At 59.6% G+C, this 54,608-nt stretch carries 64 protein-coding genes (1 of these 64 running past the window's edge); 23 read left to right on the top strand and 41 right to left on the bottom strand.

Features of this window, described 5'->3' with window-relative positions:
- The 4 genes from MA04_RS11040 to MA04_RS11025 all read right to left on the bottom strand — a co-directional run.
- A protein-coding gene (locus tag MA04_RS11040; protein ID WP_262460454.1) for an SCO family protein crosses the window boundary here: on the bottom strand, window positions 1-91 show its start. The gene continues 572 nt to the left of window position 1, outside the view; only the first 91 of its 663 coding nucleotides appear in the window; its start codon is at window positions 89-91; its stop codon lies off the left edge, out of view.
- The gene (locus tag MA04_RS11035) at window positions 88-846 is read right to left on the bottom strand and encodes a formylglycine-generating enzyme family protein (protein ID WP_262460453.1); all 759 of its coding nucleotides are present in this window, start codon (window positions 844-846) and stop codon (window positions 88-90) included. The genes MA04_RS11040 and MA04_RS11035 overlap by 4 nt, the downstream gene beginning before the upstream one ends.
- 3 nt (window positions 847-849) lie before the next feature.
- On the bottom strand, window positions 850-1,845 hold the full coding sequence (gene nirK, locus MA04_RS11030; RefSeq protein WP_262460452.1) for a copper-containing nitrite reductase: 996 nt from the start codon (window positions 1,843-1,845) through the stop codon (window positions 850-852).
- Between the two features lie 216 nt (window positions 1,846-2,061).
- A complete protein-coding gene (locus MA04_RS11025) occupies window positions 2,062-3,099 on the bottom strand; it encodes a GlxA family transcriptional regulator (RefSeq protein WP_262460451.1) in 1,038 nt (345 codons plus the stop codon).
- On the opposite strand from MA04_RS11025, the gene MA04_RS11020 reads away from it, so the two are divergent.
- Window positions 3,098-3,790 (top strand): DJ-1/PfpI family protein, encoded by a 693-nt coding sequence (locus tag MA04_RS11020; protein WP_262460450.1) that lies wholly within the window; start codon window positions 3,098-3,100, stop codon window positions 3,788-3,790. The genes MA04_RS11025 and MA04_RS11020 overlap by 2 nt on opposite strands.
- A gap of 9 nt (window positions 3,791-3,799) precedes the next feature.
- Here MA04_RS11020 and MA04_RS11015 read toward each other — a convergent pair whose 3' ends face one another.
- On the bottom strand, window positions 3,800-4,585 hold the full coding sequence (locus tag MA04_RS11015) for an AraC family transcriptional regulator (RefSeq protein WP_262460449.1): 786 nt from the start codon (window positions 4,583-4,585) through the stop codon (window positions 3,800-3,802).
- Window positions 4,586-4,733: 148 nt separating this feature from the next.
- On the opposite strand from MA04_RS11015, the gene MA04_RS11010 reads away from it, so the two are divergent.
- On the top strand, window positions 4,734-5,525 hold the full coding sequence (locus tag MA04_RS11010; RefSeq protein WP_163126503.1) for a sulfite exporter TauE/SafE family protein: 792 nt from the start codon (window positions 4,734-4,736) through the stop codon (window positions 5,523-5,525).
- 10 nt (window positions 5,526-5,535) lie between these two features.
- On the opposite strand, the gene MA04_RS11005 is transcribed toward MA04_RS11010, so the two are convergent.
- The 3 genes from MA04_RS11005 to MA04_RS10995 form a co-directional block, all read right to left on the bottom strand.
- Window positions 5,536-6,072, bottom strand: a complete 537-nt coding sequence (locus tag MA04_RS11005) for a tellurite resistance TerB family protein (protein ID WP_163126502.1) — start codon at window positions 6,070-6,072, stop codon at window positions 5,536-5,538.
- 67 nt (window positions 6,073-6,139) lie between these two features.
- The gene (locus MA04_RS11000) at window positions 6,140-7,120 is read right to left on the bottom strand and encodes an aldo/keto reductase (protein ID WP_262460446.1); all 981 of its coding nucleotides are present in this window, start codon (window positions 7,118-7,120) and stop codon (window positions 6,140-6,142) included.
- A 118-nt stretch (window positions 7,121-7,238) separates the two neighbouring features.
- Window positions 7,239-7,634: a hypothetical protein gene (locus MA04_RS10995; protein WP_063141808.1), complete on the bottom strand. Its 396-nt coding sequence runs from the start codon at window positions 7,632-7,634 to the stop codon at window positions 7,239-7,241.
- A gap of 236 nt (window positions 7,635-7,870) precedes the next feature.
- On the opposite strand from MA04_RS10995, the gene MA04_RS10990 reads away from it, so the two are divergent.
- From MA04_RS10990 to MA04_RS10975, 4 genes are all read left to right on the top strand, one after another.
- Complete coding sequence (locus MA04_RS10990) at window positions 7,871-9,013, top strand: aromatic ring-hydroxylating oxygenase subunit alpha (protein ID WP_262460444.1); 1,143 nt, start codon at window positions 7,871-7,873, stop codon at window positions 9,011-9,013.
- Window positions 9,014-9,120: 107 nt separating this feature from the next.
- On the top strand, window positions 9,121-9,690 hold the full coding sequence (locus tag MA04_RS10985; RefSeq protein ID WP_262460442.1) for a DJ-1/PfpI family protein: 570 nt from the start codon (window positions 9,121-9,123) through the stop codon (window positions 9,688-9,690).
- Between the two features lie 62 nt (window positions 9,691-9,752).
- A complete protein-coding gene (locus MA04_RS10980) occupies window positions 9,753-10,133 on the top strand; it encodes a ribbon-helix-helix domain-containing protein (protein ID WP_262460441.1) in 381 nt (126 codons plus the stop codon).
- A 27-nt stretch (window positions 10,134-10,160) separates the two neighbouring features.
- A complete protein-coding gene (locus MA04_RS10975) occupies window positions 10,161-10,538 on the top strand; it encodes a DUF427 domain-containing protein (protein ID WP_233916996.1) in 378 nt (125 codons plus the stop codon).
- 16 nt (window positions 10,539-10,554) lie between these two features.
- Here MA04_RS10975 and MA04_RS10970 read toward each other — a convergent pair whose 3' ends face one another.
- The 10 genes from MA04_RS10970 to MA04_RS10925 form a co-directional block, all read right to left on the bottom strand.
- Window positions 10,555-11,031: an anthrone oxygenase family protein gene (locus tag MA04_RS10970; protein WP_262460439.1), complete on the bottom strand. Its 477-nt coding sequence runs from the start codon at window positions 11,029-11,031 to the stop codon at window positions 10,555-10,557.
- Window positions 11,032-11,126: 95 nt separating this feature from the next.
- Window positions 11,127-11,744 (bottom strand): glutathione S-transferase family protein, encoded by a 618-nt coding sequence (locus MA04_RS10965; RefSeq protein ID WP_262460438.1) that lies wholly within the window; start codon window positions 11,742-11,744, stop codon window positions 11,127-11,129.
- A 22-nt stretch (window positions 11,745-11,766) separates the two neighbouring features.
- A complete protein-coding gene (locus MA04_RS10960; protein WP_014993667.1) occupies window positions 11,767-12,399 on the bottom strand; it encodes a LysE family translocator in 633 nt (210 codons plus the stop codon).
- A 22-nt stretch (window positions 12,400-12,421) separates the two neighbouring features.
- Window positions 12,422-13,051: an SDR family oxidoreductase gene (locus tag MA04_RS10955; RefSeq protein ID WP_262460435.1), complete on the bottom strand. Its 630-nt coding sequence runs from the start codon at window positions 13,049-13,051 to the stop codon at window positions 12,422-12,424.
- Window positions 13,052-13,481: 430 nt separating this feature from the next.
- The gene (locus tag MA04_RS10950; RefSeq protein ID WP_262460434.1) at window positions 13,482-14,114 is read right to left on the bottom strand and encodes an immunity protein Imm33 domain-containing protein; all 633 of its coding nucleotides are present in this window, start codon (window positions 14,112-14,114) and stop codon (window positions 13,482-13,484) included.
- A gap of 46 nt (window positions 14,115-14,160) precedes the next feature.
- Complete coding sequence (locus MA04_RS10945) at window positions 14,161-14,937, bottom strand: nucleotidyltransferase domain-containing protein (protein WP_394356147.1); 777 nt, start codon at window positions 14,935-14,937, stop codon at window positions 14,161-14,163.
- A 197-nt stretch (window positions 14,938-15,134) separates the two neighbouring features.
- A complete protein-coding gene (locus tag MA04_RS10940) occupies window positions 15,135-15,794 on the bottom strand; it encodes an alpha/beta hydrolase (RefSeq protein ID WP_262460431.1) in 660 nt (219 codons plus the stop codon).
- Window positions 15,795-15,870: 76 nt separating this feature from the next.
- The gene (locus MA04_RS10935; protein ID WP_262460429.1) at window positions 15,871-16,182 is read right to left on the bottom strand and encodes a DUF2695 domain-containing protein; all 312 of its coding nucleotides are present in this window, start codon (window positions 16,180-16,182) and stop codon (window positions 15,871-15,873) included.
- A gap of 225 nt (window positions 16,183-16,407) precedes the next feature.
- Window positions 16,408-16,707 carry a hypothetical protein gene (locus tag MA04_RS10930; protein ID WP_262460427.1) on the bottom strand — a complete coding sequence of 100 codons (300 nt, stop codon included), beginning with the start codon at window positions 16,705-16,707 and terminating at the stop codon, window positions 16,408-16,410.
- 98 nt (window positions 16,708-16,805) lie between these two features.
- Entirely contained in the window at window positions 16,806-18,008 is a 1,203-nt protein-coding gene (locus tag MA04_RS10925) for an MFS transporter (protein WP_163126489.1), read from the bottom strand.
- Between the two features lie 85 nt (window positions 18,009-18,093).
- Here MA04_RS10925 and MA04_RS10920 point away from each other — a divergent pair, with 85 nt between their 5' ends.
- The gene (locus MA04_RS10920) at window positions 18,094-19,098 is read left to right on the top strand and encodes an AraC family transcriptional regulator (protein ID WP_163126488.1); all 1,005 of its coding nucleotides are present in this window, start codon (window positions 18,094-18,096) and stop codon (window positions 19,096-19,098) included.
- A 35-nt stretch (window positions 19,099-19,133) separates the two neighbouring features.
- On the opposite strand, the gene MA04_RS10915 is transcribed toward MA04_RS10920, so the two are convergent.
- Both MA04_RS10915 and MA04_RS10910 read right to left on the bottom strand, forming a co-directional pair.
- Window positions 19,134-19,613 carry a hypothetical protein gene (locus tag MA04_RS10915; RefSeq protein WP_262460424.1) on the bottom strand — a complete coding sequence of 160 codons (480 nt, stop codon included), beginning with the start codon at window positions 19,611-19,613 and terminating at the stop codon, window positions 19,134-19,136.
- Window positions 19,614-19,711: 98 nt separating this feature from the next.
- Window positions 19,712-19,882: a hypothetical protein gene (locus tag MA04_RS10910; RefSeq protein WP_163126486.1), complete on the bottom strand. Its 171-nt coding sequence runs from the start codon at window positions 19,880-19,882 to the stop codon at window positions 19,712-19,714.
- A gap of 329 nt (window positions 19,883-20,211) precedes the next feature.
- On the opposite strand from MA04_RS10910, the gene MA04_RS10905 reads away from it, so the two are divergent.
- A complete protein-coding gene (locus MA04_RS10905; RefSeq protein ID WP_163126485.1) occupies window positions 20,212-20,550 on the top strand; it encodes a helix-turn-helix domain-containing protein in 339 nt (112 codons plus the stop codon).
- 99 nt (window positions 20,551-20,649) lie between these two features.
- Window positions 20,650-21,537 carry an AraC family transcriptional regulator gene (locus MA04_RS10900; protein WP_262460422.1) on the top strand — a complete coding sequence of 296 codons (888 nt, stop codon included), beginning with the start codon at window positions 20,650-20,652 and terminating at the stop codon, window positions 21,535-21,537.
- A gap of 228 nt (window positions 21,538-21,765) precedes the next feature.
- Here the strand turns inward: MA04_RS10900 and MA04_RS10895 are convergent, their stop codons facing one another.
- The 6 genes from MA04_RS10895 to MA04_RS10870 form a co-directional block, all read right to left on the bottom strand.
- Window positions 21,766-22,521 (bottom strand): SDR family NAD(P)-dependent oxidoreductase, encoded by a 756-nt coding sequence (locus MA04_RS10895; RefSeq protein ID WP_262460421.1) that lies wholly within the window; start codon window positions 22,519-22,521, stop codon window positions 21,766-21,768.
- A 156-nt stretch (window positions 22,522-22,677) separates the two neighbouring features.
- Complete coding sequence (locus MA04_RS10890) at window positions 22,678-23,787, bottom strand: alanine/ornithine racemase family PLP-dependent enzyme (RefSeq protein ID WP_163122574.1); 1,110 nt, start codon at window positions 23,785-23,787, stop codon at window positions 22,678-22,680.
- Entirely contained in the window at window positions 23,784-25,022 is a 1,239-nt protein-coding gene (locus tag MA04_RS10885) for a DUF1611 domain-containing protein (RefSeq protein WP_262460420.1), read from the bottom strand. Before MA04_RS10885 ends, MA04_RS10890 begins: the two co-directional genes overlap by 4 nt.
- 185 nt (window positions 25,023-25,207) lie before the next feature.
- Window positions 25,208-25,612 carry a VOC family protein gene (locus MA04_RS10880; protein WP_262460419.1) on the bottom strand — a complete coding sequence of 135 codons (405 nt, stop codon included), beginning with the start codon at window positions 25,610-25,612 and terminating at the stop codon, window positions 25,208-25,210.
- Entirely contained in the window at window positions 25,590-26,579 is a 990-nt protein-coding gene (locus MA04_RS10875) for an acyl-CoA desaturase (protein WP_262460418.1), read from the bottom strand. Before MA04_RS10875 ends, MA04_RS10880 begins: the two co-directional genes overlap by 23 nt.
- A gap of 12 nt (window positions 26,580-26,591) precedes the next feature.
- Window positions 26,592-27,461: an AraC family transcriptional regulator gene (locus MA04_RS10870; protein ID WP_262460417.1), complete on the bottom strand. Its 870-nt coding sequence runs from the start codon at window positions 27,459-27,461 to the stop codon at window positions 26,592-26,594.
- Window positions 27,462-27,587: 126 nt separating this feature from the next.
- Between MA04_RS10870 and MA04_RS10865 the strand changes: the two genes are divergently transcribed.
- Both MA04_RS10865 and MA04_RS10860 read left to right on the top strand, forming a co-directional pair.
- Window positions 27,588-28,034 carry a putative quinol monooxygenase gene (locus MA04_RS10865; protein ID WP_262460416.1) on the top strand — a complete coding sequence of 149 codons (447 nt, stop codon included), beginning with the start codon at window positions 27,588-27,590 and terminating at the stop codon, window positions 28,032-28,034.
- 262 nt (window positions 28,035-28,296) lie between these two features.
- Window positions 28,297-30,114, top strand: coding sequence for a hypothetical protein (locus MA04_RS10860; protein ID WP_262460415.1), 1,818 nt, complete (start codon window positions 28,297-28,299; stop codon window positions 30,112-30,114).
- Window positions 30,115-30,126: 12 nt separating this feature from the next.
- On the opposite strand, the gene MA04_RS10855 is transcribed toward MA04_RS10860, so the two are convergent.
- Complete coding sequence (locus tag MA04_RS10855; RefSeq protein ID WP_163122558.1) at window positions 30,127-30,477, bottom strand: VOC family protein; 351 nt, start codon at window positions 30,475-30,477, stop codon at window positions 30,127-30,129.
- A gap of 82 nt (window positions 30,478-30,559) precedes the next feature.
- On the bottom strand, window positions 30,560-30,958 hold the full coding sequence (locus tag MA04_RS10850) for a RidA family protein (protein ID WP_163122555.1): 399 nt from the start codon (window positions 30,956-30,958) through the stop codon (window positions 30,560-30,562).
- A 135-nt stretch (window positions 30,959-31,093) separates the two neighbouring features.
- Between MA04_RS10850 and MA04_RS10845 the strand changes: the two genes are divergently transcribed.
- On the top strand, window positions 31,094-31,681 hold the full coding sequence (locus MA04_RS10845) for a TetR/AcrR family transcriptional regulator (protein WP_240342664.1): 588 nt from the start codon (window positions 31,094-31,096) through the stop codon (window positions 31,679-31,681).
- 47 nt (window positions 31,682-31,728) lie between these two features.
- Here the strand turns inward: MA04_RS10845 and MA04_RS10840 are convergent, their stop codons facing one another.
- A complete protein-coding gene (locus MA04_RS10840; protein ID WP_163122549.1) occupies window positions 31,729-32,304 on the bottom strand; it encodes a hypothetical protein in 576 nt (191 codons plus the stop codon).
- 176 nt (window positions 32,305-32,480) lie between these two features.
- On the opposite strand from MA04_RS10840, the gene MA04_RS10835 reads away from it, so the two are divergent.
- Complete coding sequence (locus MA04_RS10835; RefSeq protein WP_262460412.1) at window positions 32,481-33,722, top strand: NAD(P)/FAD-dependent oxidoreductase; 1,242 nt, start codon at window positions 32,481-32,483, stop codon at window positions 33,720-33,722.
- A gap of 17 nt (window positions 33,723-33,739) precedes the next feature.
- Here the strand turns inward: MA04_RS10835 and MA04_RS10830 are convergent, their stop codons facing one another.
- Complete coding sequence (locus MA04_RS10830; RefSeq protein WP_163122543.1) at window positions 33,740-34,021, bottom strand: hypothetical protein; 282 nt, start codon at window positions 34,019-34,021, stop codon at window positions 33,740-33,742.
- 30 nt (window positions 34,022-34,051) lie between these two features.
- Window positions 34,052-34,870 (bottom strand): helix-turn-helix domain-containing protein, encoded by an 819-nt coding sequence (locus MA04_RS10825; RefSeq protein WP_163122540.1) that lies wholly within the window; start codon window positions 34,868-34,870, stop codon window positions 34,052-34,054.
- Between the two features lie 286 nt (window positions 34,871-35,156).
- Here MA04_RS10825 and MA04_RS10820 point away from each other — a divergent pair, with 286 nt between their 5' ends.
- On the top strand, window positions 35,157-37,157 hold the full coding sequence (locus tag MA04_RS10820) for a carboxylesterase/lipase family protein (RefSeq protein ID WP_262460409.1): 2,001 nt from the start codon (window positions 35,157-35,159) through the stop codon (window positions 37,155-37,157).
- Between the two features lie 36 nt (window positions 37,158-37,193).
- Window positions 37,194-39,224, top strand: coding sequence for a carboxylesterase/lipase family protein (locus MA04_RS10815; protein WP_262460408.1), 2,031 nt, complete (start codon window positions 37,194-37,196; stop codon window positions 39,222-39,224).
- Window positions 39,225-39,344: 120 nt separating this feature from the next.
- On the opposite strand, the gene MA04_RS10810 is transcribed toward MA04_RS10815, so the two are convergent.
- Complete coding sequence (locus MA04_RS10810) at window positions 39,345-40,568, bottom strand: MFS transporter (RefSeq protein WP_262460406.1); 1,224 nt, start codon at window positions 40,566-40,568, stop codon at window positions 39,345-39,347.
- A 99-nt stretch (window positions 40,569-40,667) separates the two neighbouring features.
- On the opposite strand from MA04_RS10810, the gene MA04_RS10805 reads away from it, so the two are divergent.
- Window positions 40,668-41,111: a winged helix-turn-helix transcriptional regulator gene (locus MA04_RS10805; protein WP_163122528.1), complete on the top strand. Its 444-nt coding sequence runs from the start codon at window positions 40,668-40,670 to the stop codon at window positions 41,109-41,111.
- A gap of 51 nt (window positions 41,112-41,162) precedes the next feature.
- Here the strand turns inward: MA04_RS10805 and MA04_RS10800 are convergent, their stop codons facing one another.
- From MA04_RS10800 to MA04_RS10780, 5 genes are all read right to left on the bottom strand, one after another.
- Complete coding sequence (locus MA04_RS10800) at window positions 41,163-42,989, bottom strand: hypothetical protein (protein ID WP_262460404.1); 1,827 nt, start codon at window positions 42,987-42,989, stop codon at window positions 41,163-41,165.
- An 88-nt stretch (window positions 42,990-43,077) separates the two neighbouring features.
- Window positions 43,078-43,629: a YdeI/OmpD-associated family protein gene (locus MA04_RS10795; protein ID WP_163122522.1), complete on the bottom strand. Its 552-nt coding sequence runs from the start codon at window positions 43,627-43,629 to the stop codon at window positions 43,078-43,080.
- Window positions 43,630-43,726: 97 nt separating this feature from the next.
- Window positions 43,727-44,461, bottom strand: coding sequence for a DUF7003 family protein (locus tag MA04_RS10790; RefSeq protein ID WP_163122519.1), 735 nt, complete (start codon window positions 44,459-44,461; stop codon window positions 43,727-43,729).
- A gap of 55 nt (window positions 44,462-44,516) precedes the next feature.
- Complete coding sequence (map, locus tag MA04_RS10785) at window positions 44,517-45,275, bottom strand: type I methionyl aminopeptidase (protein WP_163122516.1); 759 nt, start codon at window positions 45,273-45,275, stop codon at window positions 44,517-44,519.
- Window positions 45,276-45,303: 28 nt separating this feature from the next.
- Window positions 45,304-46,131: a hypothetical protein gene (locus MA04_RS10780; RefSeq protein WP_262460401.1), complete on the bottom strand. Its 828-nt coding sequence runs from the start codon at window positions 46,129-46,131 to the stop codon at window positions 45,304-45,306.
- A gap of 296 nt (window positions 46,132-46,427) precedes the next feature.
- Between MA04_RS10780 and MA04_RS10775 the strand changes: the two genes are divergently transcribed.
- On the top strand, window positions 46,428-47,078 hold the full coding sequence (locus MA04_RS10775) for an NAD(P)H-binding protein (protein WP_163122510.1): 651 nt from the start codon (window positions 46,428-46,430) through the stop codon (window positions 47,076-47,078).
- A 46-nt stretch (window positions 47,079-47,124) separates the two neighbouring features.
- Here the strand turns inward: MA04_RS10775 and MA04_RS10770 are convergent, their stop codons facing one another.
- Window positions 47,125-47,958 (bottom strand): oxidoreductase, encoded by an 834-nt coding sequence (locus MA04_RS10770; RefSeq protein WP_163122506.1) that lies wholly within the window; start codon window positions 47,956-47,958, stop codon window positions 47,125-47,127.
- A gap of 93 nt (window positions 47,959-48,051) precedes the next feature.
- Between MA04_RS10770 and MA04_RS10765 the strand changes: the two genes are divergently transcribed.
- Window positions 48,052-48,981 (top strand): AraC family transcriptional regulator, encoded by a 930-nt coding sequence (locus MA04_RS10765; protein ID WP_205475344.1) that lies wholly within the window; start codon window positions 48,052-48,054, stop codon window positions 48,979-48,981.
- Here MA04_RS10765 and MA04_RS10760 read toward each other — a convergent pair.
- A complete protein-coding gene (locus MA04_RS10760; RefSeq protein WP_163122503.1) occupies window positions 48,978-49,508 on the bottom strand; it encodes a hypothetical protein in 531 nt (176 codons plus the stop codon). The genes MA04_RS10765 and MA04_RS10760 overlap by 4 nt on opposite strands.
- 186 nt (window positions 49,509-49,694) lie before the next feature.
- Complete coding sequence (locus tag MA04_RS10755) at window positions 49,695-50,087, bottom strand: VOC family protein (RefSeq protein WP_163122500.1); 393 nt, start codon at window positions 50,085-50,087, stop codon at window positions 49,695-49,697.
- A 345-nt stretch (window positions 50,088-50,432) separates the two neighbouring features.
- On the opposite strand from MA04_RS10755, the gene MA04_RS10750 reads away from it, so the two are divergent.
- The 5 genes from MA04_RS10750 (at window position 50,433) to MA04_RS10730 (ending at window position 53,950) form a co-directional block, all read left to right on the top strand.
- Window positions 50,433-50,798 carry a helix-turn-helix transcriptional regulator gene (locus tag MA04_RS10750; protein ID WP_163122497.1) on the top strand — a complete coding sequence of 122 codons (366 nt, stop codon included), beginning with the start codon at window positions 50,433-50,435 and terminating at the stop codon, window positions 50,796-50,798.
- Entirely contained in the window at window positions 50,788-52,041 is a 1,254-nt protein-coding gene (locus MA04_RS10745) for a type II toxin-antitoxin system HipA family toxin (protein ID WP_163122492.1), read from the top strand. Before MA04_RS10750 ends, MA04_RS10745 begins: the two co-directional genes overlap by 11 nt.
- A gap of 165 nt (window positions 52,042-52,206) precedes the next feature.
- Window positions 52,207-52,794: a TetR/AcrR family transcriptional regulator gene (locus MA04_RS10740; RefSeq protein ID WP_163122489.1), complete on the top strand. Its 588-nt coding sequence runs from the start codon at window positions 52,207-52,209 to the stop codon at window positions 52,792-52,794.
- 132 nt (window positions 52,795-52,926) lie between these two features.
- Window positions 52,927-53,430: a hypothetical protein gene (locus MA04_RS10735; protein ID WP_163122486.1), complete on the top strand. Its 504-nt coding sequence runs from the start codon at window positions 52,927-52,929 to the stop codon at window positions 53,428-53,430.
- A gap of 262 nt (window positions 53,431-53,692) precedes the next feature.
- Window positions 53,693-53,950, top strand: coding sequence for a hypothetical protein (locus MA04_RS10730; protein ID WP_163122483.1), 258 nt, complete (start codon window positions 53,693-53,695; stop codon window positions 53,948-53,950).
- A gap of 113 nt (window positions 53,951-54,063) precedes the next feature.
- On the opposite strand, the gene MA04_RS10725 is transcribed toward MA04_RS10730, so the two are convergent.
- Window positions 54,064-54,608, bottom strand: a 545-nt coding sequence (locus tag MA04_RS10725) for a hydrolase (RefSeq protein ID WP_262460396.1), incomplete at its 5' end; no start/stop codon positions are given.

Below are 54,608 nucleotides of genomic sequence, written 5' to 3'. Positions count from 1 at the left end.
ACACCAGCAAGGGCAACAGCACACTCAGGCAATCCCAGGGCCTGCTCACAGCAGGACGGGATTGAGTATTTTCTTCACGATTCGCTTTCATGGTAGCTCCTTGGCACAACGAAAGCCGAGATTGGATAAGGTGGTACGAGCAGACAACGCCGACAGCAAGGCCACTCGCTTGATCACCGCATAATCACGGCGATCGCTGAAGGCCAGCGCACTGCCACCGCAGTACCGCAGCGGGTTCTCGGTATCGACGTTGCGGCTATCAGCGGCGGCCATCATGCTGGCGTGGTCCCAGGGCCATTCCCAGACCAGCCCATGAAGGTCATGCACTCCATACACATTTGGCATGCTCTCTCCAGCGTCGCGGTAAGCGCCGGGGGTACCCAAGGTCAGGATCCGGCGGCGACGATCGGCATCATCACGAGCATCCGTCTGGCGGGCATCGGCGGCGGCGGCGAATTCCCACTCCAGCCAGGCCGGCAACCGCGCGCCCCGGGCACGGCAGTAGGCATCCGCCGCGAACCAGCTCACCCGTGTCACCGGGAAATTCAGAGTGCCGGGGCGCGGAGCCAGCGGCCTGTCCCAGTGAGACAGGTAGCCGGCGTCAGCGAACAGTCTGGGAATCCGGTCCCGACGCCATTGTGGATACGCTTGGACAAAAGCCAGAAACTCCGCTTCGCGCACTGGCCGTGACATCAGTTGATAGCCTTCGACGACGACCTCCCCGCCGTTGTCACCAAACCGTAAGCTGGAGTGGAAGGGGCCGCCGGGCAACGGAACGTACTCATTCGCCAGCACCACCGTGCTCAGTAAACACAGCAACGGAATCCAGCTCCCCTTCCCTTTCATCCTCTATCTCCCACCCTCGGCTTCGGGGTATTCCCCACTGAACTGCTGGCCGGTGTAGATCTCCGGTTTCATTTCTCCGTCCACACTGAGAATGCCCAATGCACCTTTGTTGAAAGTACGGAAGATACTGTGATCAACCAGGATGAAGTTACCCGGGACATCGGTGGTGAACTCGACCATGGTCGCCCCCCCGGCCGGAATCAGCGTGGTTTGTACATTTTCCTGATACTTGCTGCCCCCTTCGTAGAAGACGCGATCGAAGATCTCACCAATTACGTGGAAACTGGATACCAGATTGGGGCCACCGTTGCCGACAAACAGACGGACCTTGTCACCGGCATTGGCAGTGAGCGCTCCGTCTCCGGTCAAGGCCCCTTCACTGCCATTGAAGACCACGTAGGTGGGGTGCTCGTCCACCGCCTTTTCCAGGCTGAATGGCTGCAGCCCCGGTTCGCCATGGTCGCCCTCGGTGTAGAAGTCGCCTTGCATGACGTAGTACTCACGATCCACCGGCGGCAATCCCTCTTCCGGCTCCACCAGAATCAGGCCGTACATGCCGTTGGCGATATGCATTCCCACCGGCGCCATGGCGCAGTGATAGACGTACAGACCGGGGTTCAGGGCTTTGAAGGTGAACTGCGTTTTATGGCCCGGCAGGGTGAAGGTGGCTTCCGCGCCACCGCCGGTTCCGGTGACCGCGTGCAGATCAATGTTGTGCGCCACATGGGAGTCATGGCGATTCTTGAGGTTGAACTCCACGGTGTCACCTTCACGGATCCGGATGAAGCTGCCGGGCACCGTGCCACCGAAAGTCCAGAACTCGTAAGTGACGCCATCGGAGAGGCGCATTTCCTGTTCCACCATTTCCAGGTCCACCACCACCTTGGCGGGCCCTTTTCGGGAAATCGGCGGTGGCACCACAGGCGGCGCCGTTAGTTGCGCCTGCTCCACCGGAAGCGGCGCTTCGGACGCCGTCTTGCCGGTTGTGCATCCACTCAAGAGAAGTGCCAGAGCGATCCCCCCGGCGAGCTGCTTCAGTACGGTATGTGATGTTACTCCAGACTTCATGGCCGACCCTCTCTTTGACTATCGGGCTCTCCGTCGCGGTCTGGATTAAATATGCATTTAAAATGAATCTTTATGTTTTGATCGGTATCAATGGGCGAACCGCCCCAACACCTGGCGATGACAAACCGGATTGATCAGTGATCTGGATCAATAACGCCGGGTGTCCCCACGTGCCTGGCGCCGCAACGCTTGCGGGGGATGCCCGAAACGACGAACGAAGGCGCGGCGCATGCGTTCCGGATCATTGAACCCGAACATAATGGCAATCCGCTCAATGGGCTCGTGGCCGGCTTCCACTCGATGCCGGGCCGCTTCCACCCGCAGCCGTTCCACCGCCCGCGCCGGGGTCTCCCCGGTTTCGGCACGGAACAAACGGCTGAACTGGCGCGTTCCCAAACAAGCCGCCTCGGCCAGACGTTCCACCGGCAAAGGTTCATGCAGATGGGCACGGGCAAAGTCCAGCGCCATGCGAACGCGATCGGATTCAGGCTCCAGCGCCAGTGCCTCGGAAAACTGCGACTGATCGCCGGAGCGCCGTTGCTGTACCACCAGCTCCCGGGCGGCGGCTCGCGACAATTCCAGCCCCAGATCCTGCTCGATCATGGCCAGCGCCAGATCGATACCGGCGGTGATGCCGGCGGAAGTCCAGATATGACCATCACGGATATAGATGCGATCACCCTCCACCTTCAACGCCGGATAGCGCCGTTGCAGTTGAGCGGCATAACGCCAATGCGTGGTCACGCGGCGCCCGTCCAAAAGTCCCACCGCCGCCAGGATCACCGCACCGGTACAGACGCTGGCGATCCGGTTGGCCCGCCGTGCCAGACGCCGGACAGTGTCCCGTTCTTCACGCTGTTCGGCCAACCGGTGAGCCCCCCGGCCACCAACCACGATCAGAGTATCCACCATCGCACGACCGGGTTTGAGGGTGTCTATGGAGATACCGGCGGTGCTGCGCACGTTGCCGCCCTGGCGGGAAAGCACGCGCAAATCGTAGGCCTGCTCCGGCGCCAGTTGGTCCAGCCTCTGAAAGGCCGCCAACGGACCGCTGAGATCCAGCAACTGGAAGTCGGGAAACACATAGAAGGCAATTCGATGCATGGCGCAAATCGAGGGAAACTGGTCATTGGCGCCATCACCTTGCTCCCCTAATCTGAGAGCGTCAAGCAGGAGACCCACCATGACGCAAACTCTGAATATCGTGTTCGCCGTTTACGATGATGTCACCCATCTGGATTTCACCGGTCCGCATATGTTTTTCGCACGGCTGCCAGGTGCCCGGCTCCAGGTGGCTTCTCTGCACGGTGATCCGGTGCACGCCGACGGTCTGGTATTCGCCGAGCTGGCGGCACTCACCGATATCCCCCACTGTGATGTGCTGTGTGTACCCGGCGGCCTGGGCTGCGTGGCGGTGATGGAGGACCCGGCCTATCTGTTGGAACTCAAACGGTTGGCCGCCAGTGCCCGTTATCTGACCTCGGTGTGCACCGGCTCCCTGATTCTCGGCGCCGCCGGCCTGCTGGAAGGCAAGCGGGCCGCCTGCCATTGGGCCTGGCGGGATATGCTCGGTGAACTCGGCGCCATCGCGGATCCGGAACGGGTGGTGCGCGACGGCAATCTGATCACCGGCGGCGGGGTGACCGCGGGTATTGATTTCGCGCTTACCGTGATCGAGGAACTGGCCGGCGCCGACGTCGCCCAGTCCATTCAACTCGGATTGGAATACGCGCCACAGCCCCCCTTCAACGCGGGCCGTCCGGAAACCGCGCCAGCGCCGATACTGGATAAAGTGAATGACGCCATGGCCGCCGCCATGCCGGCGCGCTGGGAAGCCACCCGCCGGGCGGCGCGGCGTCTGTCGCAAGACAAGTGAGGCGACCGCTCAGTCCGGGCGATGCCGTGGGCGGTCCGGACGGTAATGGGATGGCGGCTGGCCGAGCCGCCGCCGGAACATGGTGGAGAACGACGCCGGGCTGTCGTAGCCATATTCAAGGGCAATACGGGTGATCGATTCTCCGGCCGTCAAACGCTCCAGCGCCAGCACCACGCAGGCCTGTTGTTTCCAACGCAGAAACGACAGGCCTGTTTGCTGTTTGAATAAGCGGCTGAAGGTGCGTTCGCTCATGGCCAGACGCGGCAGCCAGTGTTCGATGCGGGCGTGAATGTCCGGCTCATCCAGGAACGCGCGGCAGACTGTCTGCAAGCGCTCATCCTCGGGCAATGGAATATGGAACGGCAAAGACGACAGCCCCGCCAGCTCATGGAAAACCAGCCCCACCAAGATGCCATCCCTGCCATCGAGGTCATACAACAAAGGTAACTGTACCGCTTCCGCCAGCAGCTGACGCAACAACGGCGACACTTTCACCACCTGGCACACCGGCGGAGGCCTGATCACCGCACTCGGCTCCAGATAAAGGCTGTGCGTGCTCACCCCCAGCATGCGCACCTGATGTGCTTCTTGGGCCGGAATCCAGACCGCCTGTCCGGGCGGCACAACCCAGTTCCCCGCCCGTGTGGCAACGTGCATCACCCCCGTAGCGCCGTAGAGCAATTGCACTCGGCGATGACAGTGCCAGGGCAACACCTGCCCATCGGCATAATCGGTGCGGATCGCCACCAAGGGACGCGGCGTATCGTCAATGTCGTCGATAGGGATATTTCGCATCGCCCTCTTCCAAGTCCCTGTGTGCCCATCCTGCCTCACCCTGGCCGAAACACGATCAGGGTTGGCCGGATCGATGATACCGGCTCGGCGGCAGCGACGTATGCTTTCGACTCCGAAAACAATCCAGGCACAATGGGACCCGACTATCATGGACTACATTATCGTCATTGCCGTGGCCGGCTTCGCCACCGGCATCACCACTTTGCTGTTCGGCTTCGGCGGCGGCTTCGTGGTGGTCCCCTTCGTCTATCATTTCGTCAACGCCACCAGCGTTGGCGGCGGCAATGGCATGCGCGTGGCCGTCGCCACGTCCACGGCGGTGATGATCCTGAACGCCGGCTATGCCACTTACACCAATTGGCGCCGGGGATATCTGCTTAGAGAGGCCCTGACCCCACTCCTTCTTCCCATCGGCATGGGCGCCGTGCTGGGTGCCGGCCTGGCCGATCTTCTCGACGATTCGATATTACGCATACTGTTCAGTGTTTATCTGGCGGGGACGCTGCTGGATGGCCTGCTGCGCAAGGGGTTCCTGGGTAAATCCAAGCCCCGCCGGATAGGCCTCACGACCCGCTGGGTCGGCGGCCCGCTGATCGGCGCCATCTCCACGCTGCTTGGCGTTGGCGGTAGTGTCATGACGGTTCCGCTGTTACGCCGGCATGGCCATGACATGAAGTACTGCGTCAGCACCGCCAACCCGTTATCAATGCCGGTGGCCATGGTCGGCACGGTGATGTACGCGTGGCTGGGACAAGACCAGTCGCTTGGTGCGGAATATCTGGGATACGTCAACACCAGGATTCTCGGTGTCCTGGTAATCGCGGGCGTCGCCGGAATGCTGTTCGCGAGACACTGCATCCCGGCGATTAATGACCAACTGCACGCCCGGGCCTACCTGCTGCTTCTACTGCTGATGCTGATCGTCAGTCTGTGGCCGTAACCCGTGAACACTACTGCCATTGTCCTTTTTCCGGAGGCGCGGGCCGGAGCAGTTTCTGCAGCTGTTCGAGCAGATCCCGTTGCCGCTGCGAAGGATTTCCTTCCAACTGGATGATCCGCTCCACCAGATCCAGTGCCGACTCGGCCTGCTCCGGTGAAAACCGGTCAAGACAGGGCCGCACCACCGCCGCCAGGTTATCCCGGATTTCTTCGCCCTTACCAAACAAATGCACGCAAGCGGTCAACAGATCCGAGGCCTCGGCCTCGGACAGGTGGAAGGTCTCCCGGAACAGCGTCAACAGGGTTCGCTTTTCCTCGCCGCTCATGTCGCCATCCAGTTTGGCGGCGGCGGTCATTAACAGCGCCGTCACTTCCAGGGGGCTTTCCAGAGCATAAATCGGGTTGCCCTGGCTGCGGCTGCGCCACTGGCGACGACGGCGCCAGGCCCAGGGATTCAGTCCACCCAGATCGATCCCCATCTCCGCCAGTCGATAAAGCAGCCACAGAATCGTGACCAGTGTCCCCAGTAAACCCAGTACGATATGCATGCCCGTACCTCCCTGTCTCCATGATGTCATCGGCGTCACGATTATAGCGGCGTTTTGCTCATCAGGCTCAGCTGAATCCCACCACATCATGGGGAATGTACGCCTGCTCCAAGGCGGCGATCTCTTCCCCGGACAGCTCCAGGGACAAGGCATTGACCGCATCGTCCAGTTGCGCCGGTTTACTGGCACCGACAATCGGCGCGGTCACCGGAGACTGATGCAGCAGCCAGGCCAGCGCCACCTGCGCACGCGGTACGCCGCGGGCGATGGCCACCTCGCCCACTGCCTCGATCACGCGGCGGTCCGCTTCCGCCATTTGCACGTAGAGCCCCTTGCCAAACTCATCGGTACGCTGCCGATCGCTGTCCTGATCCGGCTCGCGCGCCAGACGCCCTCGTGCCAGCGGGCTCCACGGCAGCACGCCGATGCCCTGGTCGGCGCAGAACGGCAGCATCTCCCGCTCTTCCTCCCGGTACAGAAGGTTTAAATGGTTCTGCATGCTGACGAACTCAGTCCAGCCGTTCTGACGCGAGGTAAACACCGCCTTGGCGAACTGCCAGACGTACATGGACGACGCGCCGATGTAGCGGGCTTTGCCGGCTTTCACCACATCGTGCAGCGCTTCCAGGGTTTCCTCGATGGGGGTGCGATAATCCCAGCGATGAATCTGATACAGGTCCACATAATCGGTGCCCAAGCGTCTCAGGCTGTTATCGATTTCCCGCATGATCGCCTTGCGGGACAAGCCGCCACCATTGGCATCGCCGGACATCGGCATGAACACTTTCGTGGCCAGCACGATCTCATCCCGGCGGGCGAAATCACGAATGGCGCGCCCGACGATTTCCTCCGAGGTACCGTCGGAATAGGCGTTGGCGGTATCGAGAAAATTGATCCCGGCCTCCAGCGCCTGGCGAATCAGCGGCCGACTGCGCTCCTCATCCAGGGTCCAGGCATGCTTGCCGCGATCGGGAATGCCGTAGGTCATGCATCCCAGACAAAGCCGGGATACCTTCAGGCCGGTACGGCCCAGTCGAGTGTATTTCATATCCGCTCTCCCCGTTTTGCCACGGCCATTCGCTGTCCTCCGGAAGAGACGAATGGCCGTGGCCAATGCGATTTTCGCACTGTATACCCAAACGCGGAAACAGACACCTCCGCTGGCGCTAGCGGGACTCCATCTCCGCTTGCCGCTGATCCGGTTCAATCAGCCCCTGGCGAAGCAATTCGGACAAGATCGCTCCTCGGGTGCGCTCGAAGCGGCCGGTCAGATCCGCGATGCTCGCGCCATCACCAAACTGACTCGCCAGCTCTTGCCGCAACGTCTCTGTCCACGGCAGCCCGGCATTTCTGGGGCGGCCGAGTTTAATGTTCTCCTTTTGCCGATCCTCCAGACTCAGCGGCGCCCGCTTGGGCATCCGCACAGCTTTCAGCAGCGTAAACAGGGAACGAATAACGGCAGGTTCATTGTACAAATGCTCTTCCGGCAGAACTTCACCGGTTACCGGATGCACACCATTGGCCAGGGCTGAGACAACCCGCCGGGCTTCTTCAATATCCATATCGAAGCACTCCTTTTTGTGTATAGATAGTTATGTATAGATAGTTGTGTATGGACTTCCTTGGAGTCTATTCGTAGACAACGGGCCGGCTCCCCATCAATTTGCCAGCCCGCTTCAAGTATCCCCGGGTACTCATGGCCTGGCTGTGACGGGGTTCATGGGAATGATTGACTCCGCGGGAGGGCTACGGCATTCTCAGTCAAATTGTTACCGAAAAATTCATCAAAAGAACAATCATGAAACAAAGTGCCCGGTGCGACCTGTATGACCGCGCGCTCGCCGCCCTGACCGGAGAGCGTCCCGAAGGCAATGAGCAGGCCAGTTCGGTCCCGGTTTCCCGCTATCTGTCCGAGCCCCATTTCGAACAGGAGAGGGACCTGTTTCTTCGCCGCCCGATTCCGGTGGCGGCCGCATCCGAGCTGACGACGGCCGGTGACTGGTTGTCCCTGGATTGCTATGACACCCCGTTGTTGCTGGTACGCCAATCCGACGGTACGGTGCGAGCCTTCCTCAACGTTTGCCGTCACCGTGGCGCGCGCGTGGTGCCCGCCGGGCGCGGTCATGGTGCTCGGGCTTTCGTTTGCCCTTATCACGCCTGGACCTACAAGCCGGACGGCGACCTCAAAGGACTGCCGCAGGAATTTGGTTTTCCCTGCCTGGACCGGTCTCGTTCGGGGCTGCGCCGGCTGGCGGTGAGCGAACGCGCCGGCATGATCTGGCTGATTCTGGATCCGGATCAGGCCGATCAGGATATCGAGCCGCACCTCGATCCCTTAATGGCGGAACTGGAAACTCTGGACCTGGCGCATCCCCAGGGCTTCGCCTCCCGTTCCTACCTGGTGAAGGCAAACTGGAAATTGCTGGTGGACGGCTCCTTCGAGGCATATCACTTCAAGATCGCCCACCGCGACACCATCGCCCACATGTTCACCGACAACCTCCAGATCATCGACGAGTTCGACCTGAACCGGCGCCTGTTCCTGCTCAAGGCCAACTTCGATCCCACATCGCCGCCACCTCGCGACCGGTTCCAGCCACGGGATTATGGCAACATCATCTACTATTTCTTTCCCAACACCACCTTCCTGGTGCAACCGGACCACACCCAGTTCAGTACCCTCGAACCGCTGGCTCCCGGTCTGACCCGGGTTCACGAGACCACGCTTGTGCCGCATGCCCCGGACAGCGACAAAGCTCGGAGCTACTGGCAGGCCAACGTGGATCTGTACCGCCGCACCCTGGCGGAAGACTACGACCTGGCCGAGTCGATCCAGAGCGGGCTCGCCAGCGGCGCCAATGAAGCGCTGACGTTCGGTACCTTCGAATACAGCGCTCCGCGCTTTCACCACCAGCTGCAACAGCTTCTCGAACAGCGTTAACCACACGTAGTAGCGGTGTAATACCCCTCCGGCACCGGCCCCTGCTAACTTTTCCTGACCTTGCCGGACTTTTCCTGAGTCCATACCAACAACAGCGGGAGGCCGATATGGGCGCCAAAACGATTCTGATGATTACCGGTGATTTTACCGAGGACTATGAAACCATGGTGCCGTTCCAGGCGCTACAGGCCGTCGGACATACCGTCCATGCGGTATGCCCGGACAAGAAGGCGGGCGACACCGTGGCCACCGCCATCCACGATTTCGAAGGGGATCAGACTTACACCGAGAAGCCGGGGCATCGATTTGCCCTGAACGCCGACTTCGACGGTATCGATCCCGCCCGCTACGACGCCCTGGTGGTGCCCGGTGGCCGGGCGCCGGAATATCTGCGCCTGAACACTGAGGTGCAAAACCTGGTACGGCACTTTTTTGACACCAACAAGCCGGTGGCCGCCATCTGCCATGGCGCGCAACTGCTCGCCGCCGCCGGGGTGCTGGAAGGCCGCACCTGCTCCGCCTACCCGGCTTGCCAGCCGGAGGTGGAATTGGCCGGAGGCACCTATGCCGGCATCGACGTTGACGATGCGGTAACCGATGGTAATCTGGTGACAGCACCGGCTTGGCCGGCCCACCCGGCCTGGCTGGCCCAGTTCTTCAAGCTGCTCAATCAATAACCGGGCCAGTGCGGGTGCCCCTGCCCTAATAGCGGGTTCGGGGGCGCCCGAAGGACCTCATCATGTGCAAGCTGTTCATCAACGCCGACCCGCAACTCTGGGTCAGCCGTACCCATTCCCTCCGCATCGACGGTATGGTCACCAGTGTGCGCATTGAAGACGCGTTCTGGCGTGTGCTTGAGGAGGTGGCGGAGCGGGACGGCATGAATCTGCCGCAGATGATCACCCGGCTCTATCATGAGTCCATCGACGCCGGCCATGATCTCGGGAATTTCACGTCCTTCCTGCGTGTCTGCGCCATGCGCTACCTGGCCCTGCAGTTGAGCGGCGACATCCCCGCCGACACCCGGGTGGCAATCGCATCCCTGGACGCGGAAGGCATTCTGGCGCGCGAGCCCGCCAGCGGCAAACCTCACGGCAGGGCTGGCAAAACCACCCACTAACCCTTTCGTCCTGCGGGAGTCATCCTCATGAGCGACCGCCCGATCAAGCAGCCCGGCCCCGATCATCCGATTGATATCCATCCCACACCAGGGCGCGTGGTGGTGATCGCCGATGGTGCCATCGTCGCCGACAGCCGCGCGACGCTGACGGTGAGCGAGGCCGATCTGCCGGATGTGTATTACATTCCCCGCGCCGATACCGACCTGTCGTTGCTGACACCGACACCACTGAAAACCTACTGTCCGTACAAAGGCGAGGCGAGTTACTTCAGTCTGCCCGGAGAGCAGGGTGAGAACGCCGTATGGAGTTACCCGAAGCCTTTCCCCGCGGTGGCGCAAATCAAGGAGTACCTGGCGTTCTATCCGGATCGGGTGGAGGACATCCGGGTTCTACCCGAAGCCTGAGGCTCACGCCCAAGGGTCAGGGCATCAACCACAGCGCCATCGCCGCGGCGGCGGCCGACAAAGCCGCCGCCAGAGTCCGAACGTGGTTCCAGAACGTCCACTCACGCAAGTACAGAGCCCAGTAACGGTGAGCCTCCTGCGAACCATCCGTCATTCGTGCCAGGCGCTCATTGCGGGGGACGTTGAACAACATGGTGACCAGAAAAGTACCCAGCAGATAACAGACCCCGGCGGCGATCATCCCCAGCGACGGCCCGGCGTGCCAGGGCACGAAGGCCGCCACGATGGCGGCAACGGAGAGGATTGCCGAGCCCATGAAGATCCCCAGAAACCCGGGATTGAGCACGGTGACATTGATACGCCGCATGGCGTCGGCACCGTGCTCCGGCGGTTGCCCCGCCAGCGCTTTCATGATGAAGGAGGAGAAGGCGAAGAAGACGCCGGCAACAATGCCCGCGCCGATGCACAGCAGGAAGAGAATCAATACACTCATGGCAGACCCTCGGTGGTGACCCCGTTTTATCGTTGTCGAGTTAACCATCACCGTTTCGACATTAAAGCCACATCATCGAATCGGCATACCCTGCCCTAGGCCTTTGGAATCTGCTCGGTGGTTACATGCCCCGGGTGCGCGCTCACCCGGTCCAGCCAGGCTCGCACATGAGGATACCGGGATAGATCAAAACCACCCTCGTGGGCTTCATGCGTATAGGCGTAAAGGGCAATGTCGGCAATGGTGTAGTGCTCCCCGACAAAAAACGCGCGCGTCCTCAAATGCGCATCCATCACCGTCAGGGCCTCATTGCCGCCCTTATGTTTCTGTTCCAGCAGCTTGCGATTGAACGGCGTCTCTTCAAGCCCCTTGATCGCCAGCCAGAAGCGGGCGGTGGCGATGTTCGGTTCATGGCTGTACTGCTCGAAGAACAGCCACTGCATTACCCGCGCCTGCTGAACCTTATCTCCGGGCCAGTAATCCGTGCCCTGCGAAAGATAAAACAGTGCCGCATTGGACTCTGGCAGGAAGGTGCCGTCATCCAATTGCAATACCGGAATGCGTCCGTTGGGGTTCTTCGCCAGGAACTCCGGAGTACGGGATTCGCCGCGCAGGATGTCCACGGGTACGTACTGGTAGGAAATTCCCAGCAACGCCAGCAGCAAACGGATCTTGTAACCATTGCCGGATATCGGATCATCGTACAGAATCACGGAGCCCTCCTTGTCTTCCCTGTTATTTACGTTCTTCCAGCGATAAGCGGATCGCCAGACCCGCCAGCACGCCGCCCATTACATAGCGTTGCAGCGCCAGCCATAACGGGTTACGGGCAAACCAGCCGGAAATACCAGCGGCGGACAAAGCGATGGCAAGATTGACGGAGAAACTGACCAGAATCTGCGTCAGCCCCAGCGTGATACTTTGCAGGAACACCGAGCCGTTCGCCACGGCTATGAATTGAGGGAAAATGGACAAATAGAAGACCGCTATCTTCGGGTTCAACACATTGGTCAGAAACCCCATGAGGAACAGCCTGCCATCGGAATCCGCGGGCAGATCACGGGGCTCGAACGGCGAACGGGCACCCGGCCTCACCGCCTGCCAGGCCAGCCACAGCAAATACGCGGCACCGGCCCACTTCAACAGTTCATAAGCCAACGGCACCGCCAGGAACAGGGCGGTCAGCCCCAGCGCCGCCGCCAGCATGTGCACCAGAAAACCGGCGATCACGCCAAGCAGGGAAATCACACCAGCCCGTCGACCCTGACAAATCGAGCGGGAGATCAGATAGATCATGTTGGGGCCCGGTGTCAGCACCATCAGCAACGCCGCACCGGCGAAAATAATCAGATCCTGCAGTGGCACCATATTTCAGTCCCCCGGTCGCGCCTTACACCAGCGCTTCCTCCGGCGTCTTTGTCCCGTCCAGCAGACCAAATTCCCGGTTCACCAGAGACCGGGTCCGTACCAGATACAGCAAGGCCACCGCCACATTGGCGCGGGACACCACGTTGTCGCCGGCCTCCTCCACGCTGGTCGCCACCCTGCCGGTGGCCGCGTCGTCGGTGAGACGTCCCGGCTTGAGAATAACGTAGGGCACGCCCCGGTTCTTCAGGTAGTCGTCCGCCGCCTTTTTCGCCGCCATGTAGGGCCGCAGCTTCTCCGGCGCCCGCAGCGGATCGTCGGCGCGCAGGGCGCTCACCAGGATATAGCGGGACAGCCCTTTGTTTTTGGCCAGATCGGCCACCCGCATGGCGCCGTGCAGATCGATCAGCAGTGTCTTGTCCGCCCCGGTATGCGGCCCGGAGCCGGCGGTGAACAACACCTGATCACAGCCGTCGAAGGCATGGTCAAGATCCCCTTCCAGATCCGCCAGCACGGTATCCATGCCCCGTTCCCGGAACCAGGCTTGCTGTTCCGTACTTCGCACCATGGCCCTGAACGGGACCGCCGCGTCTTGCGCCAGTTGGCAGAATTGCCGTCCGATCTGCCCGTTGGCACCCACCACCAGAATCGTCATTGCTCTACTCCTCGCGGGAACTTCGGCCCTCCGCGTTCTCAATTCAACGGGAGTTTCACATTAACCCAGTCTGCGGAATCCGCAACCTTGCGCCAGACCTCAGCGCCTTCGATGTGCTCTCGGAGAATCCATTGGCCCGGCCCTGACCAGGCGAGCTCCACATAAGGACCTTCCAAGCAGCCCACGGCGATCAAGGCCGCAACCTCATCCACTGGTCCCGGCATCATACCGCCGGCGGCCACAGGCAGGCGGCTCGCCAACAGTTGCCGTAGCTGGCGGTACAATGCGGATTGATCAGAGAACTTCAGAGTATGACGCGGCTCATCGCCGCCAGCGAAAACCAGTTCCCCCGACGACGCCTCCGTGTGCATGGCGGCGAGATAGCGGGGAGGCTCCCCTTCTCCCAAATAATAACGAGCCTCCGGTGAGCTCACGCCGTCGACACCGGAGGCTCGGATTGCTCAATAAAGGCGCCATTGCCGTCCCGCACGAATCTCGCGCCCACTTCCCGGTCGAGCAGCCCGATAAAGCTGTCGTCCTCGGTCAACACCGCGCCGAGGGACACGTAGGCGGCATTGTCCGGATCGTCCAGATAGGTCTGATCCTCGTTGCCGACAAGAATGCGCCAACCGCTGTCATCGTCGTATTCCGGTGTCTCCCGGTAGAGCAAGCCCACCGGTTCACCATCGCGCAACACTTTTCCGGTGACGAAACAGCGCGGCAAATACTTGTCGGCAAGGCTGGGAACAGGATCAGGAATCTGCACCCCCATGATGTGACGAGCCTCGAACCGCACCGGGTCATGGGCGCGCAGGTCCTTTATATAGAGAGGGATATTCTCCAGGCTCCCGCTGAAACGCTGATCATCATGGATGTCGGTGATCAATACCCACATCCGTTCCGCCCCCGGCGCCTGCGGGTCGTCACTGTCAAACTCGAACATCAGTTTGACCAGATCACCGACCCGAAGCCTGGCGATGGCTTCCGGTGATGGCTTGTAGAAGGTGTACGGGTATTGATCCGCCAACACCTGGGTATCCGCCAGTCTCCAACTGCAGTCCATCAGATTCCGCCCCTTGATATCAATCCATGGTTCACTATTGGCTCTATTACTTCAGGAAGGAGCGGAAAAACTGACTCAAGGCGGTCAGGTCCTCGGTTCGTTCGGCGGGGTCTTCCTGATAACTGGCCAGGCGTGAAAGTTCCTTCTCGATAAACCGGTTCAAGGTCGGGATCGCCGGCACGAATTCCTTTTCCTGACTGCGCTTCTTGCGTTCCAACAGCTTGCTGATCTCATCGTTTACCCCCGGCGCATCCGTGAGGGTTTCACGCAGGCGCTCGAACTCGATGGGTGCGGGCTCGCCATGGGTCTCAAGCCAGCGGATCGCCAGCAGCGGCCTGAGCACGTAAAAATACTTTTTCAACGGCACCAACTGGGCTTTCAGGTATCCCTTATAGTTGGTCTTGGCCATGCTGTGGTAGTGGTGCACGCCCTTCGCCACCGAGTATATACCCGGCATCAGCGAGCGGACGCCTTCGGAGAAGGTACGGTCGTCCACATAAACAATGGGGGACTGCATCCACTCGACAAAGGACGGGTTGGACTTCCAGAACAGCTTCAATGCTTTACGCAGATCCCAGCCATTGATGTCGATGTCGTCGACGATTTCGTACTCGATGACATCGCGCTTGTCTTCCAGATCCACACTGAGATACCAGTCGTGGGGGTGCACATAGACAAAGCGCACATCATAGTCACTGTTCGGGGAGGCAAACCCCCAGGCCCGGCTGCCGGATTCCACGGCATAAAGCACACGGACCCCGTGCTCCTGCTCCGCGTCACGAATGCGGCGCATGATTTCTTCTCTTACTGACTCATCAATCATAGTCCGGTTTTACCTCTTCCTCCGGTTGGTCATCGCCGGTTCGCCCTTATCACCACCATCACAACGATGGAGCATGACATGCAACCCTGCCAGCCCCGGGCAAGCGGGCTCGCCAGTATGCTCGTGACAGCGGCCATACTGAGTGTACCCGCATGCCGTTTCGGCCACTTTTTACGTTCCTTGATGGATCGGCGGGATCAGCGGACGGCAATCGCGGCAAGGTGTCCGACCACCATGGCGGCGGCGCGGGGCAGACAACCCTTGAAGAAATGGTCGGTACCGGCGAACACCACTACCGGCCGTTGCCGCGGGCGGACCCATTGCAGCAGGTCCGTCAACGGCGCCCGTTCGTCGTTTTCGCCATGCAACAACAGCGCATTATCGGGAATGGGCTGCGGCTGGTAATAGCGGCCGTCCGGGACCTGCCCCACCGGCAGTCCCATCAACACCAACCCGTCCACCGGCTGTCGGGCCTCCAGTCTGGTGGCGGCACGGGCAAACACATAGGCGCCGAAGGAAAAGCCCACCAGCGCCAAGGGGAGCCGCGGATACTCCTCACGCAAGGCCGTGATCATCAACAGGGTATCCTGCTCTTCCCCTTCACCGGCACCGTGCTCCCCTTCCGAGTCATCAACACCGCGAAAACTCGGTCTTACCACCAGCCAGCCGGCATCGCGCAAGACCCGCGCCAGAGAATGCGGCACCGGATGCCGGGGGGAACCGCCCAGCAACGGCTGAGGATGGCCCACCAGCACCACGCCACAGGGCGCATCATCAGGATGATCAAGCGTCAGGCGAAGGCGCCCCGCCGGGCCTTGCAGATAACGGGTTTCACGTTGAGAAGCTGATGCGCTCATTAGAACAGGGAATTCCGGCTGACAGACTGACGATGGCGGGAGTCTAACACGATCCTCCGTGCGCTCCGCCTTCCCCTCAATACTCCTCGTCCAAGTGCCAGCCGATCAAGTCACCCACCTCATCGTGGACATTGGCCAGCACTTCACAATCACAATAGCCGCCGTGTTCGTTCAGCCAGGGCACCACAAGCTCCGACGCCAGGCCCTGTTGATTCAGGAATACCCGTGTCCGGGTCAGGGAATGGTCGCAAGGCGGGGCATCGGTACGATCAAGAAAGGAGAACAGTGCTTTCAATTGTGCCAATGGCATCGGCAAGGAAGCACATAATGCCGCGCGCCGTTTTGCTTTGAATTCAGCCTTGAGCGCCTTCTTGGCCGCTTGATCCATCCGTCTTTCTCCGGCGCGGCGCCCGGTGTCCGCGCCATGGTATGAATTGAGGGGGGGGGGGAGGAACCGGCCTTGCCGATGCTTGCCTACACGATAGCGGCCGGAGTCCCCTTTCCACTGGAGTGCTTTGCCGGTCAAATGGTTCCGGATGGACAGCATCACCAGCGTGATCTGTGACTGCGTTCTCTGCAATTATCACATCTGGTGGTCCAGCCAGGATCCCGTTCAGGACATACCCCGTGGTTGGTCCACTTTCGCTTCCGGGAAATACTGTCCAGCCCAACCCATAAAATCCGTCTCGGTATGACATTCCAAACAAGCTCCCGAGCAGGGCTGGTAAAGCCATAGTGCCTGCCCCGAACTCAGGCGCTTGTGCAAAAGACGCAGTTTGCCTTCCAGCCATTGCATCGGCGTGGCGGTACCGTATTGATGCGCCTGCAGCAGACGTTCAAAGGTATCGCGATCCACCCTGCCGGAGCGGGCCAGGTGGGCATCGAGTTCATGATTGAAGGCGGCGGCATCCATGGTCGGCGTTGTCACCCGGGGCGATTTACGACAGGGACTTACCCTAACGCAGGCGGGCCGCCCGGTCATCCCGGACGGCCCACGGCGGACACCGGGAATCAGGCTTTCGCCGGCAACGGTTCGGTACGCAACCCCACGGACACCAGCAGCCCGGCGAAGATCAACACCAGACCACTTATGGCGAATACACCCGGGGCGCCACTGACGTTGAACACCGCGCCGCCGGCGGCGGCCCCCAACGCGATGGCGAACTGAATCGCCACCACCATCAGCCCGCCACCGCTTTCCGCCTCATCAGGCACGGTACGGGTGATCCAGGTGGACCAGGCCACCGGGACGGCACCGAAAGCCATGCCCCACAACGCCACCAGAATGGCGTCACTGACCGGCGTACCAGTGAGCATGGCCAGACTCAGCCCGGCCACGCCCATCACCAGCGGCATCACCGCCAACGTCAGGCGCATGTTACGTTCCACCAGCGCGCCGCCCAGGAAAGTCCCGATGAAATTGGCCACGCCGAAACCGAGCAGAATGGCTGAAATGCCGGACACCGCCACCCCGGTGACGTTTTCCAGGAAAGGGCGGACGTAGGTAAACAAGGCAAAGTGGCCGGTGAAGACCAACAAGGAGGCCAACATGCCGAAGCCCATGCGCGGTCTCATCATCACCTCGAACATGGTACGCAGACGGGTGTGACCATTGGGCGCCATGCGCGGCAAGGTGGCGAACTGCACCACCAGCGCCAGGACCCCGAGCAAAGAGGCCAGCAGGAACACATTCCGCCAGCCGATCAGATCACCCAGGTAACTGCCCAGTGGCGCCGCGAACACCGTAGCCGCCGACACGCCGCTGAACAGTAGCGACAACGCCCGTGGCACCAGGGCTTCCGGCACCAGCCGCATTACCGTGGCCGCGGACATGGCCCAAAAGCCACCGATACCGATACCAAGAAACACCCGGCCCAACAGCAGCAAGACCAGATTGGGCGCATAGGCCACCAGCAGATTCGACACCACCAACAGCCCGGAAAAGCCAATCAACACATGGCGCCGATCAATCCGCCGAGTCACCGACGCGATAAACAGGCCGGTCACCATCGCCAGCACCGCGGTGATGGATACTGCCTGGCCGGCCAGGCCCTCGCTGACCTCCAGGTCCGCGGCCATCGGCGTCAGCAAACTGGCGGGCAGGAATTCGGCGGTGACCAGCCCGAACACGCCCAGGGTCAGGGAAATCACCGCGCCCCAGGCGGCGGTCACCGGGGCGCTTGTGTTCTCCCGCGCAGTATCAGACTTGTTCATGGGTCTCCCTTCTTTCTCAGATGGCATCACGAAGGGGGCCAGAATAGAGTGGACAATCCAGACGATCCATGCCATATAGTCGCTCATGATTGATCAATCGTCCGAACCTCAATCTGATCTGTCCCATTCCTCCAACGCCGATCTGATCAGCGAGTTGCTAGCGGGAATGCGGCTGAGAGGCTTGCGCTACCACCGTCTGAGGCTGACGCCCCCTTTCGGCGTGCGCTTTGGCGAGGGTGGCAGGCCACGGGCCCATTTCCACTTCGTGGCCCAGGGGCGAGCCTATTTGCGTGGCGAAGATGGCGATCTGAATGAATTGAGCCATGGCACCGCGGTGTTGATGCCCCGCGACGGCCCTCATGCCCTGCTCTCCGAACCGGCACTGCCGTGCCGCCATATCACCGGTTTTGACGCCGCCGCCCTCTGCGATGCCGTCGATGACGTGCAGTCCTGCGACCCGGACACCTGCCGTAGCCAGGACACTTTGATTTTCAGTGGCTGCATGGAGCTGGACCTGGGCTCCCTGCACCCCCTGGTGTCACTGATGCCGGCGGTGATGCGGGTTGACCCTCAAGCGGACCGGCAATCGGAGTTGCTCCCCATCCTGGAAGCCATGGAACAGGAGGTATGCGGGCAGCGGGCGGGCTTCGCCGGCATCCTCACGCGGCTGGCGGAAGTGGTCGCCGCCGCCATCATACGAAGCTGGGTGGAATGCGGCTGCGGAGACGCCAGCGGCTGGGTGGAAGCGTTGCGCGACCCGCGTCTGGGCAGGGTTATCGCCGCGCTGCATCGCGAGCCCGGCCGGCATTGGACGGTGGAATCCATGGCGAAGGAGATGGGCGTATCCCGCTCGGTGTTCGCCGAACGCTTCCTGACGGTGACCGGCATCACGCCACTGCGCTACGTTACCGAACTGCGTATGCGCCTTGCCAGTCAGTGGCTGACCCGTGAACGCCTGCCCGTGGAAGACGTGGCGGAGCGGCTCGGTTACGGCTCCCAGGCCGCCTTCAGTCGCGCCTTCAAACGAACCACAGGCCACTCACCCGGTGCTTATCGCGCCACCACCGCCCATCCATCCGAAGAGCATTGACGAGGCACAGCAATGCCGAAGCGGCCGATTCCCGGTCAATCACCGATCCGGCTGAAGGTTTCGAACGGTACCGCGCTGGCGCATAAAAACGCGTACAGCCGAACCGACTCATCTCCGGCAAAACGTTGCTTCAACGCCGCCAGCACCGGTTTGCGGGTTTGTAACGCCTCCCTCAACTTGGGCAAATCGGCGGCTTTTATCGTCCACTGCCATTCATATTCGGAACAACCAAAGCTTTCGGAGACACCCGCGCCCAGATCCTGCCCCACGAACACCAGATCACCGTTGCTCTGTAATTCGGCGGCAAGATACCGGAAGCCACGATGATCCCGGTTTTGCCTCAGTATCACTTTGCTTGGACGCCACCAGCGGCCCATAACATCATCCATCCGATTGCCAGCACCGCATCGCCCCTCCAGCCAATCATCAAGTCTCTGATCGTGGCTTCCTTGGGGGCGAAGCCCCTGCTGCCTAAGATAACGGGAAAACGGTTCGGTTAGAAAAATGAAACCCATCTCTCGGATCCGGGAAAAGGAAGCGGCTAGATTACACGGGAACCGCCCATAAAGGCTTCCGGCTCATGTTCTCCACTCCCTCCCATTTTCCGGACGACTCACTCCTCCTCTCCAGGCATCCGTTTTTGGGAGCGTTTTTCCCGGCGTATCAGGTAAAAGTCCTCCATCCACTCCATACCCCAGAGCAGAATATAACCCGATACCACCAATACGACGCCGATCAAGAGCGCCGCCATTGCCACCCCGCCACCGTTCAAGGCTACTTCCATTCGAATACGCCCTATGACCCCACGTCAGGATTATTTCCAAGCCCAACCGTTGATAACAGGCCAACAGAGGATCACTCCAAAGGCCTGCTCCATTCTTTTTTGACGCTTGTCTCGATTCGGCAACGCCGCTGAGACGCGGCATCCATTGACACAAAGTAGATCACAAAATGAACAGAAATAGGCGTTATATGCCTCTTTTTGTCCATTTATCTACATTCTACACACATCAATTAACCATTCAACATCATATTTAATATAAAAGTCATCGTGAAACGTCGTTCTTGAAGGCTCCACTATCTGCTGAACTGCCCGGCAGGAGAGGAGCAGCCATGAAGAACCCCAAACAACTCATCGGCCAGCGCATCAGCTTGTTGCGGCGGGCCCGGCATCTGACCCAGAACGATCTGGCGGAAGGTGTTGGTGTGGACAGCCGCCATATCTCACGGCTGGAAACCGGCAAATACTTTCCGTCGCTGGATACGCTGGTGACGATGTCCAAGGTGCTGGAAGTGGAGTTACAGGAGTTTTTTCTGTTTCCATCGGTGGAAACGGAAAGCGAAATGCGGGAAGCCCTGGTCGCCATCGCCGAAGAAGCCCCGGAGCCGGTGCTCCGGGAAATATTGTCCTTCGCTCGCAACCAGCTGGCCCAGCGCCGGGGCGCCGGTTAGCAACGCAGAAACGGCATGCCTTGCCGAATTCTCCATACCCTTTGCTCGTTCCTTCCAACCCGGTAGCCGTACTCTTCCCGGATCGATTAGGATCGAACCATGATCAAGGGCTTGCTTGAGGTTGTTCGCCGTTACCTGGCACATCACGCCGACGCCACCGGCCTGGCGCAAACGCCAATTCCGGGGCTGACAACCATTCGTTCGACCACGCCGAGCAGCCTGGAGTACAGCATTTCGCGGCCCCTGGCCTGCCTTGTGCTGCAAGGCAAAAAGCAGGTCACCATGGGCACTCAGACACTCACCTTCGAGGCCGGGGATTCACTACTGATCACCGCGGACGTGCCGATTGTCAGCCAGGTACTCCAAGCCAGTGTCGAAACGCCCTATATGTCCCTGGTCATGGACCTGGATCCAGCGGTGATCACCGAATTAACCCTGGAAATGCACGCCGACGCCGCCGCCGAGGGTGCGGCCGTGCGATTCCAACCCACCGACACGGAAGTGGCCGACGCCGCGCTGCGACTGATGCAGTTATTGGATCGTCCGGAATCAGTATCCGTACTCCACAAACAACGGGTAAGAGAGCTGCACTACTGGCTCTTGGCCGGGCGGCACGGCGCCGCGATTCGGCGGCTCGGCTACCCCGACGGTCATGAGCAGAGGATAGCTCGTGCCGTGACCTTGCTCCGAGCGGAGTTTACCCGCCCCCTGCCGGTGGAACGTCTGGCCGCCGTAGCTGGCATGAGCCCCTCCTCCTTCTATCAGCACTTTCGCAACGTCACCTCTCTGTCACCTCTGCAGTTCCAGAAGCAACTGCGGCTGATCGAAGCGCGCCGGTTAATGATGGCGGAAGGCGTATCGGCAAGCAGCGCCGCTTTTGCCGTAGGCTATGAGAGCGTGTCGCAATTTTCCCGGGAGTATCGCCGAATGTTCAGCCAACCGCCGGCCAGGGATGCCGAGGCCATGAAGCATCGTTTACAGAACTGACCGGCTTGCGGAGCAGACCAATAACCCAGGCAATCGATACCCGAAAAAAAGGTTCATCGCGGTTTACAGGGAAACGGCCTTACCCTCCATCAGGGACCGCAGAGCCGTGTTACGCCTTTGCGGGAACGTCGTGAAGCAGGTTCCGCAAAGGCGTAACACGGCTCCACTTCGAGGTGCCAGACGGCCGTTTCTGGAAATGCGGCAGGCCTGAACAAAACAGAGAGACGATCAGATACCCTGCCCCCCTGATACCTCGATCCGCTGAGCATTTATCCAGCGATTATCCTCACTCAGCAGGCTGGCGATCATCGGTCCGATATCATCCGGTACCCCCACCCGTCCCAGTGGTGTCATCTGCGCGAAGATTTGATTCAGATCCGGTGTATCACGAACAGCACCACCGAGAAAATCGGTCTCGATGGCCCCCGGTGCCACTGTATTCACCGCAATGCCACGGTGGCCAAATTCCTTGGCCATGTAGAGGCTGAGTACTTCAACGGCTCCCTTCATCGCCGAGTAGGCGGAAAAGCCCGGAGAGATCACCCGGGTCAGCCCGGAAGACAGATTGACGATACGACCACCATCGGCGATCAGTGGCAGTAACGCCTGAGTGAGAAAGAACACCCCCTTGAAATGCACATTCATCAGCGTATCGAATTGTGCCTCGGTGGTCTCCGCCATTGACACCATCTCGCCATGGCCCGCGTTATTGACCAAGTGATCGAAAGTCTCACGCTGCCAGGTCGCCATTAGCGCCTTGCGCAACGTTTCGGCGAAAATCGGAAAGCTGGCAGCCTCACCGGTATTAAGTTGTAAGGCCACGGCCCTGCGGCCGATCGCCTCAATTTCCGCCACCACCGCCTCGGCGTTTTCTCGCCCGTGAAGATAGGTGAGTACAACATCGCCGCCTTTACCGGCGATGCTCAAGGCCGTGTTGCGGCCAAGCCCACGGCTGGCACCGGTAATCAAAGAGATTCTGGTCATGCTTCATGCCCTCAACGTTGGGATAACGTGCTGACAGTATGGCAAGCCACCCGAAGTCCGGTCGCTGCCGGATCGTCGATAAGCTTTGCCCGAATCTCCAACCCTTTCTCTTCGGACCTGGCGGCATTGGCAGGCCAATCCGCTCTGACCGCAGACTCAACGCCTGTTATGCAGAGAGTGCACCGCGCCCGGTTTGTTTTTTACTCCCCGGACCATCGCTTTATGCACGAACGGCGAGGTCATTGCCCGCATCAAGGCACTGTAGTTGACATCGAAGCGAACCTCGCCGCCCACCTGCAGCCGGTGTGTGCCGCTATTGAGAATCAGGTGATCACTGCTGGCGCCAAGGATGGATAAGCCCTCGGGAGGCTGTAGCCCATCCGGATCCAGATCCTGTTCTCCGATGGCCAGAATCGCCCGAGCCATGTCACCACGGTCCATGGACGTAACGCCTTCACCAAAGGCGGTTTCCCCCAAGGTGCCCCAAGGGAGGGAGGGTTTGATTTTGGACTCGATGACCTCCGCCACCAGGGCAATGGCGTCGGTATAAAGGCCGTCGACCGGCTGGCGATGTAGCGATTCCCGACCCAGCAAAATCGCTTCTCCCAGGCGCAAGTGGTTGACTCGCCCCTTGCGGCCCGCCCCCAATGCCCAATCCAGGTTGGCCGAATTACCACCGGATACCAGTTCCAGCTTCACTTCCAGTGTTTCCTCCAGCTCATCGGCCAGCGCCGACAGATCCGCCATATTGGCCGCATCCGGCGCCACGCCACTGTGGCAGGCCAGATTGGTGCCAATACCGGTAAGAACCAGATTGGGAAGACGCAACACCTCCCGGGCGGCATTGACCAGATCACCGGGGAGAATACCTTCGCGCAGGTCCCCCAGTTCCACCATCAACACCACACCGTGAGTTCGCTCCGCAAGCTGGGCCGCGGCGGAAAGCCGGCGTACCACCGCCAGTTCGGTGTTGAAGCTGATGTCCGCATGCCGGACCACCCTTTCCACCTGACTGAGCATGGGTGAGCGAATCAACATGATCGGCGCCGCGATGCGCTGTTGACGCATCGCTTCGATATTTTCAATGCGGGCGTCTCCCAGCCCGTTGACCCCGGCGCGCAACATCGCCTTGGCGACCTCCACCGATCCCAGGCAGGCCTTGGTGACACCGGTCACCGTGATGCCGTTTTCCCCCAACTCCTCCACCATAAGACGGGCATTTTCCGTGATCTTGTCCAAATCCACTTCCAGGCGCGGAGCATTCATTGCGTTTCTCCTTGAGATCGGACGGCGAGTTCCGGAAAAGCCGCGAACACCATGTCCACCAAGTACTGGGCAGGTCTGGTCAGCGCATCGGTGACGGGAACGCCAAGATCGCGGGTGTAGGCATCGATGGCTGAAGCTACCTGACTCTCATCCATGTGTTCGTGGTTGAGCGTCAAGCCAATCACCCGCGTAGGTGAAAAGGTCTCAATCAAACGGATTTCGTCCGCCGGGTCCGGCATCGCCATGGTGGCGAAGTCACATCGGAATTCACGTGCCGGGGCGTGCTGCAAAACCACGCCCTGAGGGCAGGCTCCGCGCAGAACGAAGGAGGTCGTGGAAAAAGCCGGGTGGCTCAGCGCACCCTGCCCTTCGATGATGATCACATCGGGTTGCTCGGCGTGAAAGGCCTCCACGATGGTGGCTTCCAACTCACCGGCACAGAACTGCGAAGGCACGGAGTCCAGAGCCACACCGTAGCGGGCCCCCTGGATCATCCCCGTCTGCCCGGTACCAACCATCACCGCCTTGAGCCCCATGGCGTTGAGCGCCGCGGTGAGAACGGTGGCAGTGGTGCGCTTGCCAATGGCGCAGTCCGTGCCCAGTACCGCGATACGAGGGCAGGTCACTTCATTGATACGGCCGCTGAACAAGCGCAGAAACTTCTTCGGCCGGGGACAGCGGACATCGACGATATCCACCTTATGGGCAATCCGGGCGGCGGCGAATTCCGGATCATCGTTGAGGAACTCATGCAGCCCGTTAATGATGCTCATGCCCTCGGCCATGGCCGCCAACACCACTCCCCGTTGCTCGGTGGACAGCAGCCCGCTGGCCGGTGCCATGCCGAAGATAAGAAAATCCGGCACCGTATCCACCTGGCTCAGAGCGTCGCTCAGATCACGGCAAACCGGAATGCCGTTGGCGCTACCATCCAGGATGGTGCCGGTATCCTGACCGGCCTGGCGGCTGTCGATCACCGACAGAACCGTGTATTTCTCGGAGTGGCGGATCAGCCCGTTAGCGGTTTTGCCATCAATATCACCGAACTGTCCTTCGCAGTAGACAATCGCGGTAGCGATGTTCGCACGCGCGCGGGTAACAAAAGTGTGAGCGTTATGAAGAGGAGGTTCAGGAGGAACAAGCGGCGGGCGGGATCGGGAGGACGGGACGGCGGCGGGCGGAGCCTGTGCGGAGTAAGGACGGGCTCGCAACGAAATGGGGGAAACGATGGTCATGGTGAGCTCCTCAAGCGGCGCGACGCTTAGAGGGGCAATAGCGATTAGGCCGGCCAGGGTGGCCGAAAAAACAACGAGAGATCCCCACTAAGCGGTGGGGTGATCGGCACCCACAGTAGCACGGATCGGCCCGGATGGGGTGAATATAAAAGGTTCATCGCCGAATAACGGGAATGAGACGCATCCTATGCGCCGCTGTCGCCATAGGTCTCCCCGGCAAACTCCAGCAAGCAAAATCCATGACCAAATGGATCCGAGAACGTAATGCACTTGGAGGCATTCCACTCAATACATTCACTTTCGCGAACGGCGCCGGCACGAAGGGCCCGGGCAGCGGCCACCTCGATATCATCAACAACGAAATCAATATGGACCGGTGTCCAGTGTCGGATGTAACAGCAGGCCGGTGGCGACGTGCTTGCCGCCTTTGAGCCGAAATCCTTTTGCAAAAGATAGATTACCGCAGACGCGCCCGTCAGCTCCGCCACGTCGTTATCCATCGTACGACTGTGCCTGAGCCCCAGAGCGTCGGTGTAAAACTCGATGGCCCGGGCAAGCTCAGGGACATCAATATTGACGATCATTTTCATGGTGGGAACTCCCGTTCGGAGAGCCTGACAAGGACCGGTGCCGCCTTCTTTCCCTGCAATCCGTCGCTGTCAAAGCGCTTAGTTCCGGCCTACTGGGCAAATCTTCCGGTAAGCGGATCGACCATACCAAACCGAGATCCCGCAGGCGATTCAACACCCACCAGCCCGGGTCCGGTTGATTATCATACAATCCCAGTAACGCCGACCCTGGGTAAGCGTGATGATTGTTATGCCAGCTTTCCCCCATGGTCAGATAAGCCGCGGCGGGAATGTTGAAGCCCTGTACCGCCGCGCCTTCAACATGCCAGTCGCGCTGTCCACGATTATGGGCGAAATAGCCAACCAGCCAATGTCCCGTTACCGAGACGGCAATTCGTGCGGAAATCCCCCAGACCACCCAGGGCAATCCCCCTACCCAGAACAGCAGCACGGCCCAAGGCAGTTGCTGCCACATCCAGGTTCGCTCCATGAAAGTGTAGACACGATCATTGGCGACTCGCGGTTCCGGATCAAATTCCGGCGGCTCGCTTAACTCCAGATCGCAATGGAGCTGCCACCAGCCATCCGTCCAAAACCTCTCTCCGTGCCGCAGGTAGGGATGGCAATCCAGTTGTCTTTGCGCCCAGTCACGCAAATCATGTTGGTGCATCATCCCCAGCGGGCCGGCCATTCCGACCAGCACGCCGAAATGCACGAAGAGGTATTCCAGCCAAAGCGGACATTCATAGGCATTGTGGATCAGCCGGCGGTGCATTCCCAAGGAATGCCCAAGGCACAAGGTGATCCCCGTGGTGCCTATAAAGACAAGGAAAGAAGACAGCGAAAACGTTAGATAACCGGCGACAATTGCTATCGACACATGCGCCAGATACCACAGCGACTTGGCAGGCGCCCAATGCACCCGGCCCGAGACTGGACTCGTGCCCGGAGACGCCAGGATCCTCGGCGTATGAGTGTTGGTATCCATACTGCACTCCCTCTAAGTTACCGTGGTGTTACGATCCCGGACCGGCGGCAGTCCGTACATGCGGGCATACTCCCGGGTAAATTGAGACACACTGGCGTAACCGACCTCGAAAGCGACCCGGCTCGAGGTCTTTCCCTGGGATAGCATCAATCTGCGGGCTTCGATCAGGCGTAACTGCTTCTGGAACTGCAATGGCGACAGCGTGGTAACCGCGCGGAAATGTTTGTGAAAGGCGGAGCGGCTCATACCCGCCGCTTCCGCCAGGCGCTCAATCGGTAGCTGACGCGTATAGTCTTTACGCAGCATGGCCACCGCACGGGCAATGCGTCGAACCTGACTGTCCGGCAAGCCCAGACGGCGAATCGCCGGCCCCTGAGCGCCAAGCAGCAACCAATAATGTATCTCCCTGACCAGTTGCTTGCGCAGCACGGACAGCGATTGCGGTTGCCCCAATAAACGGACCAGCCTGAACATCGCATTACGAAGCTCTTCGTCGACGTTGATGCCCACAGGCTCCTGAGGCGAACCCACCATACTCATGGCCACATCCAGATCGGTAATCACCGCGGGATCCAGATCCAGGGCCATCGCCAGATAGGGCCTGGTGATCGTCGCCTCACTGATCCGGCTGGCCGTCGGCACATTGGCGGTGACGATCATCGAGTCGCCCGCGGTAAAGGTGAAATCCCTATCGCCAATGGTGACTCGCTTACTGCCTTGCAGCACCAGACACACCAGAGGGCTGGCAATGGCGTGTTCCAGTTCGCCGGGCGAGAAGCCACGCACCAGAAACAGACCGGGCACCGGGGTACCAGCGATACCGTCCGCGTTGGCGTGTTCTTGGGTATAGCGCTGGACCGCGTCACGCAGAGCATCAGACATGATTTATTCTTGCCCATCGACTCCCACCACGTAAAGAAAAATGGACAATCAGGCAAAAAGCGGCGAGCTTCGAGCATCACCGGAGCACCATACCGTCCTACCGTAAAACCTCTGCAATGGAGGTGAATGATGACAAACGAAACGAAATCAAGAGCCACGGCTACCACCGCCTCTCCAGGCCCAAGCCCTGAACCGAATCCGTCTCCCGGGGATCGTCCTCATCGTGGTGTACGCGTATCCGGGCTGGATGGCGAAGAAGGGCCGAAGGCCTTCTATATTCACATCGAGGCGCTGCCCGGCAAGGAAAACCAGGTCGTCCGCATGCTTGAAGACATTCTCGGCTGTGTGCACGAGGAGCCGGCCACCGGACCGTGGTATGCGGTACGGTATTCGCAAACCACCTTTGGCATCTTTGAGGTTTTCCCGGATCTGGCCGGGCGGCAGGCGCACGTGGAAGGCGGTGGCGGCGATATCTTCCGGGATGTTGAACGGATGAACGCGCTACTGGCCTACCCCGCCCACGTTCATAGATTGGATGTACTAATGAGCAAAGAAGTATTTGCCCGGCGCTGAACGCTCCTTCCAACACCACTCCACCATCAACCCACCACCAACCCGCCGCCGGCCCCTTGGTTCCGGCGGCGTGCGCACTCCGGCTTAGCCCGGTGTCACGCCACCTGACATGCCTTCAGCCTCCCATCTATGCGACAATCCCGCCCGATGCGCATCTCGCCCTTCCACGGCCCATCCAGGTGAATTGTCACCCTCCGACCTACCGGCCAGGCATGCGGGAAAAGCACACTGGAGCCAGCCTGACAGGAGTCCCGATCCCATCATGAAGAAAATCCTCATTGCGCTTCCTGGTATAGCAATAGCCGCCGCCCTCTTTTTCCTGATCATTCCCAATGATGAGTCTCCGGATATTCAGGCGCTGACGGACGCGATGCTGGAAAAGAAAGACGCCAGGCTCACCCGATTGGAGTCCGTGGAAGACGAGGCACTCCGGAAGCCACTCCTTAATCTGGTGTACGACGCCATGTTCACCGATGGGATGGAACTGGACTTCCAGGCACCACCACGAAATACCGCCTATACCACCGCCAGGCTGACCCGCCTGAACGATTACTCGAGCATTGATGAGTTGACAGAAGTGTTCCTGGCCAACCAGATCGCCGCCACCACCTATCGGGACAGAAGCTGCGTTTGGCCGCGCGAACCTTTCACCTACCCTTTCCATCACCGATTGACCTGGACTGCTATTCGGCTGGATAACGGCGAGGCCACGGAATTGCCGAATCACTTTTCGGGAAGCTCCTACAATGCCGAAATAGAATACAGCGGCGCCCGGAATACGTTTTGCTATCGTGATCCCCTCGGCCCAGACCAGCCGGTCCCCGTGGCGCTGGTCGGTGAGTTCTCCGTTCAGCTTCCGCAAAAGCTGATCCAGTTTGACTTCAGCCGCTCGGATATCGACCAGTCCCAATCGAAAGACGGGTACACGGTGACACTGGTGGAGGCCAACGATTTCTCTTACGCCATTGAGGTGTCCTCCTCCAACGGCGAACTGCCATCATTAGGCAGCAAGGACATCATTGGCGAAGCTCTTGATGAAACCGGAAAATACCTTGCTCACACAGGTACCCGCACCGGCCGCTCTGAACTTTATGAAGCCTCCGACGTTATCGTCGATGACCTGATTGATCGGGCCGTTGAAGGAACACTGACAGAGGCTCAGATAGACCAGCGATTCGATGAAATGCAGAACGAGCTGAATGAAAAGTATGGAAACAGACTCCATAAGCACTTCTTTTTCAGCGGCTCCGTTAAAACCGCCCGGATAACCCTGCTTGACAAGGAAGCGAAGCAAACGCCTTTTAAACAGCGTCTCGATTTACCCATCCGCAACCTGGCCAGGCGGCAGCCCGCGCCGAGCGTCGATCTGGATACGCTGGAGCGCATCCCCACCCTCCTCCCTGTCTATGACCACTCGATCCAGAACAAGGTGGAGCTCAACGCAGACGAAATGAAGACAGCCATCGACATTCGTCAGAATGAGATATCGACGGATTTGCAGTACAGCGCCCTGGTAACGCTTTACTACCCGCGGGTACAAAGCGACCGTTTTCTCGGTATATTCGACCGCTATCAGAAGCCCGGGGCTGACGACATTGTCTTTCTCAATGCTGAAGGCACTGCCATCGATCTGCCCAGTGACGACCCGGACTATTATCGATTCATGGTGAGCCGGATCGAGTACAACCCCGGGCGCTTTCCTGAAAAGCCGGTGCGACTCTCCGCCACCGTGCCCGTGGTGACCACACCGAATCTGACCAAGAAAAGCCACAGGCGAAACAACCTGCCCGATGGTGTACGTATAGTGGACAACATGATCATTATCGACCGCGCCGTGTTTAAGCCCGCGAGCAATAATGAACCTTCCGAGAAGACCCACCTGTTCTTCGCCAAGAGCGCTGACCAGCGCTATCTGAGCAAGGTCACGGATCTTCATTTCCCGAGAACCGAAGGCCCCGGCGTTGATGTTACTTACTACAACGGCTTGCCGGAGATTTTTGAAGTCTGGCATAGAGGCGACACGAAGACCGTGGAATATCAGGTGGATCTGAACCTGGAGGAGCCGGCCCCACGGGAATAACCGGCCCCGCCGTCATTCGTGTTGCAGAATGTTGATCAGCTTCCCAAAGGGATCACGGACATAGAATCGCCGCACGCCCCAGGGTTCACTGACGGGGCCATACTCCACCGGGATCTCCGCCGCCTTGAAACGCGCCAGCGCCACCTCGACATCATCAACCTCGATGGACAGATCGGGCACCGGAGTCCCCGAACCGCCTTCCGAAGCAAAACTGACCTGAACCCGCATCGTCTCGGCCGAGCCGTAAGTCCGCAACCAGCCGTGATCCATCAACAGGTCAAGGCCCAGTATTTCGCCATAAAAGAGCGCGGCCTTCTCAGAGTCCGATGTCTCGATGTTGGCCATGATGCGTTTGACTTTCATAGTTCACCTCAACTGTGGCACAACTGCGCGCCTCCACTGTGTTTTTACCAGCCGGATGATAGCTTAGCGCCCAACGAATCGCTCAATAACTCCGGGGAAGGCGCGCGATGACCTTGATTTCAAAATCGAAACCGGCAAGCCAATTGACGCCCACCGCGGTCCAGTTCGGATAAGGCGGCTCGCCGACCACTGCCAGCCGAACCTCATTGATTGCCTGCCACTGCGCTTCCGGATCAGTATGGAAAGTGGTCACATCAACGATGTCGTCGAAACCGCAGCCGGCGGCATCCAGCACCGCGGCCAGATTATCGAAGGCGAGCTGAACCTGCTGCTTGAAATCCGGCTCCGCAGAGCCGTCCTCGCGGCTGCCCACCTGCCCGGAGACAAACAGAAAGTCGCCCGAGCGGATCGCCGCCGAATAACGATTGATGTCATACAGTGCCTGCCGGCCGGCAGGGAAAACCGCATCGCGTTTGGCCATGGTTCTACTCCTCTTTGAAAACACCCAGTGTTAAGATACGCTTCGTATGCGAACGGCATTCTAAACATACGTTTCGTATGCAATCAAGCATACGAAACGTATGTCATTTGATTCATGAAGGAACAGGAGAGCACAGTGGCAGCAAAGCGACGCGCACAGATGGTGGAAGAAACCCGGGCCAAGCTGATACAAGCCGCTCGGCGGGCCTTCGCCCGTCAAGGCTATTCCGCCGCCTCCATGGATGATCTGACCGCCGCCGCCGGCCTCACGAGGGGCGCGCTTTACCATAACTTCGGCGACAAGAAGGGATTGCTGCAAGCCGTGGTCGATCAGATCGACGGCGAAATGCTTGAGCGCATGCGGGCCGCCCAAGAGCATGCGGCTAATCAATGGCAAGGGTTACTGCAGGAAAGCGTTGCCTATATCGAGATGGCACTGGAGCCGGAAATCCAGCGCATCATGCTGCTGGACGGGCCGGCGGTACTGGGCGATCCCTCACAATGGCCCAACCAGACCGCCTGCCTGCGCCGGACCGAATCGATTCTGCAGGGGCTGATTGATGACGGTACCCTGAAACCGGTGGACGCCGAGGCTGCGGCGCGCCTTATCAACGGCGCCGCGCTGAACGCGGCACTATGGATCGCCGCCGCCGACGATCCGCAGGCGGTACTGAAAAAAGCGGTCGCGGCGTTTCTGGAGTTGGCGACCGGATTGCGGCGATAACACCGGATATTTACAAGACAAACTACGTAGCCGCCCTTCCACAAAATCTAGATACGAACTTCCACCACCAGAATATCGGTTCCGTAGAGCGCCCTCATCTCGTCCAGGAACCAGGGAGCAAACGCCTCGCCAAAGGCGTTCCAAAGGGTGATGGCCACATTACTGAATGCCCAGGGCGGTTCCGTGCCGCCGTGATCGGTCCGATATTCGGTAATATGAAATGCTTTCGCGCAATTCCGGCATTGCGGGTAATCATCTTCTCTTTCGTACCAGGCGCTGATGCCATCCGCCGCGTCCCAGCCCATGTCGTGGCCACACTCCGGGCAGGCAAAGTGGAGGTCGGCGCCCTCCATGGGATGGAAAACCCGGCGGCTGCCATGATGCAGCTCCAGACCATGGGTCAGCAGGGTATGTTCCGAACTGTCCGGCCGTGGTTCTTCATCGAAGATCCGTGATATCTCCGGCAAAAACCGGTAGCCCGGTTCACCCAGAGTGCAGTCGGACAGCGCATTTTCCACCATGCCTCTTTTCTGGAACCAGTAAAGGATCTCCTTCACCTTGGCATGATCGTCGGGGTAATCCCCCTTATGGACCGGCACAATGTGGGTGCAGTTGTCGCTCATTACAGTGTCCTCTATTTCGATCCGACGCTCCGGGATCCGGTGATGAACCAATAATCTTGCCTTTTGCGCCGATCAAACGCACGCTCCCGGTATCCCTTTCCACACCGATACAATGGGGAAAAGGCGGGGCAGGACAACCTCGGCGGACAGACGCCAACAGAGAGGGAGAAGTAACGATGTCGCGCGACATTCTGGTCCTGGGAGCCGGCATGGTCGGCGTATCCGCTGCCTGGCATCTGCTTGAACGCGGTCACCGGGTGACCCTGGTCGACCGCAATGAGCCGGGCCGGGAAACCTCCTTCGGCAACGCCGGCATCATCCAGCGCGAAGCCGTGCGCCCTTATCGTTTCCCCCGGGACCTGGCCACGCTGATGCGGGTGCTGCCCAACCGGCAAATCGACATCCGCTACCAACCTTCCGGTATGGTTCAAGCCGCCGGCCCGCTGCTTCAGTATTGGCGCAACTCGGAGCCGGAGCGCTACGCTCGCATCGTGCCCGAGTACGCTGCTCTCATCCGCCATGCTTTGGACGCTCATGCGCCGATGATCGATGTGGCCGGCGCCGAGGCTCTGATTCGCCGGGACGGATATCTCGAAGTGCTCCGCACCGCCGAGGCTCTGGACAAGGAATCCCGACTGGCACAAACCGATGCGCAACGCTATGGCGTTACCCATCGCGTTCTGGACAGCGCGGCTCTCGCCGACTTGGAACCCGACCTCTCTTCCGGCCTCGCCGGCGCCATTCACTGGACCCAGCCCTGGACCGTCATGGATCCCGGCGCCCTGGTCGCCGCCTACGCCAAAGCGTTTCAGCAGAGAGGCGGGCAGTTCATTCAGGGGGCTCTGCGGAAGCTGTCCCCTGACGGCAGCGTCTGGCGGGCGGAGGTCGGCGACGAGACCCTGTCCGCCGAGCAGGTGATACTGGCGTTGGGCCCCTGGTCCAGGCACTGGCTATCACAACAAGGCCTTTCCGTACCCCTGTTCGTCAAACGCGGCTATCACATGCATTACGGCGCCCGTGACGGTGCCCGCCTGCGGCACTGGGTGATGGACGCCGAGGTCGGCTACCTGCTCGCCCCCATGCGCGCCGGCATACGTCTCACCACCGGCGCCGAACTGGCCCGCCACGACGCCACACCCCACTACCAACAGTTGGCCGCCGCCGAAGCCACCGCCCGCCAGCTGTTTCCGCTGGGCGAGCGCCTCGATCCTCAACCCTGGATGGGCGCCCGCCCCTGCACCCCGGACATGAAGCCGATTATCGGCCCGGCGCCCGGTTTGCCCGGACTATGGCTGGCCTTCGGCCACGGTCATCAGGGTTTCACTCTGGGACCGATCACCGGGAAATTGCTTGGACAAATGATGGACGGCGAACCCACCGATGTGGATATGAGGCCTTATCGGGTGGATCGGTTTTGACATCCGGATACCGGCTTTTATAGCAATTCATTCCCGAAGGCAGATGCGATATATACATCAGCCCCTGTTACCAGAGGATGCTGTAACGCAATCCCAGCTACCTCCCCTCTGGCCTCCGGGCTCTCTGACACGCCAGAGACCGAAACAACGCCTTTCGAATACGCAACAGATAAGTCCTCAATGTCCGGCAACGCGGTGCGGATCGCATCCGCGATCTCGCTGGCAATACGAAAGGCCTCCCTGGACTGAAGCACCTTCTCCCTAACGTCAGGGCGCAGCTTTGCTATATCGTCATTCATACTGTGATCTCCGGTGCCATCGGAACCAGGCTACCAGCAGCGCAAGATGCGTACATAGCGCCGGTTACGGCTGTATGAGGGCGGCTGGCCGAACCAGCGTTGGTAGGTACGTGACAAATGCGCCGAATCAGTGAAACCGGCGGCATGGGCGATCTCGGTGATGCTTCGGTCCGAATGGAGCAAATCAAACACCCGCTGCAACTTTCGCCACGCCTTGTAGTCACGCAGAGACATGCCGAATACGTCACTGATCACCCGGGACGCCCAGAAATAGGATACACCCAGCTGCTCGGCCAGTTGCGCCAGTGAAACTTCCGGCTCGGCTTCAAGGAGTGCACGAAGACGTCTTGCTCTCGGATCCACCTGAGGCGGTACCGGCATGTGCCGAAAGGGCACCCGCAACACCGTTTGATAAACCTCGCCAGCCCTGCGGGCCGACAATCTGCCTTGAAAAAGCGCTTCCAGCTCCTGTTGCAGATTGCCGAACTGCCCCCGATCCAGCAGCAATATCCGCCCCTTGGCCAACCCATTGAGGGCATCATAATGGGGAGAAGTCGGCATCACATGGCAACAGACCAAGGGCACATTGGCCGCCAGCAAACTGCGAGGGACGAATGGAGGCACCAGGATGGCCCGGCCACGCCATTCCTGTCCGCCGGCGGACACGGTAAACCGGCCCTCACCAACGGAAAGAAGAACCGCCGCCGACGGCGGCCGGGTGTCACGAGTATCGATCCACGGCGCGGTATAGATAAAGCCGGACCGACCGATCATGTAGACGTTATCCTTCACCTCGTGGGACAGGGTACCGAATCCCGAACTGTCCCGTTCCGAGTGTTTCACCGCCATGGAATCTCTCCTCCGCGTGGCACAGCCGCCGGGTCTCCCACGGCCAGCCCCTGCCCCGCTCGCTCCCATCATAGCCGAAAGCTCGATCCTGGAGACTTGTACGTTTTTGCGGTAACAGGGCAAAACCGTTCAATTCTTGACGACCTGCTTTAATCCATCCTGATGTTTGTCAGTTGAATAAAGACAAAACGCGGCGAGCACGCCAGGAAGATCAAATAATTGCATTTCCACTCAAACCACGACGGCTCGCCCGAATCACAACAACAAGGGTCAGGAGAACTGTACCATGCTCAAGCAGGTCCCCCGCCGGCGTCAGCGGCGCTGCGCCGCCGTTATCGCCTCTCTATCCTCGTTACTGCTCTTGATGTCCGGATGCGGTGGCTCGTCGTCATCGAACTCCGACGGTGAACAACTTGCCGGTCTCTTCGGCGCCATCCCAATATCCGGTGTCAGCTACCGACAAGGTGATGCGCCATGGCAAACCACCGACGAGTTGGGTCAATTCCACTACAACGGGGATGAGACACTCACCTTCACCCTTGGCGATCTGACCCTGGGAAGCACCACCGGAGCGAAAACACTCACCATTGCCAATCTGTCGACCGAGGCCACATCGGCAGAGACCCCGATGATGATCAATACCCTGGTGCTGCTGCAAACCCTGGACGCCGACGGCAGCCTCCATAACGGTATTCGGATCACACCACAAATCCGGGATCAGGTTTCCACGCACGCCGCCAGCCTGGACCTGGATCAACCCACCACTGATTTCAACGCCGCCCTGCAAAACGTGGTGGATAATCTGGAAAGTGCCGGCGCCTTCTCCGACACCGATTCCAGAACCCGCCGCCTGACCACGCCCGGTGATGCCGAGGAGAACTTCCAACGTGCCGTCTCCCCCCGCCAGGTGGTTGAAACCAACAGCGGTCAGCTCAGTGGCTTCGAAGCCGATGAACATACCTGGCAGTTTCTCGGTATTCCCTACGCCAAGCCACCACTGGGCGAACTGCGCTGGCGCCCGCCGGTGGAACCCGAGCCGTGGTCCGGCATTCGTCACGCCGTGGCCTGGAGTGATCAGGCCGCGCAGAACGCCGCCCTGGAACGGTTTGGTGAAGGCGGCATGAGTGAAGACTCGCTTTATCTCAATGTGACGGCACCGAAGAACGCCGATGGCCTGCCGGTGATGGTCTGGTTTCATGGCGGAGGGTTCACCGCGCTGACCAGTAACACCAAACCATTCAACAATCCCGGAGCGGTGGCGAGCAAAGGCGTGGTACAGGTCTCGGTCAACCACCGGCTGGGGCCGTTCGGCTATATCGCGCACTCCGAATTGAGTGCGGAGAGCGGTTACAACGGCTCAGGCAACTATGGACAAATGGACCTGATCGCGGCCCTGGAGTGGGTACGGGACAACATCGAAGCGTTCGGCGGAGATCCCGGTAACGTCACTATATTCGGTGAATCCGGTGGTGGCCGCAAAGTCCTCTCGTTGATGGCCTCACCTCGCGCCGCCGGCCTGTTCCATCGGGCGATCAGCCAGAGCGGCACACTCTATCCGGATACTCGCAGCCTGGCGGCCGCCGAGGCCGTCGGTGGTCAGCTGCAAACCGAGCTGGGCGCTTCGTCCCTGGCTGAAATGCGCGAGAAGAGCTGGCAGGAAGTGGCGGCGGCCGCGGCAACGCTGACGCCCTACACCAACATTGACAACCACTATCTACCCTACGCCGAGCGCGTCGCCTTCGAATCCGGCAACCAGAATGACGTGCCGTTTATGTTCAGCATCAATGCCAACGACACCCCGGACCCCACCAATACTGCCATTGAAGTCTTTCCCTGGATGACGCCGCTGTGTTCGGCCAATCATTACGCCACCTACTTCACTCACCAGCCTTCCGGTTGGAAAGCCCGGGGCGTGGAGGCGTACCACGCCGCCGAACTGGCCTATGTGTTCAACATGCCGGAGAGCGTCATCACCCACTACCTGCTGGGCCTGGTGATCGATCCGGCGACCGGCGATTCGTTGGTGATCGGCGATCTCAACGGCAACGGTGTGTCCGGATCACAAGGCGACCCCGCCGATATCCTTGTCTCCGCCGGCTTCGACCAGACCGACCAGGCAGTGATCGACCGCATGCTCACCATCTGGACCAACTTCGCCAAAACCGGCGACCCGAGCATCGAGGGCGACGTCGACTATCCGCTCTATGACGCGGCCAGTGAAAGCTATGTGGAAATAGGTGCCAGCACCGAAGCGAAGACCGGGCTCGGCGACGTGCTGAGCGACTAACGGCAAATAACGGTGACTGGAATCAAGGAGAGCACCATGAAAAAAGAACAGAGACAAAGCTCACGGCTGATGCATCTCATCGCCGTGGCACCCCTGATCCTCGCCGCCTGCGGCGGCGATAGCGACAGTCACGGTGGCGGGCCCTCGGGCCCTGATACCCGGACGGGCACCTTCATCGACAGCCCGGTCGCCGGGATCGACTACGTCGGAACCGAAACCGTGGCCGGTATCACCGATCAGGCCGGTCAGTTCCACTATCAAACCGGAGAAGAGATCACTTTCTCCATTGGCGAGCTGGCACTGGGAAGCGCGGAGGGGGCGCAAGAGCTCACCCCACTAAACATCACGAAGGATGCCACCTCCACCGAAGACGAACGCGTGAGCAACAAACTCATTCTGCTGCAGTCCCTGGACCAGGATGGCGATCTGAACAACGGCATTCAAATCACCGACATCATTCGCTCGCATGTTTCCGATAACGCGGATGCCATTGATTTCAACCAATCGACCGACCAGTTCCGGGCTGATCTGCTATCGCTCCTCACCGACCTGGAAAACAATGACGCCTTCTCGGATACCGACCCACGCCCACGCCGCGTCCGCTACCTTAGCGAAGCGATGGAGCATTTCGCCCGCTCCACCAGCGCGCGGATCGTCGTCGGCACCACCGGTGGCGAGCTGCGTGGCTTCGAAGCGAACGAAAACACCTGGCAATTTCTTGGCATCCCTTATGCTGAACCGCCCCTCGGTGAACTTCGCTGGCGACCGCCGGTGAAGCCCGAACCCTGGGAAGGCATCCGCGACGCCGTGGACTGGGCCGATCAGTCCGCTCAGGCCACGGCTCTGGAAAGCGTCAATGAAGGCGGCATGAGCGAGGATTCTTTGTACCTCAACATCTCCGCTCCGAAAAACGCCGACAACCTGCCGGTAATGGTCTGGTTTCACGGCGGCGCCTTCGCCATTCTTTCCGCCAACTCCAAGCAGTACAACAACCCGGACAGCCTCACCAGCAAGGGAGTAGTACTGGTAACGGTCAACCATCGTCTGGGGCCCTTCGGCTATATCGCCCACCCCGAACTCAGCGAAGAAAGCGGCTACGGAGGTTCCGGCAACTACGGGCAGATGGACCTGGTGATGGCCCTGGAGTGGGTGCGGGACAATATCGCCGCCTTTGGCGGAGACGCCGGCAACGTCACGCTATTTGGTCAATCCGGCGGCGGCGGAAAAACCTATTCATTGATGAATTCCCCCCAGGCCGCAGGTTTGTTTCACAAGGCCATCGTGATGAGCGGCTTCGCGCCTCTGGAAACCGGTGGCGCGCCGGGGGATTCACTGGCTGAATCCGAACTCGTGGGTACGGCCCTGTTCGACCGGGTCGGCGTGGATACCCTGGAGCAAGCCCGGCAGCTGCCCTGGACCGCCTTCACCGATGCCGATGCACAACACGGTATCCCACGCCAAACCTACCGGCCCAATGTGGATTACTACTATCAGCCCAAGACTTATTATCAAAACGTTATCGACGGCATGCCCAGCGACGTACCGCTGATGGCCGGTGTCACCGCCGGTGACTACCCTCATTTGCGCGCCGCTCTGCCTGTATGGCTGAGCCAGCGTTCCTCGCATTATCAGTCCGACCAATACATCTATAAATTCACCCGGGTCCCACCAGGCTGGCTGAGCAGAGACATCATGAGTTGCCACGGGTGCGAGCTGCCCTATCTGTTCAACCATCCGGCCGGTCTGGTGCAGAACTACCAACTCGGACTGGTCACCACGGCGGACGGCGAGAAGCCGGAAATCGGCGATCTGAACGGAAACGGTATCAACGGCACGGACGGTGACGTAGCGGATGTCTTCGCTTCCATGACGTACGGCCAGGACGATGACACCGTGGCGGAACTGATGATGACCATGTGGACCAACTTCGCCAAAACCGGCGACCCCAGCCCCGCCCATCTGCAGTGGCCCGCCTACACCGGGGACAACGACAGCTTCCTGGAAATCAGGCAGGATACCGAAGCCTCCGTGGAAGCCGGTGTTGCGGAGGCCATGGGGTTGGAGTAATCCTAAACAGCAACTGAGAGCCAATCAAAAGTTGGCGCAAAGTGAGGTCAGGGCTTGCCTTCGGCTCAAAGAGAAGGCCAGGCTTGACCTCCTGTTTTCAAGCCACGGATTTCATTCCTCTCAAGCCCGAAACCCCACCCCGGGCTTCAGCTTTCGGGTCAGCGCCCAGAACAGCAACGCCAGCAAACTCACCGCCGCGCCCAGGGCACAGACGCCCACCCAGCCGGAATGCGCGTAAGTCACTGTGGTACTGATGGCACCAAGACCGCTGCCCACCGAGTAGAACAGCATATAAAGACCCACCAGGCGACTGTGCGCTTCCGGGTGCGTGCGGAAGATCATGCTCTGGTTGGTAACGTGCAGAGCCTGGCCACCGAGATCCAGCAACACGATGCCAATCAACAGCGCCCACAGTGACCATGCCATCAACGACAGCGGAATCCACGATAACAGCAGTAATACCAAAGCGGCCGCACTGGTGTATTGACCGTAACCCCGGTCGGCCCAGTAGCCGGCCCGGGCGGCGGCCAGAGCTCCGGCCGCCCCCACCAGCCCGAAGGCACCGATCAGGGTATGCGAGAACTCATAGGGCGGTGCGCTCAACGGCAGCACCAGTGCGCTCCAGAAAATATTGAAAGCGGCGAACATCAGCAACGCCAATACACCGCGCACTTGCAACACCCGCTCCGTTTTCAGAAGCGCGAGCATGGAGAGCAACAAACGCGGGTAACTCATGCTATCCGAAGCCACCATCAGAACCGGCAACCTTCGCCACAAAGGCCAGGCCAGTGCCAACATCATTGCCGCCGAGCAGAAATAGACGCCGCGCCAACCGGCCACATCGCTGACACCGCCGGCAAAAACCCGGGCCAGTAACAACCCCACGAACACACCGCCCTGGGCCGCGCCCACCACCCGGCCCTGTTCATGGGGCGCCGCGGCACTAGCGGCGTAGGCGATCAGCCCCTGGGTCATGGCGGTACCCAGTAAACCCACGGCAAGCATGCCCGCCAACAACACCGGCGTTGAGCGCGCCAGGGCCACCGCGATCAACGCTGCCACCAGCGCCAGCAACTGCCCCGCCATCAACCGGCGACGATCCAGCCGATCCCCCAACGGTACCAGTAGTAACAGAGCCAGGGCGCATCCCACCTGGGTAGCGGTAACCACGCCACCCACGGCCGCATGACTGATACCGAAATCCAGCGCCAGCGCATCCAGTAACGGTTGTGCGTAATAGACATTGGCCACACTCAAGCCGCTGGCGGCGGCGAACAACAGAACCAGAGCACGCGGTAATACAGCACGCGCCGTTGATGAACAGGAAACGGGGGACGTCGTCATAGCATCCAACCAGTTGTAAATAGAAACTGGTTGGATGCTATGCATTCCAGTTTTAAAATGCAACCACAATGTCCATTATCTGATATCACCGGAGACACCATGCCCCGCCGCCCCAGTTCTGACAGCACCTGCCCGGTGGCCCGCGCCGTCGATGTGATCGGCGATCGCTGGTGCCTGCTGATCCTGCGGGATGCCTTCGACGGCGTATGTCGCTTCCGGGACTTCCAGCGTAATCTCGGCATGGCCCGCAATATTCTCACCGACCGCCTGCGCCGCCTGGTGGATGCGGGCGTGCTGGACACCCGGCCGGCTTCCGACGGCACCGCCTATCAGGAGTATGTGCTGACCGCCAAGGGAGAAAGCCTGTTTCCCATCGTCGTCGCGTTGCGGCAATGGGGTGAACATCACCTGTTCGCCCGCGGCGAACGCCATTCGTTACTGATCGACAAGAACACCGGCAAGCCGGTGCCCTTCATGACCCCTCGGGATGAGGACGGCCATGCTCTGTCGCCGGATCAGTCGGAAGTGAAGAAGCTGACGTAAAGGGAAGAACGGGCAAGGAGAAGACATCGCCTCCCCCTCGCCTGGCAGGATTCAATCCTGAAGGGGAATATCGAACGAGTAGCTGGCGTGAGAGCCCGGGCCTTTTTCGATAAACAGAAAACCCGCCGGCTCGTCGTAGAAATGGTAAGCGTGCCGGGGCCAAACCTCGTCGGACGCATGGCGCAGCTCGGCGATCTTTTTCAGATAGCGGCCTTGTGCGTCCCGGGCAAGCACCAAAGCGGGGATATGATTATCCGCCACCGCCGGACCAAAGAGCACTTGCTTCCCGTGCATTTCATAGCCGTCAGGTAAATCACTGACAGGAACCCAGCGTACGTCGATGTCCGGCAACAGCAGAACGTCCAGTTTTCCACGGGCGCGCACCGGAGGCCGCTCGAAGCGATCCGGGTGATACTCGATCCGGTTGACGGTGAACCTCACCGGGCCCTCCCGATCCTCCGGGTCGAACCGGTACACCGGTTCGCCATCTTTATCCAGGAAAACCAGTTCCTCCACATGATCGAAGCGATCAAAGTCGGAGACCAGACGGTTACTCATTTGCTCCGGAAAATGAAAGTACAGTTTGTCGGCGATCGGATCTGATACCCCCGGGTTCACCCCCTTCTTGAATTCGACCTTGATGAGTTCGTCCAGCGACGAGGGATCCGCCTCCAGCGGCTGGTCCAGTTCCCAGTCACTGGCGGTGTGATCATACACTCTGGCCCGAACGCCAAAGGATTGCGGTTCAGCCTGATTGTTCGGCACGCTGAACTGTACCGGCGTCAGATCCAGTGGCACTGACAGAGTTTCCTCACCGGCAAAGCCCGGCAAAAACACCCGTACCTGTTCCACCGTGCCCCGGAATGCCACCTCCACATACAGTTGCCGATCGGCGTCATCCAACGTGGCCTTCTGCTGCGCCTGCATGCGCTGCTCCATGGCCTCCTTGTCCTTCAGTTCGCCGGATTCCGCCGCGTCAATCAGTTGCTCCAGCATGTCGATGATCTGATCAGTGTGACCGACCGGCCCTTTGCCCGTATTGCTGCGCGACAAGAAGCGGCCGGTGCTGTCACTGGCCTCCACTTCGACCTGATCAAGCAGGCCCTGTGCATCGTCAATCGTCACCTCTTCCGGCACCTTGAATAGCAGCCGAACCCGGTGCCCTTCCACTTCTTCCAAGGTGATGCGCCATTCCGACACCTCGCGATGGTCGCCCACGTCTGAGGCGGAGAAGCGCGCTTCAGGCAGCGTTTCCGGTACGGTCAGGGTCATCTCCCCGCGCGCCCGTGCTATCGGCGGCGGCGGTGGCGGCACCTGGCCAATGGGCAGATTCACGTGTTTCCGCACCTGGGTAGTGAACCGCTGATAAGAGGCGCTCCACAACGCCGCCGGAATCAGATCGCTTTGATCGGTGAACGGGTCCTGCTCCACCACCGGCAACTCGGTGCCGTCCGCCAGCACCACCTGCTTCCAGTTGACCTCAAGATCAAAGGGATACGCGAACGGCAATGTGAGCTTCGCCTCCTGGGGACGGTAGCGCACATCATTGGTCAGCAGCACACCAGCGGCCAATTGCTCGGCCATGTCCTTTGTATTTTGATAATCTTCCAGGATTGAGTAGGGCGAGGTGTGGTATTGGACCTCCTCAGGCGGTACCTGGCGCTCCAGATCCCCTTCCCGTATCCAAAACATGATATCGGCCAGTTGCGCCAGCGCTTCCTTGGTGTCCTTATCGGAAAGGGCTGTAATCCGTGACTGATACTCCGCCTTCTTTTCCTCCAGCTCCTGCCTTTGTTCTTCGAGCGATTTCTCCGAACATCCCGCCGACAGCACCGCGAGGAACGGCAGCCATAAAAACAACAACGTTATTCTGCGCATGGAAAACCTCGGAAATGGCAAACATCCATATTAGCGCCAGTATCACCTGAGAGCGCATTCAGTACCGGTGGCAATAGAACGCCGCGACTCAATCCGCCGTCTCGGGCGCCCGGATCGCCTTGCTGTAAAACCCCGAAGGATCAAAGCAACAGACCCGTTTTTTGCCCGAGGCCAACATGTCGCAAGCGTCATCAACCCGCTTGGCACGGGTCTTGGCCTGTTTGGCGGTGGTGATCCAATGAATCCAGTCGACGCGGGCCAGAGTGGTAGTGGCTTCCCAGATCGCCCGGGCCTCCGGGGCAGCCTGCAAAGCGTCCTGCAGATCCGCGGGGACATCCGGTTCCGGCTCCCGCGCCACCGGTCTGATTTCGAAGCGAGCGACATCGCCGAAGGTGGTACCAGACGTCTCCATCAGGGACTGATCGATGCGAAGCCAATGGCTCTTGCGGCCGTCCGGTTCCAGCAAGACCCGGAACGCGTGGCCGTTCAGTGTGCCATCCACGGAGGTGCGGCCCCGTCTGGGCAGCATTGCACTGACTTCCCCAGGCAACACCACGAAAGCCCAGGATTCACCGTCGCCCTGCTTTTTGGGGCGAAGCAAACGTGCGTCAAAACAGGATTTCGTGTCTTCTCCGGTCATATTCCATTCCTGCCGTTTTCCGGGAGTAGCGAGGTGGCGGTGAGACTCAGTGAATGCCAAGTTTGCCAAGGCGGGGCCCGCTGTCAACCGCGCCGCCCTATAGCGTGCCGCCCTCCGGCCAGTTCCGCCAATGGGTATTGGCAACCGCGTCATTGCTGAAGGACGCTGTGCTGCCAGTCTCAAGGACCTCGGCCAGTTGCTGGAAAGTTGGCGAGGCACTGGGCAGCTCACCGGCCACCACATCCGGGTGACACCAGTCCTCCAGTTGCAACAACAACGTCATATTGGGCAACACACTGACCCGGCGCTCGCGTTCCGTACAAAGAACCCGGTTCCTGTGTTCTTTGGCCAGATAGCGGCAGAATTCAAACGTCAAAGGCGCCTCATCTTCCAGTTCAATGCCCGCGTCCGCATAGGCCGCAGGCTCGGGAAGCGGCACTTCGATACCACGCAATACACAAACGGCATTGTCACTGAGACGTTCAAGATCTTCCTGGTCCTGCCAGGCGGAGTTCTCGATCGGAAAAACAAACCGGGATTCATTGTGTGGGTTGTTATTCAGATAGTTTTCATAGGCGTCTTGCGACACATAATTCGAAGGCGGATCCCTGTCGTGCAGCTTGCTTGAGAAGGTGTAGATTTGCACATCGGGCAGTCCCGCTCTGGGAGAAAACCCGAACACCTCGATCACCAGCGCCCAATCAGTATCCGAGTGGTACACGGACAGCCTGGTCGCGGCCAGATAGACATAGCCGTTGTCCAGTACCGGGAACGTGAAGTCCTCGGCACATTGATCCAGAACGCCCAATATCGCCTTCTTGCTCCAGCTCATCCCTGCTCCCGTCGACTCGCCCATGCCGACTCTCAAATCGGCCGGCGTGCCACCTTCAGCCCCCCTTTTCGGACAGCGTGGCAATAATCGGAGCGCCCTTGGTGATGATAAGCGTGTGCTCGTACTGCGCGGAAAGATTGTCTGGATGACCCACCAGAGTCCATCCGTCCTCCGCTTCTGTCACCAGTGTGCTGCGGGTGGACAGAAACGGCTCGATGGCGATGACCTGACCAAGCTGCAATCGGCGGGTATCGCGGCGATCGTAATAGCCCACGATGTCCTCCGGTTCCTCGTGCAGTGTCCGCCCGATACCATGGCCGGCCAGATTCTTGATCACCTTGAAACGATGCGACTTGGCGGTATGTTGAATCGCCTTGCCGATACGATTGATGGGAGAGCCCGCCCGGGCTTCACCCAAAGCACGCTTCAAAGCCAGCCGAGTGGCGTGACACAGGCGTGTCTTGAGCGCCGACCCCGGCGGAACAACCGTCGTGCCGCCGGTATCCGCGAAATAGCCATCCAGTTCAGCGGACACGTCGACGTTCACGACGTCCCCGGCCTGAATCACCCTCTGCCCCGGTATGCCATGCGCGGCCTCCTCATTGACGCTGATACAAGTGGCACCGGGAAAATTATAAGTCACCCTCGGTGCCGACCTGGCGCCGTACTGTTCCAGCAACTGCTCTCCCAGCTTGTCCAGTTCCGCCGTCGTCATGCCCGGCTCAACCGCATCGAGCATGGCATCGCGCACTCTGGCGACGACCCGCCCGGTGTTCAGCACCCCATCGATATCGTTCTGGCCTTCCACGGTCATGTATTCACCTCTTGTCCGTTTATGTCCTTCAATAATATTCCATGTCCCTTTTCTGAACGTAGATCAAAACACCATTGTCGTACTTTTCCCTTTTTGTCCAGTGCCCGAACTCGTCGTAGTCATACTCATAGACAGCACGCTGCGTCCCGGCGTTTTTGTCCGTCCAACTTCTGGACGCCACATCGCCATACTGAGTGTATTCAAGCGTGTAGGGGATATTTCCCCAATCCTCTGATGTGCTTGTGGATTCAATCAAGCGGCCAGACTCGTCGTATTCTAAATCCATCACCACCTTGACCGATCGGTCCTCACGCAGCTCGGTTTCCTTTACGACATTGTTTTTATTGTCATACTCAAACAGCCTTTTCGATAAAACAACGTCTTCGGGCGATTTGTAGACCTCGGAAACCATATTCCCCTTTGAGTCATATTCCCGGGAATGAATCGCGGAAAGGCGGTCAGCCCCCCGATAGCTTCTGACTTCCACCGTACGTCCATCTTCATCAAGATCGTGGACAAACCGCTTCTTCACTTCGCCATTCACCGCCGTGACAACAATCTCCAAAAGGTGCCCACGATCATCTCTCTTGAACGTTCTGGTCTCAAAAAGTCTATCCTTTAGCCAGTATTCAAGCTTCGTGATATTCCCACTGCCGCCGTAATGAGAAATCGTTTTAATATGTTCCCTGAGAGCGGGGTCGGACTCCACCGTATCGCTTCGCTCAACATTGTATGCCGTTTCCGTTACGGTCTTGAGAGTCGGCCCCTTATCAGCCTTTTCCACGCACGAAGATAAGGAGAGAACCAGGACTGCCCAAAGGGGAGCAATCCTGGCCCTATGTTTGAAAAAAGACATACAGGTCCTCTCTGTTCCTATGGCCCCTGGCAAAAATCCAAGGCTGTCTGCATTGGCACGGCGTGACGAGCAACCGCCTGCGCCCCAGGTTAGCCGAAATAGCCGGCCGGAAAAGACGCCGCATCATCGATAATATTCCTCAGGATAGCAGGCATTATGAGTGGGTGCTGTCAGGTCTAAGGCAAAACCTGACGCCGAGCGACGTTCTGGTAAATCGTTGACATACGTCACGTATGCTATATCGTATCCCAGCATACGGAGCGTATGTCAGTGATCGATACCGTGGAGTGCTCGAAATGAACGTCTTTATCATCGGCGTCACTGGTGCAGTGGGTGGTTTGCTTGCCAGGAAACTGAGCGACCGGGGCGATGCGGTTCGCGGACTGGTTCGCCGAACCGCTCAACTGGCTCAGTTGGCAACACAGGGCATCGATACACAAGTGGGCGATCTCGCCACCCTGAACGCGGACGAACTCGCAACGCTGGTCAGCGGCAGCGAGGTGATCGTTTTCAGCGCCGGCTCCAACGGCGGCTACAAGGCGATCACCGATGCCATCGACGGCGACGGCGTCAACAAGGCCCTGCGGGCGGCGCGCCTTGCCGGCGTTGAGCGCTTCGCGCTGGTGTCAGTGCTGCCGGAATCCTGGCGGGAACGAGACCTGGGCGAAGACGTTGAACACTACTTCGCCGTGAAAAAACAAGCGGACATCGCCGTCACCCGTAGCGACCTGAACTGGCTGATCCTGCGCCCATCGCTGCTGCTGGATGGCGACGGCGTCGGCACCGTCTCGCTGGGACCAGCCGAGTTCCATGGCGAGATTACCCGCGACGACGTGGCCGCCACCCTCGCCGAGCTGTTGCATGAGCCGGGTATCGGCCGGCAAATTCTGGAACTCAACACCGGTTCAGTGCCGATCAAGGAGGCGGTGCGGGCCGTGCGCCACTGATCTTACGGCCAGGGTGTTGGATTCCCGGGATTGCCAAGCCGGCATCTCAACCGTCCGTGGAACACGTTAACGCCTCCCAACTGTCGATTTCGGCAGCGAGTGTCTCCAGCTTGTCGCGTACCAGCGCGAGCGCGTCGCTACCCAATAGCAAGTGCGCCGGCGGTGCGTCGCTGTCGATCACCGTCAGTATGGCGCGCGCCGCTTTCGCCGGATCGCCCAATTGATTACCGCTCTTTTCTTCACGCGCTTTGCGGATCGGGTCGAACAAGGCATCGTAATCCGCGATGGCCCGGGGTGTGCGAACCATGGATCGGCCAGCCCAGTCGGTGCGGAAGGAGCCCGGCGCCACCGCCGTCACGGCGATGCCAAAGGGCGCCACTTCCTTGCCGAGCACTTCGGAAATCCCCTCCAGGGCGAACTTGCTGCCGCAGTAGTAGGCGATGCCCGGCATGGTGATGAAGCCCCCCATGGAGGTGATGTTGAGAATGTGCCCACGGCGGCGCCGGCGCATGTACGGCAACACTGCTTTGATCATCGCCACCGCGCCGAATACATTGACATCGAACTGCAAGCGCATCGCGTCCAGCGGCGATTCCTCCAGGATGCCTTCCTGGCCGTAACCGGCATTGTTGACCAGCACATCCACCGGCCCGACATTCTGTTCCACCTCCGCGATCAGGCCCTCCATCGCATTGGCATCCGTTACGTCGAGAAGCCGAGCGAAAGCATGGTTAGGACTAAGTGTTTCGAAGGCTTCCTTTGCCTCGGTGTGACGCACCGTACCAACCACCCGGTGACCCGCGGCCAGCGCCTCTTGCGCCAGCGCCCGGCCAAAGCCGCTGCTCACGCCCGTGATCAACAGAGTTTTTGACGATGACATATGGATAACCTCCGGCAACGATGAGAAAGTGCATGTTATTATTTTCACTCGCTGCGGAAACGGTCCTTTTTTTTACTTCTATTGCCTATTCTTATGAATCATCAACAAGTCCTGATCGACCTGGTCAGATCACTCGCCCCGCAAGAAGGCTACAATCTGACGGCGCTGCCGGACGTGCGCATTCTGCGCTCCGACCGGCCGCTGGCCCGTACCCCGGTCCTCTACGATCCGGGGATCGTGATCGTCTGCCAGGGCAGCAAGCGGGGGTATTTTCAGGACCGGGTCTATCGCTATGACGAGCAGCACTATCTGGCGGTCGCCGTGCCGGTGCCGTTCACCATGGAAAGCGACGGCTCGCCGGAGCGGCCCTTGCTGGCGGTCTACATGCATCTGAATTTTCAGGCAGCGGCGGAGGTGATGCTCCAGATCCAACGTCAGGGCGCGCCCACCCCGGACGCTACACCGCAAAGTATGATGTCCAGCCCCATGAATCCCGCGCTGATCTCGTCGTTGCGGCGTTTTCTGGAAGCACTGAGCCACCCTCTGGAGGCCGCGATTCTTGGCCCGGCTCTGGTCCGGGAATTGTACTTCCGGGTGCTCACCGGCCCGCAGGGAAACGCCATGCGCTCAGCGCTAACGATGCAAGGTCAGTTCGGCAAAATCAGCCAGGCCCTGCGCCGCATCCACTCCACCTGCGCGCAACCACTCAGCCTCACCCAACTGGCCCGCGAAGCGGGCATGAGTGTGCCGACCTTCCACAGCCATTTCAAAGCCATCACCGGTATGGCGCCCATGCAATACGTGAAGTCCACCCGGCTGCACCAGGCGCGGCTACTGATAGTACGTCAGGGCATGACCGCCACCGCCGCCAGCCACGCCGTGGGCTACGAAAGCCCTTCGCAGTTCAACCGGGAGTTCAAGCGCCTGTTCGGCCTGCCGCCGGCACAGGAAGCCCGGCGTATGCGCGACAGCTTCTCACTGCCGCCCGCGCCTGTGGGGTCGGAGTATATTTCTTCGCACTAGACGTTCGCGGATGCCGCCTCTCCAGCAGGCTTATCGGGCATGGACTCAGCTTTAGTCTGACGGTCCATCTCTTTCCGGATGCGATTCGCCGAATAGGCCGAGCGGCATGAAAAAAGCCCGGCCCACATCATCAGCCAATCCACCAGGCCAAGCTTTATCTCAAACACGCCCTTCTCGTATCTGACATGAAATACAGCACGCTTGAAGTGCACAAACGGCAGACGCCCGCCACTACCCTCATAGATTTTCAGCAACGCTTCCCGCGGCGCCTTTTCCATCATGATCCCGGTGGCGGTATAAAAATGCTCCGTGGCGGCCTGTTCCTTCAGGCACTCCCTTTCCATGCCCTGCACGTATTCCGACTGCAATGCGACTTCCACGCCTTTCAAACGATGTCTTTTGCGCTCGACAAGGAGGGGATACAACTTATACGCATTCAGCACAGCAAGAACCACGACCATAATGATAACGAGCGGTACATCCTCTTTCAGAAAGCCTTCCGCCAAAACCTTGATGAACTCCCCCATGGTCTTCCCCCCTTTTTAATTCAGGCAGACTGATAACAGCCAGCGCCCTATCTGAAGTCCCCCTCGAACGACTTAATCCATGCCTTTTTATAACACCTGTGACTCAGACCATTCCCCCAAACAGCCGGCCAAGGAACCCGTACCAGTAAGACCGGTTCCTCGACCGTGGAATTCCAGTCGGGCCCGCTATTTCACCCGATGAATCGCGCAGAGCTTGTTGCCGTCAGGATCGCGTACATAGGCCAGGTGCATGGCACCCATACTGCCCTCACGCAGGCCCGGCGGATCCTCGATCGGCTTGCCGCCCTGAGCCACCGCCACGTCATAGAATTCCTTTACTTGCTCAGGCGAGTCGCACTTGAAGCCAATGGTGCCACCGTTCGCACAAGTCGCTCCTTCATCGTTGATCGGCTCACTCACGGCAAAAGTGTTGCCGTCGTGGATGTAGAACAGCCGGACGTGGCCGGAAGGCGCCACGTTGCGAAACGGCTCGCGTACCCCAAGCACGCCAAGCACCGCGTCGTAGAAGCTCTTGGAACGCTCGATGTCGTTGGAACCGATCATGATGTGGTTGAACATGGTTGCTCTCTCCTCTGGTGTCGGCGGCATGCCGACTTTTTCGTTTGTTAGAGACTATACCGACGATTGAGCCTGCAAGCTCACTCAGCCCACGGGTTCTTTTAACAGGACAAAGATTAGCGGAACGGAATGAATCAGCGTAAGGATACCTGGATGCAAAATAAGGCATTCCTTTTTCCCGAGGCCCACAAAGAGCACTCTAACATCTGGACCTTTTGTACTCTAAAAAGCACATACAATCTCTCAATGTTCGTTTATAGGTACATTTTATAAAGCTGATGCTTGACTCATCGCAATGCACGCCATAACGTACATGTAACTTCTTTTTGTACGGCTTAGCGCCCAATGCCGAGAACTGTCAACTCCCCCATCCACCGGAAAGCCCAAATCCGCGACGCCCTGTGCGAAACCGGCGCGTTGATTGCCGCGGCGCGCAAGGAAAGAGGCTGGTCCCAGACCGATCTCGGCCAGCGCCTGGGAGATGTCGACCGGCGTCACGTCAGCGCCATGGAAAAAGGTGACCCCAACGTAGGCATCGGCCTGGTGGTGGCCGCACTCTGGCTGCTCGATCTGCCCTTGTTGGCAACGCTGCCCGAACCGGACGGTTCGGCGGCAAAGGGACACTTCCGTGTCGGCGAAAGCCTGCCCCGGTTCCGCCGCGCCACCAGCAAGCGACGGATTCGCCCCGAGGAGATCGATAATGATTTCTGACAAGGCGTATATCTGGGTCTTCCTCCCAGGCCTGGCCGAACCGGTGGTGTGCGGCGTGGTGGCCTGGGATGGTGTCGAATACGTGTTCCGTTACGGCAAGAGCTATCTCGCCCGGCCGGACGCCATCCCGCTTTCCATTCCCGGCCGCCCCCTGGGCGAACTGACCGGTGATCCCTATACGCTCGATAACGAACTGAGTGGTGCCCTGCGCGATGCGGCTCCGGACGCCTGGGGTCGGCGTATCATTCAGAGAGAGATCGCGAAGACCATCGACCCGGCGGACGGTCGCCGGAAAAGTGAGCCGGGCGAGATCGACTATCTGCTCGGCGCCGGCTCCGACCGGATCGGCGCCCTGGATACATCGGAATCCCCCCATATCTATTCACCGCTCCCCAGACACGCAAGCCCGCTGGAAGACGCTCTCAAGGCGGCGGAGAAGATGGAGCGCGGCGAAGAGCTGGACGAGAAACTGGACGCCGCCCTCAACCACGGCACCAGCATTGGCGGCGCCCGACCCAAGGTGCTGTTCCAGCAGGATAGCGACTTTTGGGTGGCCAAGTTCAGTTCCAGCAGCGACACCGTCAACATGATTGCAGCGGAAGCCGGTGCGATGAAACTGGCTGCCCGGGCCGGTTTGAACGTGGCCGACGTTGACGTGCTTAAGGTCGCCGGCAAGGACATTCTGCTGGTTCGCCGCTTCGACCGGCAAACCACCACCGACGGCACGGTGACCCGCCGCCATATGCTCAGCGCTATGACACTGCTGGATCTGGACGAATACGCGGTGCGCACCGGCCACGCCAGCTACCTGGAGCTGGCCGACCTGCTGCGCAAATACGCCCGGAACTTCGAACGCGACGGCCGTGAACTCTTCCAACGCATGGTCTTCAATATCCTGATCGGCAACACCGACGATCACGCTCGCAATCATGCCTGCTTCTGGGACGGCACCGCCCTCAACCTGACACCCGGCTACGACATCTGCCCCCAGCCCCGGCTGGGCTACTCAGCGGACCTGGCCATGGCCGTCGGCGACCAGGGCCGCGCGGCCCGGCTAAGCAACGCACTCAGCGAAGCCGAACGCTTTGGCTTCGCTGACGACGAGGCCAGCGAGTGCGTCGGCGCCATGCGGCAAACCGTGGAGTCCCATTGGAAAAAAGCGTTTTCCGCGGCGGGAATGGCCGCCGGCGACATCGAATACCTTACAAAAGCCACGCTGCTGTCACCTTCCATTTTCGATTAAACGACTAACCACCCAGAATCAGGCAGAGGAAAAATCAAGCAGAATATCTTTGACATGCAGCCGACCAACTAGTAGATTGACACTTTCTGATGAATGCAACAGCTGGCATTGCGGCGCGTACGGCGTTGCTTTACCTGGACTTTGATAGAACCGGACCAATATCCCATGAGCACCGAGCTTTCCCCCCGGGCAACCGAAATCGCGGACCATACCAAACTACTGCTTGCCGCCGGTGGCTATCACGGTTTCAGCTATGCCGATGTGTCCAAACGAGTCCATATCGGCAAGCCCAGCATCCATCATCATTTTCCCAGCAAGGCGGATCTGGTCCTGGCTGTCGTTGCGCGGCACCGCGAGCAGACCCGGGATGGCCTGGCCGCTCTCGATCAACACTTCGATGATCCCCTGGCACGGCTGACGGCCTACACCGACTATTGGGCGGAATGCATACGCGAGGGCACATCATCGATGTGTATTTGCGCCATGTTGGCCGCCGAATTACCGATGATTCCGCCGAACATCGCGGATGAAGTCCGCGGCTATTTCCGGGACCTGACCGCCTGGATCGCGACGGTCCTGGAAAGTGGCGAGGCCACGGGGCAGTTCCATTTAAATGAGAAGGCGTCGGTCGAGGCACAGACCTTTATGTCCATGGTGCACGGCGCAATGCTGACCGCCCGGGCTTTGAATGATGTTGAATCATTTCAAGTCATTACGCACACGGCCATTAGCCGGCTTGCCGTATCGGCCTGATTACCCTTATGAGAGTCAAGAGCGCCGCATGAGGCCCTATTTTTTACCACCATATCGACCAACTAGTTGATTGCCATCTAGCATCCTCGGCGCCACAACGGCCGAGCCACCCTTTCACCAGGAGTCATTTTTATGCCTCATCCCATCTCTGCCTTGGGCACCAGTCATACAATCATCAGTCTGCTTACCTGCGCCGCGGGATTCTATAGCTACGCCCGCCACCGGAAAATCGATAGCGCCATGCCGTCCGGCAAGATTTATATGACGGCGATGGTGGTGTCAGTATTCACCTCATTCGGACTGTCCAGCACCGGCGGTTTCAATGTCGGTCATGCTCTGGGCATCCTGGCATTGCTTGCGATAGCCGGCGCGTTACTTACTGCACGCCTATCCGTTTTAGGGCGCACGCGGCCGTACCTGTCCCAATTCGCGTTCACATTCAGTTTCTTCCTGCTGCTGGTTCCCGGGATCAATGAGACACTCACACGGCTACCCGTTGCTCACCCTCTTGCGGACGGCCCTGAATCCCCCATCGTACGCAGCGCACTCGCGGCATGGCTCGGCATCTTTGTGCTGGGCTCTGTCTTACAGTTCTGGTGGATTCGTTCGCAACATAAGCGCGCACAACTCGATTAGGACGGCACTTTGTTCGACCCGGGAGACTCATGCTCGAGGCGGCTACGGGAGAGACTGCGGCGTTCATACAGAGGGCCGAACACGATGAAGGGATCCGTGGCGGGCTGGCTCACGTCACCGGCCTGCCTCTTATCGATTTACCGGGCGATGTCGCCGTAGTCCCTTCCTATCTCATGATTGTTCATCTGGACCAACAGGGGGAGCCACGCGGTCCATGATTTTCTCGGGGCATCACCATGGATAGACACTTCAGGAAAAAGCAATGAACGCCGATGACAAGAACCGTCGGACGGATAAGCGGCCCTCCCCGCCCTCCGATCTGGAAAGTATGCTAAACGATGACGAGGCGCTCGAAGGCGTCGAAGCCTGGTTAAACCAGCAGACACTTTTGATCAAACTGAGCTCACACAAAACAGCACACCCTTCCACCACGCTCGTCGAATCCCCGGCAGGTTGGCTGCTACGCCTCGTTCTTTCTGCCCGAGCGGAACTGGCTTCGCAAAGAAAGCGCTACGAATAGCAACGTGCGCCAGGGTCAGGTCCTGCCTTTTGCCTGATGCCGATTCCTTATATCCGAGGAGGAGCAACCTTGAAGGCAAAGGTCAAGACCCGACCCCATATCTCGCTGACGGCTTACTCGGCGGCCTTTTCGACATTGAAACCGTCAAAGTTGTCGAAAACACCCATGAACCCCGGGACAGTGGATTCACGTGCCCAGTCGCGCTGGAGTTCGCAGTACATCTGCACGCGACTGATGAGCTTCACACCGGCCTGCTCCATTCGCCGCAGCGCGGCCTCGTGAGCGGCCAGCGAAGTACCGCCCACCGCATCGACGGGCACGTAAACCTCATAGCCTTCCTGGAGGGCGTCCAGTGCCGGAAAGGTCAAGCACGCCTCGGTCCAGAGCGCGGTCACGATCAGCTTCTTGCGCCCGATGGATTTGACCGCTTCCTTGAACTCGACATCCTCCCAACTGTTGATGGAGGTGCGATCGTAGGTCGGCAGATGGCCGAGCACGTCGTGCAGTTCCTGGATCGGCGGTTTGTTGCGGCCGGTCGCGACGTTGACGGTGGAGTGAACGATCGGCAGGCCGTAGTTGACCGCCGCCTTGGCGACGCTGGTGATGTTGAAGACCAATTCGTCGCGGGGCATGGAGCGGATCGACGACACCTGAATCG

This window comes from Alloalcanivorax balearicus MACL04 (assembly GCF_025532145.1).
GTDB classification, from domain to species: Bacteria; Pseudomonadota; Gammaproteobacteria; order Pseudomonadales; family Alcanivoracaceae; genus Alloalcanivorax; species Alloalcanivorax balearicus.
This window is presented reverse-complemented; position numbering and strand designations above follow the sequence as displayed.

Coding starts and splice junctions, on each gene's coding strand:
- MA04_RS10875 (WP_262460418.1), bottom strand. CDS start 26,579: ATGGATACCAACACTCATACGCCGAGGATCCTGGCGTCTCCGGGCACG.
- MA04_RS10750 (WP_163122497.1), top strand. CDS start 50,433: ATGCCGAGAACTGTCAACTCCCCCATCCACCGGAAAGCCCAAATCCGC.
- MA04_RS10995 (WP_063141808.1), bottom strand. CDS start 7,634: ATGGATATTGAAGAAGCCCGGCGGGTTGTCTCAGCCCTGGCCAATGGT.
- MA04_RS10935 (WP_262460429.1), bottom strand. CDS start 16,182: ATGGATCAAGCGGCCAAGAAGGCGCTCAAGGCTGAATTCAAAGCAAAA.
- MA04_RS10835 (WP_262460412.1), top strand. CDS start 32,481: ATGTCGCGCGACATTCTGGTCCTGGGAGCCGGCATGGTCGGCGTATCC.
- MA04_RS10735 (WP_163122486.1), top strand. CDS start 52,927: ATGCCTCATCCCATCTCTGCCTTGGGCACCAGTCATACAATCATCAGT.
- MA04_RS10910 (WP_163126486.1), bottom strand. CDS start 19,882: ATGGAAGTAGCCTTGAACGGTGGCGGGGTGGCAATGGCGGCGCTCTTG.
- MA04_RS10860 (WP_262460415.1), top strand. CDS start 28,297: ATGAAGAAAATCCTCATTGCGCTTCCTGGTATAGCAATAGCCGCCGCC.
- MA04_RS10870 (WP_262460417.1), bottom strand. CDS start 27,461: ATGTCTGATGCTCTGCGTGACGCGGTCCAGCGCTATACCCAAGAACAC.
- MA04_RS10770 (WP_163122506.1), bottom strand. CDS start 47,958: ATGTCATCGTCAAAAACTCTGTTGATCACGGGCGTGAGCAGCGGCTTT.
- MA04_RS10990 (WP_262460444.1), top strand. CDS start 7,871: ATGAAACAAAGTGCCCGGTGCGACCTGTATGACCGCGCGCTCGCCGCC.
- MA04_RS10950 (WP_262460434.1), bottom strand. CDS start 14,114: ATGGACTGCAGTTGGAGACTGGCGGATACCCAGGTGTTGGCGGATCAA.
- MA04_RS10855 (WP_163122558.1), bottom strand. CDS start 30,477: ATGAAAGTCAAACGCATCATGGCCAACATCGAGACATCGGACTCTGAG.
- MA04_RS10980 (WP_262460441.1), top strand. CDS start 9,753: ATGTGCAAGCTGTTCATCAACGCCGACCCGCAACTCTGGGTCAGCCGT.
- MA04_RS10820 (WP_262460409.1), top strand. CDS start 35,157: ATGCTCAAGCAGGTCCCCCGCCGGCGTCAGCGGCGCTGCGCCGCCGTT.
- MA04_RS10975 (WP_233916996.1), top strand. CDS start 10,161: ATGAGCGACCGCCCGATCAAGCAGCCCGGCCCCGATCATCCGATTGAT.
- MA04_RS10925 (WP_163126489.1), bottom strand. CDS start 18,008: ATGAACAAGTCTGATACTGCGCGGGAGAACACAAGCGCCCCGGTGACC.
- MA04_RS10810 (WP_262460406.1), bottom strand. CDS start 40,568: ATGACGACGTCCCCCGTTTCCTGTTCATCAACGGCGCGTGCTGTATTA.
- MA04_RS10790 (WP_163122519.1), bottom strand. CDS start 44,461: ATGAGCTGGAGCAAGAAGGCGATATTGGGCGTTCTGGATCAATGTGCC.
- MA04_RS11025 (WP_262460451.1), bottom strand. CDS start 3,099: ATGGTGGGTCTCCTGCTTGACGCTCTCAGATTAGGGGAGCAAGGTGAT.
- MA04_RS11020 (WP_262460450.1), top strand. CDS start 3,098: ATGACGCAAACTCTGAATATCGTGTTCGCCGTTTACGATGATGTCACC.
- MA04_RS10915 (WP_262460424.1), bottom strand. CDS start 19,613: ATGGGTTTCATTTTTCTAACCGAACCGTTTTCCCGTTATCTTAGGCAG.
- MA04_RS11035 (WP_262460453.1), bottom strand. CDS start 846: ATGAAAGGGAAGGGGAGCTGGATTCCGTTGCTGTGTTTACTGAGCACG.
- MA04_RS10880 (WP_262460419.1), bottom strand. CDS start 25,612: ATGAAAATGATCGTCAATATTGATGTCCCTGAGCTTGCCCGGGCCATC.
- MA04_RS10920 (WP_163126488.1), top strand. CDS start 18,094: ATGATTGATCAATCGTCCGAACCTCAATCTGATCTGTCCCATTCCTCC.
- MA04_RS10955 (WP_262460435.1), bottom strand. CDS start 13,051: ATGACGATTCTGGTGGTGGGTGCCAACGGGCAGATCGGACGGCAATTC.
- MA04_RS10800 (WP_262460404.1), bottom strand. CDS start 42,989: ATGCGCAGAATAACGTTGTTGTTTTTATGGCTGCCGTTCCTCGCGGTG.
- MA04_RS10730 (WP_163122483.1), top strand. CDS start 53,693: ATGAACGCCGATGACAAGAACCGTCGGACGGATAAGCGGCCCTCCCCG.
- MA04_RS10780 (WP_262460401.1), bottom strand. CDS start 46,131: ATGTCTTTTTTCAAACATAGGGCCAGGATTGCTCCCCTTTGGGCAGTC.
- MA04_RS11005 (WP_163126502.1), bottom strand. CDS start 6,072: ATGCATATCGTACTGGGTTTACTGGGGACACTGGTCACGATTCTGTGG.
- MA04_RS10760 (WP_163122503.1), bottom strand. CDS start 49,508: ATGGGGGAGTTCATCAAGGTTTTGGCGGAAGGCTTTCTGAAAGAGGAT.
- MA04_RS10985 (WP_262460442.1), top strand. CDS start 9,121: ATGGGCGCCAAAACGATTCTGATGATTACCGGTGATTTTACCGAGGAC.
- MA04_RS10970 (WP_262460439.1), bottom strand. CDS start 11,031: ATGAGTGTATTGATTCTCTTCCTGCTGTGCATCGGCGCGGGCATTGTT.
- MA04_RS10765 (WP_205475344.1), top strand. CDS start 48,052: ATGAATCATCAACAAGTCCTGATCGACCTGGTCAGATCACTCGCCCCG.
- MA04_RS10840 (WP_163122549.1), bottom strand. CDS start 32,304: ATGAGCGACAACTGCACCCACATTGTGCCGGTCCATAAGGGGGATTAC.
- MA04_RS10795 (WP_163122522.1), bottom strand. CDS start 43,629: ATGACCGGAGAAGACACGAAATCCTGTTTTGACGCACGTTTGCTTCGC.
- map (WP_163122516.1), bottom strand. CDS start 45,275: ATGACCGTGGAAGGCCAGAACGATATCGATGGGGTGCTGAACACCGGG.
- MA04_RS10775 (WP_163122510.1), top strand. CDS start 46,428: ATGAACGTCTTTATCATCGGCGTCACTGGTGCAGTGGGTGGTTTGCTT.
- MA04_RS10865 (WP_262460416.1), top strand. CDS start 27,588: ATGATGACAAACGAAACGAAATCAAGAGCCACGGCTACCACCGCCTCT.
- MA04_RS10805 (WP_163122528.1), top strand. CDS start 40,668: ATGCCCCGCCGCCCCAGTTCTGACAGCACCTGCCCGGTGGCCCGCGCC.
- MA04_RS10960 (WP_014993667.1), bottom strand. CDS start 12,399: ATGGTGCCACTGCAGGATCTGATTATTTTCGCCGGTGCGGCGTTGCTG.
- MA04_RS10850 (WP_163122555.1), bottom strand. CDS start 30,958: ATGGCCAAACGCGATGCGGTTTTCCCTGCCGGCCGGCAGGCACTGTAT.
- MA04_RS10830 (WP_163122543.1), bottom strand. CDS start 34,021: ATGAATGACGATATAGCAAAGCTGCGCCCTGACGTTAGGGAGAAGGTG.
- MA04_RS10755 (WP_163122500.1), bottom strand. CDS start 50,087: ATGTTCAACCACATCATGATCGGTTCCAACGACATCGAGCGTTCCAAG.
- MA04_RS10945 (WP_394356147.1), bottom strand. CDS start 14,937: ATGATTGATGAGTCAGTAAGAGAAGAAATCATGCGCCGCATTCGTGAC.
- MA04_RS10940 (WP_262460431.1), bottom strand. CDS start 15,794: ATGAGCGCATCAGCTTCTCAACGTGAAACCCGTTATCTGCAAGGCCCG.
- MA04_RS10815 (WP_262460408.1), top strand. CDS start 37,194: ATGAAAAAAGAACAGAGACAAAGCTCACGGCTGATGCATCTCATCGCC.
- MA04_RS11010 (WP_163126503.1), top strand. CDS start 4,734: ATGGACTACATTATCGTCATTGCCGTGGCCGGCTTCGCCACCGGCATC.
- MA04_RS10890 (WP_163122574.1), bottom strand. CDS start 23,787: ATGAATGCTCCGCGCCTGGAAGTGGATTTGGACAAGATCACGGAAAAT.
- MA04_RS10745 (WP_163122492.1), top strand. CDS start 50,788: ATGATTTCTGACAAGGCGTATATCTGGGTCTTCCTCCCAGGCCTGGCC.
- MA04_RS10825 (WP_163122540.1), bottom strand. CDS start 34,870: ATGGCGGTGAAACACTCGGAACGGGACAGTTCGGGATTCGGTACCCTG.
- MA04_RS10900 (WP_262460422.1), top strand. CDS start 20,650: ATGATCAAGGGCTTGCTTGAGGTTGTTCGCCGTTACCTGGCACATCAC.
- MA04_RS10740 (WP_163122489.1), top strand. CDS start 52,207: ATGAGCACCGAGCTTTCCCCCCGGGCAACCGAAATCGCGGACCATACC.
- MA04_RS10895 (WP_262460421.1), bottom strand. CDS start 22,521: ATGACCAGAATCTCTTTGATTACCGGTGCCAGCCGTGGGCTTGGCCGC.
- MA04_RS10930 (WP_262460427.1), bottom strand. CDS start 16,707: ATGGATGCCGCCGCCTTCAATCATGAACTCGATGCCCACCTGGCCCGC.
- MA04_RS11015 (WP_262460449.1), bottom strand. CDS start 4,585: ATGCGAAATATCCCTATCGACGACATTGACGATACGCCGCGTCCCTTG.
- MA04_RS10905 (WP_163126485.1), top strand. CDS start 20,212: ATGAAGAACCCCAAACAACTCATCGGCCAGCGCATCAGCTTGTTGCGG.
- MA04_RS10885 (WP_262460420.1), bottom strand. CDS start 25,022: ATGACCATCGTTTCCCCCATTTCGTTGCGAGCCCGTCCTTACTCCGCA.
- MA04_RS11000 (WP_262460446.1), bottom strand. CDS start 7,120: ATGAAATACACTCGACTGGGCCGTACCGGCCTGAAGGTATCCCGGCTT.